47 protein-coding genes are annotated in these 42,166 nt (G+C 59.1%); 19 read left to right on the top strand and 28 right to left on the bottom strand.

All coding sequences use genetic code 11. The features are described from left to right. From AC1DH9_RS00005 to AC1DH9_RS00035, 7 genes are all read right to left on the bottom strand, one after another. Positions 1–622, bottom strand: a 622-nt coding sequence (locus tag AC1DH9_RS00005; RefSeq protein ID WP_477807626.1) for a CSS-motif domain-containing protein, incomplete at its 3' end; no start/stop codon positions are given. A 73-nt stretch (positions 623–695) separates the two neighbouring features. Then, entirely contained in the window at positions 696–1,475 is a 780-nt protein-coding gene (locus AC1DH9_RS00010) for an N-acetylmuramoyl-L-alanine amidase (protein ID WP_477807627.1), read from the bottom strand. A 99-nt stretch (positions 1,476–1,574) separates the two neighbouring features. After that, complete coding sequence (locus tag AC1DH9_RS00015; RefSeq protein ID WP_427542088.1) at positions 1,575–3,716, bottom strand: GGDEF domain-containing protein; 2,142 nt, start codon at positions 3,714–3,716, stop codon at positions 1,575–1,577. Beyond that, positions 3,713–4,591 (bottom strand): endonuclease/exonuclease/phosphatase family protein, encoded by an 879-nt coding sequence (locus AC1DH9_RS00020; RefSeq protein WP_427542091.1) that lies wholly within the window; start codon positions 4,589–4,591, stop codon positions 3,713–3,715. The genes AC1DH9_RS00015 and AC1DH9_RS00020 overlap by 4 nt, the downstream gene beginning before the upstream one ends. 12 nt (positions 4,592–4,603) lie before the next feature. Continuing rightward, on the bottom strand, positions 4,604–5,233 hold the full coding sequence (locus AC1DH9_RS00025; RefSeq protein WP_427531149.1) for a thiol:disulfide interchange protein DsbA/DsbL: 630 nt from the start codon (positions 5,231–5,233) through the stop codon (positions 4,604–4,606). 199 nt (positions 5,234–5,432) lie between these two features. After that, a complete protein-coding gene (locus AC1DH9_RS00030; protein WP_054594950.1) occupies positions 5,433–6,038 on the bottom strand; it encodes a c-type cytochrome in 606 nt (201 codons plus the stop codon). Between the two features lie 46 nt (positions 6,039–6,084). Further along, on the bottom strand, positions 6,085–6,375 hold the full coding sequence (locus AC1DH9_RS00035; protein WP_103314907.1) for a c-type cytochrome: 291 nt from the start codon (positions 6,373–6,375) through the stop codon (positions 6,085–6,087). Positions 6,376–6,566: 191 nt separating this feature from the next. On the opposite strand from AC1DH9_RS00035, the gene yihA reads away from it, so the two are divergent. Next, a complete protein-coding gene (gene yihA / locus AC1DH9_RS00040; RefSeq protein WP_054594948.1) occupies positions 6,567–7,211 on the top strand; it encodes a ribosome biogenesis GTP-binding protein YihA/YsxC in 645 nt (214 codons plus the stop codon). 451 nt (positions 7,212–7,662) lie between these two features. Here the strand turns inward: yihA and polA are convergent, their stop codons facing one another. Further along, positions 7,663–10,434: a DNA polymerase I gene (polA, locus tag AC1DH9_RS00045; RefSeq protein WP_427542095.1), complete on the bottom strand. Its 2,772-nt coding sequence runs from the start codon at positions 10,432–10,434 to the stop codon at positions 7,663–7,665. A 74-nt stretch (positions 10,435–10,508) separates the two neighbouring features. On the opposite strand from polA, the gene AC1DH9_RS00050 reads away from it, so the two are divergent. Both AC1DH9_RS00050 and AC1DH9_RS00055 read left to right on the top strand, forming a co-directional pair. After that, positions 10,509–10,799, top strand: a complete 291-nt coding sequence (locus AC1DH9_RS00050) for a DUF2782 domain-containing protein (RefSeq protein ID WP_427542098.1) — start codon at positions 10,509–10,511, stop codon at positions 10,797–10,799. A gap of 60 nt (positions 10,800–10,859) precedes the next feature. Beyond that, positions 10,860–11,810, top strand: coding sequence for a homoserine kinase (locus tag AC1DH9_RS00055; protein ID WP_427542101.1), 951 nt, complete (start codon positions 10,860–10,862; stop codon positions 11,808–11,810). A gap of 104 nt (positions 11,811–11,914) precedes the next feature. Here AC1DH9_RS00055 and AC1DH9_RS00060 read toward each other — a convergent pair whose 3' ends face one another. Then, positions 11,915–12,844 (bottom strand): zinc ABC transporter substrate-binding protein, encoded by a 930-nt coding sequence (locus tag AC1DH9_RS00060; RefSeq protein ID WP_427542104.1) that lies wholly within the window; start codon positions 12,842–12,844, stop codon positions 11,915–11,917. Positions 12,845–12,901: 57 nt separating this feature from the next. Here AC1DH9_RS00060 and AC1DH9_RS00065 point away from each other — a divergent pair, with 57 nt between their 5' ends. The 7 genes from AC1DH9_RS00065 to AC1DH9_RS00095 all read left to right on the top strand — a co-directional run bounded on the left by AC1DH9_RS00065 (position 12,902) and on the right by AC1DH9_RS00095 (position 18,427). Then, positions 12,902–13,384, top strand: coding sequence for a Fur family transcriptional regulator (locus tag AC1DH9_RS00065; protein ID WP_427531136.1), 483 nt, complete (start codon positions 12,902–12,904; stop codon positions 13,382–13,384). Continuing rightward, positions 13,384–14,169, top strand: coding sequence for a zinc ABC transporter ATP-binding protein ZnuC (gene znuC / locus AC1DH9_RS00070; protein WP_145017763.1), 786 nt, complete (start codon positions 13,384–13,386; stop codon positions 14,167–14,169). Before AC1DH9_RS00065 ends, znuC begins: the two co-directional genes overlap by 1 nt. Then, positions 14,162–14,950, top strand: coding sequence for a zinc ABC transporter permease subunit ZnuB (znuB, locus tag AC1DH9_RS00075; protein ID WP_054594941.1), 789 nt, complete (start codon positions 14,162–14,164; stop codon positions 14,948–14,950). The genes znuC and znuB overlap by 8 nt, the downstream gene beginning before the upstream one ends. Before the next feature lie 37 nt (positions 14,951–14,987). Continuing rightward, complete coding sequence (locus tag AC1DH9_RS00080) at positions 14,988–15,701, top strand: PA5502 family lipoprotein (protein ID WP_427542107.1); 714 nt, start codon at positions 14,988–14,990, stop codon at positions 15,699–15,701. 209 nt (positions 15,702–15,910) lie between these two features. Beyond that, positions 15,911–16,918, top strand: coding sequence for a methionine ABC transporter ATP-binding protein (locus AC1DH9_RS00085; protein WP_427542109.1), 1,008 nt, complete (start codon positions 15,911–15,913; stop codon positions 16,916–16,918). After that, on the top strand, positions 16,918–17,592 hold the full coding sequence (locus tag AC1DH9_RS00090) for a methionine ABC transporter permease (RefSeq protein ID WP_103314902.1): 675 nt from the start codon (positions 16,918–16,920) through the stop codon (positions 17,590–17,592). Before AC1DH9_RS00085 ends, AC1DH9_RS00090 begins: the two co-directional genes overlap by 1 nt. 61 nt (positions 17,593–17,653) lie before the next feature. After that, the gene (locus AC1DH9_RS00095; protein WP_427542114.1) at positions 17,654–18,427 is read left to right on the top strand and encodes a MetQ/NlpA family ABC transporter substrate-binding protein; all 774 of its coding nucleotides are present in this window, start codon (positions 17,654–17,656) and stop codon (positions 18,425–18,427) included. A 176-nt stretch (positions 18,428–18,603) separates the two neighbouring features. Here AC1DH9_RS00095 and AC1DH9_RS00100 read toward each other — a convergent pair whose 3' ends face one another. Genes AC1DH9_RS00100 through AC1DH9_RS00120 form a run of 5 tightly spaced genes read right to left on the bottom strand, consistent with a single transcriptional unit; the run spans position 18,604 to position 22,509 of the window. Beyond that, positions 18,604–19,239 (bottom strand): SCO family protein, encoded by a 636-nt coding sequence (locus AC1DH9_RS00100; RefSeq protein WP_123427008.1) that lies wholly within the window; start codon positions 19,237–19,239, stop codon positions 18,604–18,606. Further along, positions 19,236–20,135 (bottom strand): heme o synthase, encoded by a 900-nt coding sequence (gene cyoE / locus AC1DH9_RS00105; protein ID WP_477806111.1) that lies wholly within the window; start codon positions 20,133–20,135, stop codon positions 19,236–19,238. The genes AC1DH9_RS00100 and cyoE overlap by 4 nt, the downstream gene beginning before the upstream one ends. Continuing rightward, positions 20,123–21,202 (bottom strand): COX15/CtaA family protein, encoded by a 1,080-nt coding sequence (locus AC1DH9_RS00110; RefSeq protein WP_427542121.1) that lies wholly within the window; start codon positions 21,200–21,202, stop codon positions 20,123–20,125. The genes cyoE and AC1DH9_RS00110 overlap by 13 nt, the downstream gene beginning before the upstream one ends. 10 nt (positions 21,203–21,212) lie before the next feature. After that, positions 21,213–21,803 carry a hypothetical protein gene (locus AC1DH9_RS00115; protein ID WP_477807628.1) on the bottom strand — a complete coding sequence of 197 codons (591 nt, stop codon included), beginning with the start codon at positions 21,801–21,803 and terminating at the stop codon, positions 21,213–21,215. Continuing rightward, positions 21,769–22,509 carry an SURF1 family protein gene (locus AC1DH9_RS00120; protein ID WP_477807629.1) on the bottom strand — a complete coding sequence of 247 codons (741 nt, stop codon included), beginning with the start codon at positions 22,507–22,509 and terminating at the stop codon, positions 21,769–21,771. Before AC1DH9_RS00120 ends, AC1DH9_RS00115 begins: the two co-directional genes overlap by 35 nt. Positions 22,510–22,578: 69 nt before the next feature. Here AC1DH9_RS00120 and AC1DH9_RS00125 point away from each other — a divergent pair, with 69 nt between their 5' ends. Further along, positions 22,579–22,782: a twin transmembrane helix small protein gene (locus AC1DH9_RS00125; RefSeq protein ID WP_019694466.1), complete on the top strand. Its 204-nt coding sequence runs from the start codon at positions 22,579–22,581 to the stop codon at positions 22,780–22,782. An 8-nt stretch (positions 22,783–22,790) separates the two neighbouring features. On the opposite strand, the gene AC1DH9_RS00130 is transcribed toward AC1DH9_RS00125, so the two are convergent. From AC1DH9_RS00130 to coxB, 4 genes are all read right to left on the bottom strand, one after another. Beyond that, positions 22,791–23,678 carry a cytochrome c oxidase subunit 3 gene (locus AC1DH9_RS00130; protein ID WP_054594932.1) on the bottom strand — a complete coding sequence of 296 codons (888 nt, stop codon included), beginning with the start codon at positions 23,676–23,678 and terminating at the stop codon, positions 22,791–22,793. Positions 23,679–23,712: 34 nt separating this feature from the next. After that, positions 23,713–24,270, bottom strand: coding sequence for a cytochrome c oxidase assembly protein (locus tag AC1DH9_RS00135; RefSeq protein ID WP_427542130.1), 558 nt, complete (start codon positions 24,268–24,270; stop codon positions 23,713–23,715). A 109-nt stretch (positions 24,271–24,379) separates the two neighbouring features. Then, positions 24,380–25,975 carry a cytochrome c oxidase subunit I gene (ctaD, locus tag AC1DH9_RS00140; protein WP_477807630.1) on the bottom strand — a complete coding sequence of 532 codons (1,596 nt, stop codon included), beginning with the start codon at positions 25,973–25,975 and terminating at the stop codon, positions 24,380–24,382. Positions 25,976–26,057: 82 nt separating this feature from the next. Then, positions 26,058–27,185, bottom strand: a complete 1,128-nt coding sequence (gene coxB, locus AC1DH9_RS00145) for a cytochrome c oxidase subunit II (RefSeq protein WP_427531115.1) — start codon at positions 27,183–27,185, stop codon at positions 26,058–26,060. A gap of 373 nt (positions 27,186–27,558) precedes the next feature. On the opposite strand from coxB, the gene AC1DH9_RS00150 reads away from it, so the two are divergent. After that, a complete protein-coding gene (locus tag AC1DH9_RS00150; protein WP_477807631.1) occupies positions 27,559–28,209 on the top strand; it encodes a hypothetical protein in 651 nt (216 codons plus the stop codon). 58 nt (positions 28,210–28,267) lie between these two features. On the opposite strand, the gene AC1DH9_RS00155 is transcribed toward AC1DH9_RS00150, so the two are convergent. From AC1DH9_RS00155 to AC1DH9_RS00165, 3 genes are all read right to left on the bottom strand, one after another. After that, complete coding sequence (locus tag AC1DH9_RS00155) at positions 28,268–29,806, bottom strand: SulP family inorganic anion transporter (RefSeq protein ID WP_427542139.1); 1,539 nt, start codon at positions 29,804–29,806, stop codon at positions 28,268–28,270. 89 nt (positions 29,807–29,895) lie between these two features. Then, on the bottom strand, positions 29,896–30,627 hold the full coding sequence (locus AC1DH9_RS00160; RefSeq protein WP_427542142.1) for a carbonic anhydrase: 732 nt from the start codon (positions 30,625–30,627) through the stop codon (positions 29,896–29,898). A 244-nt stretch (positions 30,628–30,871) separates the two neighbouring features. Next, entirely contained in the window at positions 30,872–31,930 is a 1,059-nt protein-coding gene (locus AC1DH9_RS00165) for a PA0069 family radical SAM protein (RefSeq protein ID WP_427542145.1), read from the bottom strand. Positions 31,931–32,175: 245 nt separating this feature from the next. Between AC1DH9_RS00165 and AC1DH9_RS00170 the strand changes: the two genes are divergently transcribed. Both AC1DH9_RS00170 and AC1DH9_RS00175 read left to right on the top strand, forming a co-directional pair. Beyond that, a complete protein-coding gene (locus AC1DH9_RS00170) occupies positions 32,176–32,481 on the top strand; it encodes a hypothetical protein (protein WP_427542148.1) in 306 nt (101 codons plus the stop codon). A gap of 321 nt (positions 32,482–32,802) precedes the next feature. Next, a complete protein-coding gene (locus AC1DH9_RS00175; protein WP_427542151.1) occupies positions 32,803–33,459 on the top strand; it encodes a dual specificity protein phosphatase family protein in 657 nt (218 codons plus the stop codon). A 134-nt stretch (positions 33,460–33,593) separates the two neighbouring features. Here AC1DH9_RS00175 and AC1DH9_RS00180 read toward each other — a convergent pair whose 3' ends face one another. Then, the gene (locus tag AC1DH9_RS00180) at positions 33,594–33,884 is read right to left on the bottom strand and encodes a YheV family putative zinc ribbon protein (protein WP_019694456.1); all 291 of its coding nucleotides are present in this window, start codon (positions 33,882–33,884) and stop codon (positions 33,594–33,596) included. After that, positions 33,881–35,959, bottom strand: coding sequence for an oligopeptidase A (gene prlC / locus AC1DH9_RS00185; protein ID WP_442114752.1), 2,079 nt, complete (start codon positions 35,957–35,959; stop codon positions 33,881–33,883). Before prlC ends, AC1DH9_RS00180 begins: the two co-directional genes overlap by 4 nt. A gap of 62 nt (positions 35,960–36,021) precedes the next feature. On the opposite strand from prlC, the gene AC1DH9_RS00190 reads away from it, so the two are divergent. Beyond that, positions 36,022–36,567 (top strand): gamma carbonic anhydrase family protein, encoded by a 546-nt coding sequence (locus AC1DH9_RS00190; protein ID WP_427542157.1) that lies wholly within the window; start codon positions 36,022–36,024, stop codon positions 36,565–36,567. Positions 36,568–36,594: 27 nt separating this feature from the next. After that, complete coding sequence (locus AC1DH9_RS00195) at positions 36,595–37,245, top strand: HAD family hydrolase (RefSeq protein ID WP_477807632.1); 651 nt, start codon at positions 36,595–36,597, stop codon at positions 37,243–37,245. A 117-nt stretch (positions 37,246–37,362) separates the two neighbouring features. Here the strand turns inward: AC1DH9_RS00195 and AC1DH9_RS00200 are convergent, their stop codons facing one another. Further along, a complete protein-coding gene (locus tag AC1DH9_RS00200; RefSeq protein ID WP_427542163.1) occupies positions 37,363–38,439 on the bottom strand; it encodes an aminopeptidase in 1,077 nt (358 codons plus the stop codon). A 59-nt stretch (positions 38,440–38,498) separates the two neighbouring features. Here AC1DH9_RS00200 and AC1DH9_RS00205 point away from each other — a divergent pair, with 59 nt between their 5' ends. After that, entirely contained in the window at positions 38,499–38,915 is a 417-nt protein-coding gene (locus AC1DH9_RS00205) for a PA0061/PA0062 family lipoprotein (RefSeq protein ID WP_427542166.1), read from the top strand. Between the two features lie 40 nt (positions 38,916–38,955). Continuing rightward, positions 38,956–39,375: a PA0061/PA0062 family lipoprotein gene (locus AC1DH9_RS00210; RefSeq protein ID WP_427542169.1), complete on the top strand. Its 420-nt coding sequence runs from the start codon at positions 38,956–38,958 to the stop codon at positions 39,373–39,375. Positions 39,376–39,381: 6 nt separating this feature from the next. Here AC1DH9_RS00210 and AC1DH9_RS00215 read toward each other — a convergent pair whose 3' ends face one another. Together AC1DH9_RS00215 and AC1DH9_RS00220 are read right to left on the bottom strand one after the other, a co-directional pair. Further along, a complete protein-coding gene (locus AC1DH9_RS00215) occupies positions 39,382–39,615 on the bottom strand; it encodes a DUF1161 domain-containing protein (protein WP_054594914.1) in 234 nt (77 codons plus the stop codon). A gap of 127 nt (positions 39,616–39,742) precedes the next feature. Then, positions 39,743–40,174 carry an OsmC family protein gene (locus AC1DH9_RS00220; protein WP_427531193.1) on the bottom strand — a complete coding sequence of 144 codons (432 nt, stop codon included), beginning with the start codon at positions 40,172–40,174 and terminating at the stop codon, positions 39,743–39,745. A 240-nt stretch (positions 40,175–40,414) separates the two neighbouring features. Between AC1DH9_RS00220 and AC1DH9_RS00225 the strand changes: the two genes are divergently transcribed. Continuing rightward, complete coding sequence (locus AC1DH9_RS00225; RefSeq protein ID WP_427542172.1) at positions 40,415–41,416, top strand: LLM class flavin-dependent oxidoreductase; 1,002 nt, start codon at positions 40,415–40,417, stop codon at positions 41,414–41,416. A 67-nt stretch (positions 41,417–41,483) separates the two neighbouring features. On the opposite strand, the gene AC1DH9_RS00230 is transcribed toward AC1DH9_RS00225, so the two are convergent. After that, a complete protein-coding gene (locus AC1DH9_RS00230) occupies positions 41,484–41,705 on the bottom strand; it encodes a DUF1161 domain-containing protein (RefSeq protein ID WP_054594911.1) in 222 nt (73 codons plus the stop codon). A gap of 131 nt (positions 41,706–41,836) precedes the next feature. After that, positions 41,837–42,052: a dodecin gene (locus AC1DH9_RS00235; RefSeq protein WP_477807633.1), complete on the bottom strand. Its 216-nt coding sequence runs from the start codon at positions 42,050–42,052 to the stop codon at positions 41,837–41,839. Positions 42,053–42,166 lie beyond the last annotated feature (114 nt).

Genomic DNA, 42,166 nt, shown 5'->3' on the forward strand with positions numbered 1-42,166 from the left:
ACCAAGGGTCGCTGAGTGGCCAGGCTTGTGGCGTGCCGAGTACCGGGATCGCTCGAGCGCCATGATCGGCCACTACCAACAGGCTGCTGCCGGGCGTCAGATCAACCATGTCGGTCAAATGACCGCGTGAAGTCGCTACACGAAAGTTTCCGCGCCCCAACATCAGCGCTGCACGGTCTTCATCGGGCTCGGTCGAGGTGTTGAGCCAATAACTGTAGGTCGGTCCTTTGATGTCCGGTGGTCGGATTACCGAAAGCCCATCCTGCCGCGGTCGGCTCGAACAAAATTGCGTGCTATCGATATAGGCCGCTTCATATACGAAGCGGTAATTGAAACTGACCTGCTGCAAGGTCGCGATCATGTCCGTGTCGCAGCTACGCAACGACTGCGCTTCCAGGTCATCCAGGCCTTCGCGCAGTTGACCGAACAGTTGCTCCAGCCGCTCCAGAAATCGCTCGCCCTGAGCGTTCATCTGTTCGCTTTCACGTTGCTGGACCTGCCGCAGTGCCACGCCAAGGCTACCGGCCAAGAGCAAAGCCGCACTCAGCGCAGCCGCTAGCATCGCCAAAAACCAAGGGCGATAGAACCAGCTGCGCAGGGTCTCGCTAGCGGCTGCCATCATTGAATATCCGAAGGATTACCAATGAGTTATAGCTACTGATCAGAAAATAGCCCTGACCGTCGGGCGGGCGTCATTATTTTGTCTGGTTGAGCACTTGCAGGATCGCGGCGCTTTGCGCGTCTGGCGTACCGTCAAACCGTGAAGGTCGATAGTGCATCTGGAAAGCTGCCAGCACATGCCGGGTGGCCACATCCAGCTCACCAGTCTGCGGCGTTGTATAGCCCAGACGCGCGAGCTCTTCCTGAAACCAGGTGATGCTCGGCAGTTGTGCCTCGAATAACGCTTGCTGACGCGCTACAGCCTGGGCATCGGGCCAGACCACCAACCCTTCGTCGGCCAGACGCTTCCATGGGAACAACGGACCCGGATCCAGCTTGCGCAGCGGCGCGATATCGCTGTGGCCAATGATGTTTCGCGGGCTGATGTTGTTGCGCTTGCTGATGTCCCTGATCAGGAAGATCAAAGACTGAACCTGCGCCTCGCTGTAGGGATACCAGACGCGCCCGGTAGGCGTATCGCGAAACCCCGGATTGACGATTTCGATGCCGATCGAGCTTGAATTCAGCCAGGTCCGGCCCTGCCACTCGCTTTCCCCGGCATGCCAGGCCCGACGGCTTTCATCCACCAGTTTGAAAATAGTGGCGCTCTTGTCATCGCCCACCAGGTAATGGCTGCTGACCTCGCCATGGGTCAACAATGCCAACGAACGCTCCTGCGAGGCAGTGGTGTAATGCACCACGATAAACTGCACGCGATTGTCGAAATTCACCGAAGGATGGCGGGTGTCGATTCGAGGACCGCTGGCGCAACCCGCCAGGACCAGAAGTACCAAAAGCAGAGGAATCRATTTCATGATCTGGACAATACGCTGAGATAGTAATGCAACAGTGTAACGTACCGCCTTCTTCTGGACCGGCAAAGCCTGGCATTTAACCCGATGGATCACTTATCGTCAGCTTAGCTCCACTCGGTTTCGGCCAGCATTTTTTGCCCGGTAAAGCGCCTGATCGGCTCTTTTCAGCACAAGATCGCTGTGTTCTCCCGCTTTGAACGTCGTCATTCCCATGGAAACCGTGATCGTCACGCGCTCACCCTTGAAGTGAAACGGGCAGGCTTCGATGGCCGCGCGCAGGGTTTCTGCCAACTTGGCGCCGACTGCCAAAGAGGTGTTGGGCACCAACAAGACAAACTCCTCACCACCGAAACGGGCAATGAAGTCCGTACCGCGCAGGCGCTTGCGCAGCACGCTGGCAATGATCTTCAGCACTTTGTCGCCGGCCAGGTGACCGTAGTTATCGTTGATACGCTTGAAGTGGTCGAGATCGAGCATTGCCAGCAACAGCGAGTTGCCGTGTTGCTGCCACTGCGCAATCTCATGCTCCAGACGCTCGCTCCAGGCTGCCCGGTTCGGTAAACCGGTCAGCGGATCGACCAGGGCTTTCTGACGCTGCTCTTCAAGGTGCTCTCGGTAACCCTGAGCCTCCTGCTCCATGCTCGCGACTCGCTCGGCCAAACCTTGCAGGCGTGCCGCAACTTCCTGCTCACGCTCGTCGCGCTGTTTCTGGTGCTGATCCATGGTGCCGAGCAACCCTTCCAGATGGTTCTCCAGCACATGCTTGAGGCCCTCCAGATCCGCGGCGTCCTGCATGCTGCTCTGCAAGCCATCGACCTGCTCACGGATCTGCGTGTCCATCTCCCGCGCAGCGGAACGGTTGTCGGCATGACCCTCGCTGGCGGCTTGCAGGTTGCTTTGGAAGGACTCCAATCGCTCATTGAGTTGCTTGAGGTAAACCTCGAACTCATGCTGACCACTGTCGGTAATTGCCAGCATCAAAACTGCCAGATCATCGAGGATCGGCAGCAGTTCGTACCAATTCAAACCATTCTGCAGCCGGTCGCGCATCGCCTCGGCTTGCGGCCGGTGGCGCTCGGGCAGCGACAAATCGTCCAGCAGTCCCAGCAGCGTGCTCTCGATGTGTTTAGCCACCGAACTGTAAGACGGCTCCGGCGAGTCGGGCAGTGCGTAAAGAACATCCTGCTCAGGTTGCTCCGGGTCCGGAGCAGCCAAAACTTCTGCCATCGCGGGAGGAACGCCATCGATTAACGGCGAAGTGTCATTCCCCTCTCGAGGGACGTTGGACGTCAGCTCGTCAGGATTGATCGCCATTGAATCAGTAGCTGGCACCGGGTCGGGTGCCGGGAATATTTGCGGTGCTTCCGGCGTATCCACATCCGGTAGATCCTGTTCTGCTACCAGCGTTTTGGTACGCGTAGCTTCGATGGCCAGCACTGGGGGAACAAAAGCCACCACCTCAGGTGATGGCTTTGCTTCTTCCGGCGGTTGCGCTGCCACCGGCACCGAGTCTGCAATCACCGGGGGCGGCACTTGCACGGCGGGTGCCGGGACTTCCTGCACAGCGGGTGTATTAGCCCGGATCGGCAACGGTGCTGTAGATTCATGCACCCGCTCAGGCGTCGCCTCCGCGACAGGTGCCGACACTTGCTCAACAGGACTCGAAGCAGGCGCTTCGTGTTGCAGCACTCCGGCCTCTGAAGCCTGAGTATCCGAGTCTCTGCCACCAAACAAACGTTGCAGCAAACCCGGGCGGCTTGGCTCGGCAGGGTTGTCCAGCAGGCTCAGCGCCTGACCTTGCAGACCGCTGAGTTCTCCGAGCAGCAGGGGAATTTCACGTGCCTGGCCGACCCGTCCGTCGAGCTTCTTGGCAAATGTCTTGAGCGGACGACTGACCTCGCGCGGCAACGGCAAGGCCTGGAGCTGACTGACCAGGGCGGTCAACGCCGCGCTGACTTGATTGACCCGGGTCTCGCGCCGCTGCTCGGAGTCGAGCACCGCTTTTTCCAGGCGCGGCAGCAATGCCGCCAGCCCTGCATCCATATCGTTGGTGCGAATGACTTCGCGCATTTCCTTCATGCACTGGTCAACCGCACGGTCGGTGCCCTCGGCGGCCAGCGTACTGCGCACCAAACCGCGACGCAGCAAGTCGAGGCGGGCATCCCAGCGACGCTCGAGCTTTTCCTGCTGTTCGATACTTTTGAGGTATTTCTCTTTCCAGCGCTGTGCTTCGTCGCTCATTCAGGGGTTCCGCGAAGGGCAGGACTCAACGCGGGCAATGCATCGACCGTGAGCGAACTCGGCAGACGAATCTCTACCGCGACGGGCAGGTGATCGGAAATCGGTTGCGCCAGCACTTCGACCCGCTCGAGGGTCAGCGTAGGGCTGAGCAGAATATGGTCAAGACAGCGTTGCGGGCGCCAGCTGGGGAAAGTCGCTCCGACTTGCGGCGCGAGCAGACCCAGATCTCGCAGAGGAGAAGTTTGCAGCAGGTCACTGGCGTGGGTGTTCATGTCGCCCATCAGCACCTGATGCTTGTAGTCGCCGATCAATTCGCGAATGTAGGCCAACTGCATCGTTCGCACGCGCGCCCCCAGCGCGAGGTGCATCATCACGACCACCAGCGCATCCGGCCCTTCGCCAAACCGCACAAGAATCGCACCACGGCCCTTGGGCCCGGGCAGCGGATGATCTTCAATCGCCCATGGGCGCAATCGACTGAGCACGCCATTGCTGTGCTGGGCGAGGCGACCCAGGTTGCGATTGAGTTGTTGATACCAGTAGGGGAAGGCGCCGAGCTGGGCCAGGTGTTCGACTTGATTGACGTAGCCCGACCGCAGGCTGCCGCCATCGGCCTCCTGCAAAGCGACCAGATCGTAGTCGCCCAGCAGATTGCCGATTTTCTGCAGGTTATCCGCTCGCCCGGTGTGCGGTAGCAAATGCTGCCAGCTACGGGTCAGGTAATGCCGATAACGCTCGGTACTGATGCCGACCTGGATGTTGAAACTGAGCAAACGCAGACGGCTGTCTGCGGGCAAGCCCGAGGACTCCAGATGATGCTCGTTGACCTGCGGATCATGCAGACCAACGAGACGTTCAGTACCCCAGCGGCGCATGGTGGGCGCCGCTTACTTAGCGGCGCGCTCCTTGGCGATCAGCTGATCGGCTACGCTCAAGGTGCCTTCAGGACCGCCGGCAGTGCCCAGATCGAAGCGGTATTTTCCGTTCACGACCATGGTCGGTACGCCAGAGATCTGATAGGCCTGAGCCTTTTTCTTGGCTTCTTCAACTTTGCCTTTGACGGCAAACGAGTTGTAGGTGCTCAGGAACTTCTCCTTGTCGACGCCTTCGCCGGCCAGGAACTCAGCCATCTCTTCCGGGGTAGCGAGCTTCTTGCCACCGTGGATCGCTTCGAAGACAGCTTTGTGAACCTTGTGTTCCACACCCATCGCTTCCAGGGTGATGTACAGCTGACCGTGAACGTTCCAGATACCGCCGAACATGGCCGGAATACGCACGAAGTTCACGTCGGCAGGCAGTTTTTCAACCCAGGGATTGATGGTCGGCTCGAATGCATAGCAGTGCGGGCAGCCATACCAGAACAGTTCCACGACTTCGATCTTGCCAGGCACAGCCACCGGAACGGCGCTGCCCAATTCGACATATTGTTTACCGGCTTCAAGCGGTTCGGCAGCTTGGGCGGTCATACCAAACAGGCTGGCAGTGACGAGTGCGGCGCTGAGAATCAGATTACGCATGCTTTACTCCTGAACAAATTGGGTCGCCTCGCGCGACCTGTTTTCTGGCAGATCTTGGCGGGCATTAGTGCTCTAGTGTAACGGCAGCGGCCACAAAAAAGGGCGGCCAAAGCCACCCTTTTTATGTTTGCATCGAAGGATTAATCGAGCGTTAACATTGCGCGAGATCAGCACCCTGCGCAGCGCCCGCTCACAAGCCTTAGTGCAGGCCCTGAATGTAGCTGGACACCGCTTCGATGTCCTTGTTGCTCAATTTTGCAGCAATGCTCTGCATGATTTTCGTGTCGCCGTCGTTGGTACGGTTACCCTCACGGAAATCAGTCAACTGCTTGGCGATGTATTGAGCGTGCTGGCCGCCCAGATGCGGGAAGGCAGCAGCGGCGTTACCCGCACCATTAGGCGAGTGGCAACCGGTGCAAGATGGCATGCCCTGGTCCAGTTTGCCGCCACGGAACAACTCTTCACCGTGAGCCACGACTTTAGGATCTGCTGCGCCGACGCTGCCTTTCTGGCTGGAGAAGTAGGCAGCAAGGTCAGCCAGGTCCTGATCGCTCAGGTTGGTCAGCAGGCCGGTCATCTCCAGAACGGTGCGCTTGCCCGACTTGATGTCGTGCAGTTGCTTGTTCAGGTAACGCTCACCCTGACCCGCCAGTTTTGGAAAGTTTGGCGCCATGCTATTACCATCCGGGCCATGACAGGCGCCACATACTGCGGCTTTCGCCTGACCAGCAGTCGCATCGCCTGCAGCATGGGCTATGCCGGAGATCCCCAGGGTCAACAGCAGACTCACGATCAATTTGTTCATCAGCTAATCCAACTACGGCTAAGGGTTAAAGAGTTATGGACCGGGATCACTCGTTCATCCACTGGATGATTGCTCGGTAATCCTCGGCACTGCAGTCCATGCACAAACCACGCGGCGGCATCGCCTTGAAACCCTGGGTCACGTGTTGCACCAGCGTCTCCATACCTTGCGCCAGTCTTGGCGCCCAAGCTTCCTTATCGCCCTTTTGAGGCGCCGTTGGGAGTTGGCCGGAATGACAGGCTCCACAAACACGGTTGTACACAGCTTCCGGATCCTGTGTAGCCTGAGCGCTGTAAAGCGGCATCAAGACACCGGCAGCTAGCAGCCATTTCGTCATAAAACGACCTTTTCAGGGTTGAGAGCGTGCTGCGTTCTAATGCGCAATCAAGGTCAATCGCTCTCGTGAACCTCATCCTACGCTGGGACAAAGCGCACACAAAATCTGCGGCATTATATACTGGCGTCATTGAAACGGAAACGACGCTGCTCTTTGCGACCAATCTCGGCACCGCCCACATCGGAAATCCCATGCAACTCAAGAACCCCATCCTCGGTCTGTGCCAACAGTCCACCTTCATGCTCAGCGCCGCCAAAGTCGACCAATGTCCTGACGACGAAGGCTTTGAAGTGGCCTTCGCCGGGCGTTCCAACGCTGGCAAATCCAGCGCCCTGAACACGTTGACTCACGCCAGCCTGGCTCGCACCTCGAAAACGCCAGGTCGCACACAACTCTTGAACTTCTTCAAGCTAGACGATGAACGCCGTCTGGTCGACCTGCCGGGTTACGGTTACGCGAAAGTACCCATCCCTCTGAAGCAACACTGGCAGCGCCACCTGGAAGCCTATCTGGGCAGCCGCGAGAGTCTGAAGGGCTTGATTCTGATGATGGACATCCGTCATCCAATGACCGACTTCGACCTGCTGATGCTCGACTGGGCCGTGGCCAGCGGCATGCCGATGCACATTCTGCTGACCAAGGCCGACAAACTGACCTACGGCGCAGCGAAGAACACCTTGCTCAAAGTCCAGGCAGAAATCCGTAAAGGCTGGGGCGAAACCGTGACAATCCAGCTGTTCTCGGCACCAAAACGCCTGGGCCTCGAAGATGCCTACACGGTATTGGCGAACTGGATGGAACTGGCCGACAAGGGCACCGAGACAGAAGCTCAATAAGCTTTTGGGGATATCCGAGATACGGAAAACTGTCTGTGGGACGGTCAGGCAAGGCAAAAACACGGCTCGAAACGGCCGGGGTCGCGCTCGACTTTAGGGACCTAAATGAGCATTTCGAGCCGTGTTTTTAACGCAGCATGGCCGTTCCACAGCCAGTTTTTTGGCAAAAAAAACCCCGAATTACGTATGGGGAGAGAGTAATTCGGGGTCTAAGTTCCGGACCGCTAGGGCGGGGTCCAGATATCTGCCAACACTTAACACAACATAGGAGCATCGAAGGGCTTCACCACCCATTCAGTAACTCTGAGTGGCGGTTCACGGATTTAGTTCCGGTTAATTTCAAAACCTATTGGGAATAACCCACAGATTTTTTCGAACTAATAACCCTTAGCCAATGACTGCCGCGACACTACACCGCGGCGCCATCCCCGAAAAAGCGCCTCACACCGGCTTAGTGCGCTTCATCCCAGTTATTTCCAACGCCGACTTCCACCAAAAGCGGCACATCCAGGGTCGCTGCGCTGCTCATATGGACGCGAATTTCTTCGCGAACCTGGTCGACCAGGTCTTCGCGAACCTCAAGCACCAATTCATCGTGCACCTGCAGAATCACTTTGGCGTCCAGGCCTGAGGTCATCAGCCAGTTATCCACCGCCACCATGGCCTTCTTGATGATATCCGCCGCAGTGCCTTGCATCGGCGCGTTGATCGCCGTGCGCTCGGCGCCTTTGCGCAGGGCCGGATTTTTCGCGTTGATGTCCGGCAGGTACAAGCGACGACCGAATATGGTTTCGACAAAACCCTGCTCAGCCGCCTGAGCGCGGGTGCGCTCCATGTACTCGAGCACACCCGGATAGCGGGCAAAATAACGGTCTATATAAGCTTGGGACTGTTTACGGTCGACGCCAATCTGCTTGGCCAGGCCAAACGAGCTCATGCCATAGATCAGGCCGAAGTTGATCGCCTTGGCGCTGCGCCGCTGATCGGTGGTGACGTCCGCCAATTCAACCCCGAACACCTCCGCGGCGGTGGCTTTGTGCACGTCCAGATCATTGCGGAACGCGTGCAACAGCCCTTCGTCCTTGGCCAGGTGGGCCATGATCCGCAGTTCGATCTGCGAATAGTCCGCCGCCAACAGCTTGTAGCCTTTGGGGGCAATGAACGCCTGACGAATCCGTCGACCTTCGGCGGTACGAATCGGAATGTTCTGCAGGTTTGGATCACTGGAAGACAAGCGACCGGTCGCTGCCACCGCTTGATGGTAGGACGTATGAATACGTCCGGTGCGCGGGTTGATCTGCTCGGGCAGACGGTCGGTGTAGGTGCTTTTCAGCTTGCTCAAGGAACGGTACTGCATCAGCACCTTGGGCAACGGGTAGTCCTGCTCGGCCAGTTCCGCCAGCACCGCTTCGGCGGTCGAAGCCTGGCCCTTGGCAGTTTTGCTGAGAATCGGCAGCCCGAGTTTTTCGTAGAGGATCACGCCCAATTGCTTAGGCGAACCGAGGTTGAACTCCTCACCGGCAATGGCGAACGCCTCACGCTCCAGCGCGACCAGCTTGTCGCCCAGTTCAACGCTCTGGATGCCCAGCAGGTTGGCGTCGACCAACGCGCCCTGGCGCTCGATACGCGCCAACACTGGCACCAGCGGCATCTCGATTTCGCTGAGGACTTTGCTCAGGCTCGGAATGGCGTCGAGTTTTTCATGCAGGGTCTGATGCAGACGCAGCGTCACGTCGGCATCTTCGGCGGCGTATGGCCCGGCCAGCTCCAGCGAGATCTGGTCGAAGGTCAGTTGCTTGACACCCTTGCCCGCGATGTCCTGGAAGCTGGTAGTGGTGTAGCCCAAATATTTGAGCGCCAGGCTGTCCATGTCGTGACGGGTCGCGGTCGAATCCAGCACGTAGGACTCGAGCATGGTGTCGAAGGCGATGCCTTGCACCATGATGCCGCAGCTCTGATCACCACCGATGGCGCAGTTGGCCAGGATGTTCATGTCGAACTTGGCGTGCTGGCCGACTTTGAGTTTGCTCGGGTCTTCCAGAATCGGTTTCAGCGCGCGCAACACCGTGTCGCGATCCAGTTGATCCGGCACGCCCATGTAGGAATGGGTCAGTGGAATGTAGGCCGCTTCGTTGGCCTGCACAGCGAACGACAGCCCGACAAGTTGTGCTTGCTGCGCGTCGATGCCCGTGGTTTCGGTGTCGAAGGCGAACAGCTTGGCGTTTTGCAGCTTCTTYAGCCAGACATCGAAATCTGCCTGGGTGAGGACCGTGGTGTACTGGGGCCCATCGTCACCGGCCACGGCTTCTTCAACCGCCGCGACCACTTCCTGGCCCGCTCGCTTGGCATCACGCTGAACTTCCTCGAACCAGCTCTTGAACTCGAGCAGGGTATAGAGCTCGGCGAGCTTTTCACGGTCCGGCTCACGCAGGTGCAAGTCGTCCAGACCAATGTCCAGCGGCACGTCGACCTTGATGGTCGCCAGTTGATAGGAGAGGAACGCCATCTCCTTGTGCTCTTCAAGCTTGGCCGGCAGCGTTTTGGCACCACGAATCGGCAACGTCGGGACGATATCGAGGTGCGCATAGAGCTCGGTCAGGCCGCCGTTCACACCCACCAGCAGGCCGGACGCCGTCTTCGGGCCAATGCCCGGCACGCCTGGAATGTTGTCGGAGGAATCACCCATCAGCGCCAGGTAATCGATGATCTGCTCGGGAGCGACGCCGAATTTCTCCTTCACGCCAGCCACGTCCATCGCGCTACCGGTCATGGTATTGACCAAGGTAATGTGCCCATCGACCAACTGCGCCATGTCCTTGTCGCCAGTGGAGATCACCACCGGACGGTCAGCGGCTGCGCTGCTGCGGGCCAGCGTGCCAATCACGTCATCGGCCTCAACGCCGTCGACGCACAGCAACGGAAAGCCCAGGGCGATCACGCTCGCGTGCAATGGCTCGATCTGCACACGCATGTCGTCGGGCATGCTTGGGCGATTGGCTTTGTATTCGGCGTACAGGTCATCGCGAAATGTCCCACCCTTGGCATCGAATACGACGGCAAACGGACTGTTCGGGTACTGCTTGCGCAGACTCTTGAGCATGTTCAGCACGCCCTTGACCGCGCCGGTCGGCAGGCCTTTGGACGTGGTCAACGGCGGCAGCGCGTGAAAGGCGCGGTACAGGTAAGAAGAACCGTCCACCAGGACGAGGGGGGCTTGGCTCATGAGCAGGATCAACCTTTTCGGCGGGTCCGGCGCTAGAATAGCGGGACCGTTGACGACAAAGGGACAAGGTTATCATGCGCTCACTCAATCGCTTGTTACTGGCTGGCTTCTTTGCACTCACTCCCCTGGCCGTCATGGCAGCCGATGATGCACCGACGCCAGAACCGGAAGTCACCATCCACACAGAAGGCGACAAAGTCATTCAGGAGTACCGCCAGAACGGCTTCGTGTACGCGATCAAGGTCACACCGAAGGGCGGAAAACCGTACTTTCTGATACGTGCGGACGGAACGGAGGCAAACTATATCCGCTCGGATCAGCCGAATATGCTGATTCCGTCGTGGGAAATTTTTACCTGGAAGTAGTTTCTTAACTTTAATCGGCGCTGGCTCAACCGCGGCGCCCGAACTGAGCAGTTTTTAACCATGTCTGTGTTCACCCCCCTGGCTCGGCCCGAGCTGGAAACCTTTCTCGCCCCTTATGGGCTCGGCCGCCTGCTTGATTTCCAGGGGATTGCCGCGGGTAGCGAAAACACCAACTTCTTCATCAGCCTGGAGCAGGGGGAGTTTGTCCTGACCCTGGTTGAGCGCGGCCCCGTGCAGGAGATGCCATTCTTCATCGAACTGCTCGACGTGCTGCACGACGCCAACTTGCCGGTGCCCTATGCATTGCGTACCACCGACGGCATCGCCCTGCGCGAACTGGCCGGCAAGCCCGCACTGTTGCAGCCACGGCTGGCCGGCAAGCACATCAAGGAAGCCAACGCACAGCATTGCGCGCAAGTTGGCGAATTGCTGGGGCACCTGCACCTGGCCACCAAAGATCACATGATCAAGCGCAAGACCGATCGCGGCCTCGACTGGATGCTCGAAGAAGGCACGCAACTGCTGTCGCACCTGAATGCCGCGCAAAGCAATCTGCTGCAACGCGCCTTGAACGAAATCACTGAGCAGAAGATTAAAATCCTGGCGCTGCCTCGGGCCAACATCCACGCCGACCTGTTCCGCGACAACGCGATGTTCGAAGGCACGCACCTGACCGGGCTGATCGACTTCTACAACGCCTGCTCCGGCCCGATGCTCTACGACGTGGCGATTGCCCTGAATGACTGGTGCTCGGACGAAGACGGCTTGATTGACGGCCCGCGGGCGAGGGCATTGCTCGGGGCTTATGCCGCGTTGCGCCCATTTACCGCCGCCGAGGCGGAGCTGTGGCCGACCATGCTGCGGGTAGCCTGCGTGCGGTTCTGGCTGTCACGCTTGATCGCCGCCGAGTCCTTTGCCGGGCAGGACGTGCTGATTCACGATCCGATGGAGTTTCAGCAGCGCCTGGCCCAGCGTCAGCACGTCAGCACGCCGTTACCGTTCGCCCTTTAAAAGCATCGCGAGCAGGCTCACTCCCACATGGACAGCGAAAATCCTGTGGGAGCAGCCGGGCGGCGTTCCGTTTGCTCGCGATCGAGGCGCCGGATATCCCGGCGTTAAAGCGACTCCAGGCAACCCGCCAAATCATTCCCCAACTTCTCCAGCACCTGCTCATAGCCGCGAGCCGTTGCCGGCGTGTAACCGCCCAACGCATCCAGTTCCGCCAGTTTCACCGGCAAACCGGCCACCAGCGTTTCGGCCAGGCGTGGGCGCAACGGTGGTTCGCTGAACACGCAGGTCTTGCCGACTTCCTGCAAGCGCGAGCGCATCGCTGCAACGTGCTGGGCACCTGGCTGCACTTCAGCGGCCACGCTGAACACGCCGGTGTGCTTGAGGCCGTAGGCGTCTTCGAAATAATCGAACGCTTCATGGAACACGAAGTAGGGCTTGCCCGCGATACCGGCCAAGCGTGCTTTCAAACGCAGATCCAGCGCGTCCAGGCGCTCATCGAAGGCCTTGAGGTTGCTCTGATAGCGCGGCGCATTGGCAGGATCCGCAGCACTGAGGTCGGTGGCGATTTTTGCCGCGATCACTCGCGCATTGACCGGCGACAACCAGAGGTGAGCATCGAGACTACCAGGGCGGTGGTCGTGATCGTGCTCATCGGCGTCTTCCGCATGGGAGTGGCTGTCTTCGGCAAAACGCCGCAGTTTCAAACCCGGCAGCTCCTGCACGGCAACCGACGGCAGGCTACGGCCTTTGAGCACGCGCGGAAGGAAACCTTCCATGTCCGGGCCGATCCAGTAGAGCAAGTCCACCGACTGCACCTTCCGTACGTCGGATGGACGCAAGGCGTAGTTATGCGGCGATGCACCCGGCGGCAGCAAGACCTCGGGAACCCCGACGCCATCCTGCACCGCAGCAGCAATCAGCTGCAGCGGCTTGATGCTGGTCAGTACGCTCACTTCGGCATGAGCGGCGCTGATCGCAAAAAAACCGGCAGTAAATGTGACAAAAATGGCAAAAAGTCTGGGCACGATGACCACTCAAGTAGGCGAGAACGGGTAACATAATAACGTCTCTCACAAAACTCGTCGCCGCTCATGCCTAAAACACCGCTAGCCAGCCGTCCCCACGACCACTCTCACTGCGTGCACAGTGCATTGTCCGAGGCCGATGTCATTTGCGCACGCCAAGGCTTGCGTCTGACCGCGCTGCGTCGGCGGGTGCTGGAACTGGTCTGGCAAAGCCACAAGCCGCTGGGCGCCTACGACATTCTGGCGGTACTCAGCGAGCAGGATGGCCGCCGCGCCGCGCCGCCGACGGTGTATCGCGCGCTGGATTTCCTGCTGGATAACGGCCTGGTCCACCGCATTTCCTCGCTCAACGCCTTCGTTGGCTGCAATCATCCGGGGCACGCCCACCAGGGCCAGTTCCTGATTTGCCGCGAATGCCACGCGGCCATCGAACTCGAGCAAAAATCCATCAGCGACACCATCATCCACAGCGCCGGCGAAGTCGGGTTCGTGGTCGAAGGCCAGACTGTCGAAGTGATCGGTCTCTGCTCGGGTTGCCAGGGGGCTTGATGAGCACTGCGTTAATCCGCCTCAATCAGGTTGCGGTGACCTTCGCCGGGCAAAGCGTGCTGGACAACATCGAACTGAGCGTCGAGCCGAGGCAGATCGTCACCCTGATCGGCCCCAACGGCGCCGGCAAGACCACGCTGGTCCGCGCCGTACTTGGCCTGCTCAAGCCCGACAGCGGCAGCGTCTGGCGCAAGCCGAAACTGCGGGTCGGCTACATGCCGCAGAAACTGCACGTTGACCCGACCTTGCCGCTCTCGGTACTGCGCTTCTTGCGCCTGGTGCCGGGCGTGGATCGTGCGCGCGCCTTGGCAGCGCTCAAGGAAGTCGGTGCCGAACAGGTGATCGACAGCCCGGTGCAGAGCGTTTCCGGCGGTGAAATGCAGCGCGTATTACTGGCCCGCGCCCTGTTGCGCGAGCCCGAACTACTGGTACTCGACGAGCCGGTGCAAGGCGTCGATGTGGCCGGACAAGCCGAGCTCTATAGCCTGATCACCCGCCTGCGCGACCGCCACGGTTGCGGGGTGTTGATGGTTTCCCACGATCTGCACCTGGTGATGAGCACCACCGACCAGGTGGTCTGCCTCAATCGCCACGTCTGCTGCTCCGGGCATCCCGAGCAGGTCAGCGGCGACCCGGCGTTCGTCGAGCTGTTCGGCAAGAACGCGCAGAGCCTGGCGGTCTATCACCACCATCACGACCACGCCCACGACTTGCATGGCTCGGTCGTCAGCGCGGCACCGGCCGTTCACACCCACGTTCATGGAGATGGCTGCAAGCATGGCTGATTTTCTGTTGTACGCCCTGCTCGCAGGCCTGGCCCTGGCCGCCGTCGCAGGTCCGCTGGGATCGTTCGTGGTCTGGCGGCGCATGGCCTATTTCGGCGACACCCTGTCCCACGCAGCGTTACTCGGCGTGGCGTTGGGTTTTCTGCTGGATGTCAGTCCGACTATCGCAGTGACCGTCGGCTGCCTGTTACTGGCCGTGCTGCTGGTGACCTTGCAACAGCGCCAGCCGCTGGCCTCCGACACCTTGTTGGGGATTCTTGCGCCGAGCACGCTCTCTCTGGGCCTGGTGGTACTAAGCTTCATGCATGAAGTGCGGATCGACCTGATGGCCTATCTGTTCGGTGACTTGTTGGCGATCAGCCCGACCGATCTGGCGTGGATCCTCGGCGGCAGTGCGGCGGTGATGCTGCTGTTGGTGGCGCTATGGCGCCCCTTGCTGGCGATTACCGTGCACGAAGAATTGGCCACGGTTGAAGGCCTGCCGGTAGCAGCATTGCGCATGACCTTGATGCTGCTGATTGCGGTGGTGATCGCGGTGGCGATGAAAATCGTCGGTGTGCTGCTGATTACTTCCTTGCTGATCATCCCGGCGGCTGCGGCACAACGTCACGCACGCTCTCCCGAGCAGATGGCCTTGGGCGCGAGTTTGCTCGGTATACTCGCGGTCTGCGGTGGCCTGGCGCTGTCGTGGTTCAAGGACACGCCGGCTGGCCCATCGATTGTGGTGGCTGCCGCCGCGCTGTTTCTGCTGAGTTTTGTCCTGCCCCGTCGAGGGGTGTAGACTTGCTCGTTTTTTGCGCAATCAGAGAGTCGCAGGAATGAAGCCGTTCGCCTCCCGTTATCTGCTCCTTGTTGCATTTTCGCTGCTACTTGGCGCCTGCCAAAGCACGCCGCCGGCCCCCAAGGTCCCGGACGCACGGGCTACGGCGATCGCGCAGCTGGAGCAAAGCCTGGCCAGCAGTGAACTGGCCACCGCCGAGGATCAATTGGCCGCCTTGCAGGCCGAATCACCCAACGATCAGTCGCTGGAGCAATACCAACGGCAACTCGCCGAAGCCTACTTGCAACGCAGCCAGATCGTTTTGCAAAAAGGCGACGTGAATGCCGCCGCCACGGCCCTGAGCCGAGCCCGTGCGTTGATGCCCAAAGCTCCGGCGCTGACCGGTGGCGTCAACAACGCCATCAGCCACGCGCGCAAGGCCGAACTGGACCAGGCAGAGGCCGCCCTCAAGGCCGCCGAAGCCAAGCGTGTCGCCAAGGTCATCGACCCAACGGCCGAGAGCACCACCGTTGCGCTGAACATCGCCGATAACAAGCAATTGCGTCGGCAACTTGATGCGATTGCCAGCGATGTGGTGAGTTATGAGTGCGACGTCAGCATTCAGGCGCCGCGCACCGAAGATTACCCGTGGCTGGCCACGCTGCTGACCAAACGGGTGAAGAAGCTGGATGCCGACTTCGACCTGAAGATCGAGCGACAGATTCTGCGCAATGTCCCGGCACAGATGGTTCTGACGCCACGTAAACCTTAAAAGAGAAGATCGCCGCCTGCGACAGCTCCTACGGATCGGTGTAGGAGCTGCCGCAGGCGGCGATCTTTTGTTCTTCTTGGCTTATCGCGTTATTTCCAAATGACTGGATGAATGCGAAATAAATGCTAAGAACCTCTATACGGACACGCTAAAATGCCCGCCCGGCTAACCGCTGACCCTTTTCTAACGCGCCCCACAAGGTTCGCTACGTGATCGAGTTTCAAAACGTCCATAAAACTTACCGCGTCGCCGGTAAGGATATTCCTGCACTGCACCCCACCAATCTGTCGATTGAGAACGGTCAGGTGTTTGGCCTGATCGGTCACTCCGGCGCGGGAAAAAGTACCCTGTTGCGTCTGATCAACCGCCTGGAAAACTCCAGTGGCGGCAAGATCATCGTCGATGGCGAAGAAGTTACCGCGCTGGACGCCAATGCGCTGCGCCGCTTCCGTCAGCAAGTCGGGATGATCTTCCAGCACTTCAACCTGCTGGCCTCCAAGACGGTTGCCGACAACGTCGCGCTGCCGTTGACCCTGGCCGGTGAACTGTCGCGCAGCGAGATCGACCTGCGAGTGGCCGAGTTGCTGGCGCGTGTCGGCCTGGCCGACCACGCAAAGAAGTACCCGGCACAGCTGTCCGGTGGCCAGAAGCAGCGCGTCGGCATCGCCCGCGCCCTGGCGACCAAGCCAAAAATCCTGCTGTGTGACGAAGCTACCAGCGCCCTCGACCCGCAAACCACCGCGTCGGTCCTGCAACTGTTGGCCGAGATCAACCGCGAGCTGAACCTGACCATCGTGCTGATCACCCATGAAATGGACGTGATTCGTCGGGTCTGCGACCAGGTCGCCGTGATGGATGCCGGCGTGATCGTCGAGCAAGGTCCGGTGGCCGACGTGTTCTTGCACCCCAAGCACCCGACCACCAAGCGATTCGTGCAGGAAGACGAGCAGATCGACGAAAGCGAACAGCGCGACGACTTCGCTCACGTGCCGGGCCGTATCGTGCGCCTGACCTTCCAGGGCGATGCAACCTACGCGCCGTTGCTGGGCACCGTCGCCCGCGAAACAGGTGTGGACTACAGCATCCTCGCCGGTCGTATCGACCGCATCAAAGACGTCCCCTACGGGCAATTGACCCTGGCGGTCACCGGTGGCGACATGGAGGCGGCGTTTGCCCGCTTCACCGCAGCCGACGTCCACATGGAGGTGCTGCGTTAATGGAAGCCCTGATGAGTTTCTTCGCCAATATCGACTGGTTCGAAATCTGGCAGGCTACCGGCGACACCTTGCTGATGCTTGGCGGTTCGCTGTTGTTCACCGTACTGCTCGGCCTGCCGCTGGGTGTGTTGCTGTTCCTCTGCAGCCCGCGCCAGTTGCTCGAAGCCAAAGGCGTTTACGCGCTGCTGTCGCTGATCGTGAATATCCTGCGTTCGCTGCCGTTCATCATTCTGCTGATCGTGATGATCCCGTTCACCGTGTTGATCACCGGCACCTCGCTGGGCGTCGGCGGTGCGATCCCGCCGCTGGTGGTGGGCGCCACGCCGTTCTTCGCACGTCTGGTGGAAACCGCCCTGCGTGAAGTCGATCGCGGCATCATCGAAGCGACCCAGGCCATGGGCGCGACGACCCGTCAGATCATCGTCAACGCGCTGCTGCCGGAAGCCCGCCCGGGCATTTTCGCAGCGATCACGGTGACCGCGATTACACTGGTGTCCTACACGGCGATGGCCGGTGTGGTTGGCGCCGGTGGTTTGGGTGACCTGGCGATTCGCTTCGGTTACCAACGCTTCCAGACTGACGTGATGGTGGTGACGGTGGTGTTGCTGCTGGTGCTGGTCCAGGTTCTGCAAACCGTCGGCGATAAGCTGGTGGTGCACTTTTCCCGAAAATAAATGCAATCGCCAGCCACGGCTGGCAGGCGCTCGGAAGGGCGCCTCACAAGGAGTTTGCTGGATGAAAAAACTACTCGTCGCGTTCGCTGCCGTTGCAGCGTTCTCCGCTCAGGCCGCTGAAACCCTGACCGTCGCTGCTACTCCGGTTCCGCACGCGGAAATCCTCGAGTTCGTGAAGCCGGTACTGGCCAAAGAAGGCGTCGACCTCAAGGTCAAGGTGTTCACCGACTACGTACAGCCAAACGTACAGGTTGCCGAGAAACGCCTGGACGCCAACTTCTTCCAGCACCAGCCGTACCTCGATGAGTTCAACAAGGCCAAGGGCACAAACCTGGTGAGCGTTGCCGGTGTGCACCTGGAGCCGCTGGGCGCGTACTCCAACAAGTACAAGACCCTTGCCGAACTGCCAGGCGGCGCCAACGTGGTGATCCCGAACGACGCCACCAACGGCGGCCGTGCGCTGTTGCTGCTGGAGAAGGCCGGCCTGATCAAGTTGAAGGATTCGAAAAACATCCTGTCGACCGTCAAGGACATCACCGAGAACACCAAAGACCTGAAGTTCCGTGAACTGGAAGCCGCGACCATCCCACGCGTGCTGACCCAGGTCGACCTGGCGCTGATCAACACCAACTACGCGCTGGAAGCCAAGCTCGATCCGTCCAAGGACGCGCTGGTGATCGAAGGCAAGGACTCGCCTTACGTGAACATCCTTGTCGCCCGCGCGGACGACAAGGACAGCGACGCGATGAAGAAACTGGTTGCTGCGCTGCACAGCCCGGAAGTGAAGGCGTTCATTCTGGAGAAGTACAAAGGCGCGGTATTGCCGGCGTTCTGATCTGCTGATGTAAAACAAAACGGGGACACAATCACTGTGTCCCCGTTTTTTTATGCCTGAAACACTGACCTTGTGGGAGCGAGCCTGCTCGCGATGGGGCCATCACTGCCGACATCGATCTTGAATGTCAGTCCGCTATCGCGAGCAGGCTCGCTCCCACCTCAGGATTTGCAGTGTTATTGGCGCTTGAGCATCACCGGCAACTGGGCCACCAGTTTCGTGTTGTTCAACGGTGCACGAATGAACCCGCGCTGCGTACCGTCCGGCCCGATTACCGCCAAGTTGCCGCTGTGGTCGACGGTGTAGTTGGGTTTGCTGGTGTCCGCCGGAATGAACGGAATGCTCACCGCATTGGCGACTTTCTGCAGGTCTTCGACCGAAGCCGGCGTCAGGCCGACAAACTGCGGATCGAAGTAGCCCAGGTATTGCTTGAGCTGCTTGGGGGTGTCGCGGTTCGGGTCGACGCTGACCAGAATGATCTGCAACTTGTCGACCGCATCCGCTGGCAACTCGCTCTTGATCTGCCGCAGTTGCGCCAGCGTGGTCGGGCAGATGTCCGGGCAGAAGGTGTAACCAAAGAACAGCAGGCTCCACTTGCCTTTCAAGGCGTTGACCGTCACCGGTTGACCGTCCTGATTGGTCATCTGCACGTCCGGCAGGTTGCGGCTTTGCGGCAACAGGATGATCCCGGCGTCGATCAGCGCAGTCGGATCGCCCTGGCCTTTGCCAGACAGTACTTTGTTGACGGTAAGCCCCAGGACCAGCGCGATCAGGGCAACAAGAATGAAGACGGTTTTCTGGGTTCGGGTCATAGGTTCAACAATAAGTAGTGGTCTACGAGCAGGGCGATAAACAGCAGGAACAAGTAGTAAATAGAGTACTTGAAGGTACTGATCGCCGCATGCGGCTGAGTGCCACGGTACAGCACCACGGCCCATTGCAGAAACCTCGCGCCCAGTCCCAGGGCGCAAACCAGGTACAGCAAACCGCTCATGTGAATGACATAGGGCATCAAGCTCACGGCCAGCAGGGCAAAGGTGTAAAGCAGGATGTGGATCTTGGTGTAATGCTCGCCGTGGGTCACCGGCAGCATGGGAATATCGGCCTTGGCGTACTCCTCCTTGCGGTGAATCGCCAGCGCCCAGAAGTGTGGCGGGGTCCAGGCAAAGATAATCAGCACCAGCAGCAGCGGTTCRGCACTGACATGCCCGGTGGCAGCGACCCAGCCCAACAGTGGCGGCGCAGCACCGGCCAGTCCGCCGATAACAATGTTCTGCGGCGTCGCCCGCTTGAGAAAACCGGTGTAGACCACCGCATAGCCCAGCAGTGAGGCGAGGGTCAGCCACGCCGTCAACGGATTGGTAAAGGCCAGTAGCAAGGTTTGCCCGGCCACCGCCAGCAGCAGCGCGAAGGTCAGTGCGGCGGTCGGTGAAATCCGGCCTTCGGCCAGTGGTCGCTTGTGCGTGCGCGCCATTACCGCATCAATGCGCCGGTCCACGACATGGTTGACCGCCGCCGCGCCGCCCGCGCACAGGCCGATCCCCAGGTTGCCAAACACCAGCACCGTCCACGGCACCCCGGCACGCGTGGCGAGGAACATACCGACCAGCGAAGTGATCAGCATCAACACCACGACTTTCGGCTTGGTCAGCTCCAGATAGTCACGCCAGATCGCTTGGCGGTGACGTTCGCCGATCAGAGTCGCCATGGCATTTCTCCTTTTGTTGTTATCGGTCCGGCCGTGTGTTTACGCGGGCTGAAGCGCCAACGCCCGGGCGTCTGCTGCCTGACTCGAACCAGGCTCGTTCGTGCGTGATAGTTGACCAGCACCATCGTCAGCAACAGCGCCGCGCCGCCCGCGTTATGGGCAACGGCCACCGGCAACGGCAGGTGAAACAGCACATTGCTGATGCCCAGGGTGATCTGCACCGCCAACGCCCCCAGCACCAACCCGGCGAGTCGGGTCATGCCGACGACCTTGAGCTGCCAGGCCAGCCCCAGCAGCACTACTGTGACCAGCAAAGCGCCAATGCGGTGAGTCAGGTGAATCGCCGTGCGCGCATCGCTGTCGAGCTGCCCGCCGAGGTAATTGGGGCCGATGTGTTGGGTCAGGTGAAAGCCGTTGGCGAAATCAGCCGGTGGCAACCATTGGCCATGGCAGGTCGGGAAGTCGATACAGGCCACCGCCGCGTAGTTGGCACTGACCCAGCCGCCGAGGGCGATTTGCCCGATCACCAGCAACAACCCGGCCGTCGCCCAGTACTGCAGACGTCGCGGCACGATCAGCGCCGGCAACACGCCGGACAAGCGCAACGTCAGCAAAAACAACAGGCTCAAGGTCGCAAAGCCACCCAGCAAATGTCCCGTCACCACCTGCGGCCAGAGCTTGAGGGTGACCGTCCACATGCCAAACGCCGCTTGGGCAAACACCACCGCGAGCAAGAACAACGGCAACTTCAAGGGTTGGTCCAGATGATGACGATGGGTCCAGGCACGCGCCGCCAGCAACACAATCAACAAGCCAAGGGTGCCGGCGAAATAGCGGTGAATCATCTCGTTCCAGCCCTTGTGCGCAACCACCGGCGTGTCTGGAAAATGCAACTCGGCATGGGCCAGTTGGGCTTCGCTCTTCGGCACGCTGATAAACCCGTAGCAACCCGGCCAGTCCGGGCAACCAAGGCCGGCATGGGTCAGCCGGGTATAGGCGCCCAGCAAGACGACAATCAGTGCCAGCAAGGTGGCAAACAGCGCGAGGCGAAATCCAGGTTTGGCCATGACGATGCCCTTATCCGATGTTCGACAGTTTCAGCAGGTGGCGCAGGTCGTTGAGCAGGYCCTTGCCTTTGACGGTGGGGTCGAAGCGCAGCACCAGATTGCCGTGCGGGTCGATGATCCAGAGCTGCGCCGAGCCTTTGCCCTGAACATTTTTAGTGTAGGTCGAAAGGTCCAGTGGATAACGCTGCAACTGCGGGTATTCGCGCTTGAGCTTGGCCTCATAGTCCGCGCTCAAGGGTTGGGCGACGGCCAATGCGTGGCTGGCACGCGAGGCATCACGGCCCAGAGCGACCTGAATCTGCCGGGCCAGGTACACCAACTGCTGACAATCCACCGAGCAGTCCTGCGGTGTGGTCACCAGCATCTGCCAGCGGTCTTCGTCCGCCTGCACCCCCAGGTCGGCGCGGCTCTGACCGTTGCCGATCAGTTCACCGTGATAGCTGCGACCTTCCGGCACCCAGAACCGCAACTTGTACATGCCGGTGGCGAGGATCATCGGACCAATCACCATCAGCAGGATCAGCACCAGTTGCCAACGCCCACGACGACGTTGTGGTGCCTGCGCTTCAGACATGTTGGGTGGACTCATGGCCGCTCCCATGCTGTTTCTCCTTTGCGTTGTGCCATCCGAAGTAGAGATAAAGACCGAACAGCGCGAGCGCCATGGCGAACCACTGCACGGCATAACCGAGGTGTTTTTCCGGCCCCATGGCCACGACCGGCCAATCGGCCTCGTAGGACGCCGGCCCGGCTTCTTCACGTAATTCGTAAGCAAACCCGGTTCGGCCCAGCTCGCTCCAGAGCTTGGCCGGATCGATCGCCGTCACCAGCCGTGGCCAGTTGGCATTCGCCGGATCGGCGTGCAGTTGAAAGGTCGCACCGGGGGGGACATACACCCAGGCGTCGAGACTCAACGATTGCTCGGGGGTGGTGAACATGGGCGGTGTGCGCCGGTTCGGCCACGGCAGCCAGCCGCGATTGAGCAATAACCAGAGACCGCTCGCCTGGTCATGGAAGGGTYGCAGCAGCTCAACCCCTGGCCGGCCATTGCGGGTGCGGTTGTCCAGCAGGTAACTGTGGGCTGCATCGAACTGGCCATGCAGGCGAACGCGTCGAAATGCCGGGTCTTGAGTGTTCGACAGTAGTTCGCTGGCCATCGGTTCAGCCACACGGCGTTCGGCGTAGCTCGCCAGCAACACGCGTTTCTGCTCACCCCGGCTCAATTGCCAAAATCCCAGAAAGACCAGCAACGGCAGCAACACGAGGACCACCAGGGTCGGCGCGATGCCCGGCGCAAAGCGCTTCATGGCGCGGCCGAAAAGTAGATAAACAGGGTAGCTATACTCAAGTACATCGCATTCCCCCGGAGTCTCACCATGCTCAAAGCAGCCATCGTCCTGATGCTGATTGCCACGGTTGTCAGCCTGTTCAGCGGCCTGTTTTTTCTGGTCAAGGACGACAGCAGCTCAAAACGCCTAGTCACCGCCCTGAGTGTTCGTGTCGGCCTGGCTGCCATCACCGTCGGCTTGATTGCCTGGGGATTCTTCAGCGGCCAGCTGGTGTCCAGCGCCCCCTGGTAAGTGCCACCTCAAAGCACGTAAACGAAGACAAACAGGCCAATCCACACCACATCGACGAAGTGCCAATACCAACTGGCCGCCTCGAAGCCGAACTGGTGATCGCCATCGAAATGCCCACGCATGATCCGCATCAGCATCACGAACAGGATGATCGTGCCGATGGTCACGTGAGCGCCATGGAAACCGGTCAGCATGAAGAAAGTCGCGCCATACACCCCTGAACCCAGGGTCAACCCGAGTTCGTGATAGGCGTGGATGTATTCCTTGGCCTGGAAGCTGAGGAACGCACAGCCCAGCAGTACCGTCAGCGCCAGCCAGAGCTTCAGTGCGCCGCGATGGCCCTTTTTCAAGGCATGGTGGGCGATGGTCACCGTGACGCTGGAGCTCACCAGCAATACCGTGTTCAGCAGCGGCAAGCCCCAGGGACTGATGACTTCCTTGGGCGGCGGGAAGAGTGTCGGGTCAGGGGTGTGCAGCAGCGGCCAGGCGAACTGGAAGTTCGGCCAGAGCATGTGCGCGATACCCTTGCCGCCCTCACCACCGAGCCACGGCCCGGACAGGTTGCGCACGTAGAACAACGCACCGAAGAAGGCGATGAAGAACATCACTTCGGAGAAAATGAACCAGCTCATGCCCCAACGGAACGAGCGATCGAGCTGCGAGCTGTACAACCCTGCGCGGCTTTCCTTGATCACCGTGCCGAACCAGCCGAACAGCATGTAGGCCAGCAACAGACCACCCACGAAAAAGATCAGCGGGCCGTGGGATTCCGGGCGCGCGGCCTTGAGGTCGTTGAACCAGGTGGCCAGGCCAAACACCGTGACGAACATGCCGATCGTGGCAATGATCGGCCATTTGCTCTGGGCGGGAACGTAATAGTGTTCATGACTTGCCATTTATTGTTCTCCTTATCGGGCACGCTTGTACGTCTCAAGGACCGGCATTGGTGTTGGCCGCGACCGGTGGATGACGTGCGGTGATATCGAACAGCGTGTAAGCCAGTGTCAGGTGCTTCACATCCTTGGAAATCTCACGGTCAACGATGAAACGGACGGGCATTTCGATCCGTTCACCGGGTTGCAGCACCTGCTGGGTGAAGCAAAAGCACTCGGTCTTGTGGAAATACACCGCTGAGTCGCCCGGAGAAATACTCGGTATCGCCTGCGCGCTCATTGGGTGATCGGTCGGGTTGCGGGCGACGAAGATCATCTCGTTCACCGCCCCCGGATTGATCACCATGTCGTCGGCCTTGGGATAAAACTCCCAGACCATGTCCACGGCATTGGTCGACAGAAACTGCACGCGGATTTGCCGCGATTTATCGACCACTTGCTCACCTTCGTACTGCCCGGCGGTTTTTCCGTTGATGCCGAATGCCTTGCACATCACGTCATAGATCGGCACCAGGGCAAACCCGAAGATAAACATGCTGGCCACCACTAACAGCAGCCGGGTGACCAGTTTCTTCATGGAAATAGAGTCAGCCATGACAGCGAGCCCTCCACACAAAACCCTGTGGGAGCGAGCCTGCTCGCGAAGGCGTCGACGCGGTGTGTCTGATATACCGCCACCGTCGCGCCCACAAAGGTCATGGCGTTCATTTCACTTCCGGTGGCGTGACGAAGGTGTGATATGGCGCCGGCGACGGCACGCTCCACTCCAGGCCTTCTGCCCCTTCCCAGGGTTTCGCCGGGGCCGCCGGGCCGCCGCGGATGGTCTTGATCACGATGAACAGGAAAAAGAGCTGCGTTGCCCCGAAGGTGAATGCGCCAATCGACGACACCATGTTGAAGTCGGCGAATTGCAGGTTGTAGTCCGGAATCCGCCGCGGCATACCCGCCAGGCCCACAAAGTGCATCGGGAAGAAGGCCATGTTCATGCCGATGAACGACAGCCAGAAGTGCAGCTTGCCGAGGGTTTCGTCGTACATATGGCCGGTCCATTTCGGCATCMAGTAGTAGGCCGAAGCGAAGATCCCGAAGATCGCCCCCGGCACCAGCACGTAGTGGAAGTGCGCGACCACGAAGTAGGTGTCCTGGTACTGGAAGTCCGCCGGGGCGATGGCCAGCATCAACCCGGAGAACCCGCCAATGGAGAACAGGATCACGAATGCCACGGCAAACAGCATCGGTGTCTCGAAGGTCAGCGAGCCCTGCCACATGGTGCTGGCCCAGTTGAACACCTTGACCCCGGTGGGCACCGCGATCAGCAGCGTCGCGTACATGAAGAACAGCTCGCCCACCAGCGGGATGCCGACCACGAACATGTGGTGCGCCCAGACGATGAACGACAGGAAGGCAATACTCGCCGTGGCGTAGACCATCGAGGTGTAGCCAAACAGCGGCTTGCGGGCGAAAGTCGGAATGATCGAGCTGACGGCACCGAACGCCGGCAGGATCATGATGTACACCTCGGGGTGGCCAAAGAACCAGAACACGTGCTGGAACAGCACCGGATCACCGCCACCGGCAGCGCTGAAGAAGCTGGTGCCGAAGTGGATGTCCATCAGCATCATGGTCACGCAACCCGCCAGCACCGGCATCACCGCGATCAACAGGAACGCGGTGATCAGCCAGGTCCAGACGAACAGCGGCATTTTCATCAGGGTCATGCCCGGAGCACGCAGGTTGAGGATGGTGGCGATCACGTTGATCGCGCCCATGATCGAGCTGATACCCATCAGGTGGATGGCAAAGATGAAGAAGGTCACGCTTTCCGGAGCGTAGGTCGTCGATAGCGGGGCGTAGAAGGTCCAGCCGAAGTTCGGTCCGCCGCCCGGCATGAACAGCGTCGACACCAGCAGCAGGAACGCTGCCGGCAGCAGCCAGAAGCTGAAGTTGTTCATCCGCGGCAGGGCCATGTCCGGCGCGCCGATCATCAGCGGGATCATCCAGTTGGCGAGGCCGACAAACGCCGGCATCACTGCACCGAAGACCATCACCAGACCGTGCATGGTGGTCATCTGATTGAAGAACGCCGGTTCGACGATCTGCAGGCCGGGCTGGAACAACTCGGCGCGAATCACCATGGCGAACGAACCGCCGAGCAGGAACATCATGAAGCTGAACCACAGGTACAGCGTGCCGATGTCTTTATGGTTGGTGGTCAGCACCCAGCGCATCAGGCCCTTGGCCGGACCGTGGACGTGGTTGTCGACGATTGCATGACCGTGGTCATCGTTCACAGCATTCATGGCCTGTCTCCTGCAAACGGGTGGGCTGGGCGGCTCGGGGTGATTAGCCCCAAACGTTCAAGGGAACACGCAATAGACCGGGTCATTTGCTTGCCGCCTGTTTGAGGGCCAGTACGTCTTTAGGGGTGACCATGTCGCCTTTGTTGTTGCCCCAGGCATTTCGTTCGTAGGTCACGACGGCAGCGATATCGACTTCCGACAGCTGTTTGCCGAACGCCGCCATGGCAGTGCCGGGTTTGCCGAAGAACACACGGTGCAGGTGGTCCTCTATTGGACCGGTCGCGATGGGCGAACCTTTGAGTGCCGGGAACAGCGGTGGCATACCCTGGCCTTCAGGCTGGTGACAGGCAGCGCAGGTGGTGTGATAAATCTTGTCGCCGCGCTCCTTCAGCTCGTCGAGCGTCCACTCTTTGCTGGTCAGCTCCTTGAGCTTGGCGGCATCGGCTTTGCGCTCGGTCAGCCAGGTGTCGTAATCAGCCTTGGTCTTGACGTCGACCACTATCGGCATGAAGCCATGGTCCTTGCCGCACAGTTCGGCGCATTGGCCACGGTAGATGCCTGGCTTGTCGACGCGGGTCCAGGCTTCGTTGACGAATCCGGGAATCGCATCGCGCTTGACCGCGAACGCCGGCACCCACCACGAGTGGATGACGTCGGCAGAGGTCACCAGAAAGCGCACCTTGGCACCGATCGGCAGCACCAGCGGCTGATCGACTTCCAACAGGTAATTTTCGCCTTTGGCACTTTTGTTGTGGATTTGCTCTTGCGGTGTGGCCAGGTTGCTGAAGAACTCGACGTCCTGCCCCAGGTATTTGTAATGCCACTTCCACTGATAACCGGTGACCTGGATGTCGATATCCGGCTCACTGGTGTCGTACATCTTGATCATGGTTGCGGTCGCTGGAATCGCCATTGCCACCAGAATGATGAAAGGCACTATGGTCCAGAGAATCTCGACCGTCGTACTTTCATGGAATTTGGCGGCGACCTGCCCGGTGGAGCGTCGATGCAACATCATCGACCAGAACATGGCGCCGAAAACGATGATGCCGATCACCACACAAATCCAGAAGATGGTCATGTGCAGGTCGAATACTGCGTGACTGATCTCAGTCGCTCCAGGCGCCATATTCACAGTCCAGGCGGCTTGTGCCTGACTGAAAATCGACCACAACAGGAGGCCCATCCAGACATGTGGATGTCGCATCATTGCGGGTTCCCCTTATCGTTCTTGTTATCCCGCCGGCTAACACCGACGGCAAGGGAGCGGCTTTTTCAGACTACGAACTTGAATCGCCGAGCCTTGCTGCCTACGCAGTCGGGCGTCATCAGCTAACTCCATTCAGATCCGAGTATAGACAGCGAGTGCGACCTCGCAACGCGATGGCGTAAATGAGCTGAAACACCTGACACTTGCGCCACAGGCCACGGATGGAGAAGGATGTGGGATCGGTGATGGCAAATCGATATAACGCAGTGGCATCAAAGGTGAAATAATTATGACAAATACGTCTTAGCCACGTTTATAAGCAGGCTAACTTATGTCTTCCCCTATTTCCTTGCCTTCGTTTCCTGGAGTTTTCATGAACACCGCCGCATTGCGCGAGCAGATTCAACGTGCACAACAACATGAAGCCGAAACCGGTCAGCTGACCCGTCAGCTGGAAGTCCAATTGCCGCACCTGCATTCATCCATTCAATTGCCGGACATCGACGCCAAGGGCGTGATGACCCGTTTTGTCACCGCTTATATAGAACAAGTGCCGGACTTGCTCGATGCTGCCAACGACGTAGCGCGCGAAGCGGGTATCGAGTCGCAGATCAAACCGGTGCTGACAATCGCCGAGCAGTTCTTCCTCCAGCCACCGGCGATCATGGCCGGTCACGAAGGCCTGGATGKTCTGCTGGACGAGGCCTACCTGGCACATCGCCTGGTAGAAGAGGTTAATGACCTCTACATCAAACATTTCGGCCAGCCACTGATCCCATTGGACATGACTGTCGCCAACCTGATTGCCCACCAACTGATCGGCGAGGACTTCGCCAATCAACTGGATGAGGCTGTGCATCACGCCGTTGATGAGATGCTGAACGAAGCAAGCTTCGCGCTGGAGTCCGTCGAAGCCTACCGGGAAAAACTCAACAGTCCGGACACCGGCGCCGCCTGGAAGCGTTGGCCATGCCTGTCGCGCCAGCTGGGCGTAGGCCTGGAACTGGATCAGCCAGCGGCTTGATCCAACTGTAAAAACCGAACACCTGTGGGAGCGGGCTTGCCCGCTCCCACACTGTTATCTATCCGGCGGAACCCACTCCTACGGTCGTCCGCAATCGCCCCTCCAGCCGGCGCTTCAATCCGCGCGCCTCGATCAGCAGTTTCGAGCCTTTGCTGGCGTTGGCCCGCCCCCACTCCTCAAGCAACTCCAGGCATGAGTGGTCGATGTAACTCAGGTTATTGAGCGGCACATGCACCGTCGCGCCCGCCGGAATGGTCCCCAGCACCCGGGTCAACGCCGGCACCTTGAGGAAGGTCGCAGCCCCCATCAATCGCAACTCCATYTCGCCCTCTGCCGGAAGGTCGATCAGGCTGATTTTCAGTCGCGAAGCCTTCCAGGCCAGCTTCGCCAGGGTCAAGCCAAAACCGACCAGCACTCCGGTCAGCAAGTCGCTGAAGATAATCGCCAGCGCGGTCACCGCGTAGGTAATCATCGGCATCCGGCCATACCGTCCCAGTCCGCGAAACGCCTTCAAATCCACCAGCTTCACCCCGGTGTACACCAGCACACCAGCCAGACTGGCGACCGGGATGCTTTGCAGCACACTCGATAGCAGCAACACAAATGCCAGCAGCCAGACACCGTGAAAAATCGCCGACAACCGAGTTTTGGCGCCTGCCTGTACGTTGGCTGAACTGCGCACAATCACGCCCGTCATCGGCAGCGCGCCGACCAGGCCGCAAAGCATGTTGCCCACACCTTGAGCGGACAACTCGCGGTCAAAATCCGAACGCTGGCCGCTGTGCATGCGATCTACCGCAGCAGCCGAGAGCAGGGTTTCGGCGCTGGCGATGAAGGCCACGGCGAACGCGGCGATCAGCAGGTTGGGGTCGGCGAGATTCAACAGGTCGGCCGGCTTCAGCCAGTCAATTGCTTCGGCGAGATTAGCCGGGACTTCGACCCGTTTGACGTTCAATGCCAGCGCCAGACTGGCAAGGGTCGCCAAACCAACGCCGAGCAAGGCGCCAGGGATGAAACGCAGCGCTTGCGGGCGAAACTTCTCCCACAGGCCCATGACCAGAATCGTCGACAGCCCAAGCACACCGGCCTGCCAACCCAGACCGCCACCCAGCGTCGGCAAGGCTTGGGCAACGGCTGCCGGAAACCCGCTGAGGTTGTCCAGGCCTGAGGGTTTAGGGACTCCGTCGAGCATCACATGCATCTGCGATAGCACGATCAGCACCCCGATGCCCGCCAGCATGCCGTAAACCACCGCTGGCGCCGTGACGCGGAACCAGCAGCCCAGGCGTAAACGCCCGGCCACCAGTTGCAGAAACCCGGCCAGTAGCAGAATTGGCCCAAGCATCGCCACACCATGCTGGCGCACCAGTTCAAAGACCAATACCGCCAGGCCCGCAGCCGGACCGCTGACTTGCAGCGGCGAACCCGCCAGCCAGCCGACCACCAGGCCACCGATAATCCCGGTGATCAGGCCCTTGGCCGGCGGCATGCCGGAAGCGATTGCAATGCCCATGCACAAGGGTAGGGCGACCAGAAACACCACCACCGAAGCCAGCAGCTCCCGTGGCAAAACAGCTTTCAATTGCGCAGCACGCATGAGCGTTCTCCTGAGATTCTTCAGGCGTGGCGAAGCCGGACCGCTTTTTCAGCAGCCTTGGCCAGACCAGACAAGGTGTTTAGGAGGATTTAGAAGCGCGCTTTGGGCGTCGCCATGGGAATCGGATGACTGCCATCCAGAGGCAGGAAGCAGCCCCTATCCGCATCGTAGGCTTTGATTTCGCTGGTTTCGATGCTGTAGACCCAGCCATGGATAAACAGCTGACCGTTGGCCATGCGCGAAGCCACTGAAGGGTGAGTGCGCAAATGCTGCAACTGGGCGATGACGTTTTCTTCGGTAAGCACCTGCATGCTTTCGTTTTCGTCAGCGCAATGGCAGTTTTCCTGGACCATGGTTTTTGCCACTTCGGCGTGACGCAGCCAGGCTTTGACCGTGGGCATTTTTTCCAGGCTTTGCGGATTGAGTACAGCCCGCATGGCGCCGCAATCGGAGTGTCCGCAAATGATGATGTGCTGCACGCCAAGGGCCAGCACCGCATATTCGATGGCCGTGGATACCCCGCCGTTCATCTGGCCATAGGGTGGCACTACGTTGCCAACGTTGCGGGTGACAAACAGATCGCCAGGAGCACTTTGGGTAATCAATTCGGGAACGATGCGAGAATCCGCACACGCAATGAACATCGCTCTGGGCCGCTGAGCCGTGGCGAGTTTCTTGAAGAGTGCTTCCTGTTGCGGGAAGACCTCGTGGTGGAAGTGTAAAAAGCCGTCAACGATGTGCTGCAGCGCTGCATCGGCGCTTTCGGCCTCGGGCAGGGCGGAAGCCGACGCAGCCAAAGGCTGTTTATCCTTGTCACTCATGATTCATCCTCTTTAACGGAGTAGGGAAATTTTCCCGATTTACCTGGGATAAAGCCAGCGACTGGTTAGAAAACATCCAGATCACCGGTCAGTGACCATCCAGTCACTCGATGAACAAGGTAACCACCGAAACTTAACTCAAACTGAATAAACCGCTCTAGAACCTGTGTTGCAGGTCACAAAAAACGTGACCAGCGTACCAACACCCAGCGTTTTCCACTACTCAACCATAGGCCAATTGTTGCTAAAGCAACGACATTTGAGCACCGGGCGGACAAAAGGCTGTGCAGTCCAGGTTGAAGCCTTCACGTTGATTGAGCCCAAGACGTTTTATTGTTTTGGCGAAGCGTTGCGCCAAGAGATCGGCGAACGGTCCTTCACCACGCATGCGAGCGCCAAAACGACTGTCATACAGTTCACCGCCGCGGCTTTGACGGATCAAGCTCAATACATGGGCTGCACGCTGAGGATAGTGGGCCGCCAGCCATTCCTCGAACAACGGTGCCACTTCCAGCGGCAGGCGCAGCATCATGTAAGCCGCACTCTGCGCGCCAGCCGCATGGGCTTCGGTCAGCAGGCTTTCCAGTTCACTGTCGTTGATCATCGGGATCATCGGCGAACACAAAACGCCCACCGGAATCCCGACCTCGCGCATGACCCGAATGGCCCGTAACCGCGCCTTCGGGGCGGCCGTTCGCGGCTCAAGGATGCGCTTGAGCTCGTCATCGAGGCTGGTCAGGCTGATCATCACCGCCACCAGCCGCTGTTCGGCGAGTTCACTGAGCAGATCCAGATCGCGAAGAATCAATGAGCCCTTGGTGATAATCGTCACCGGATGCCGGTAACGCAGCAGCACCTGGAGAATCCGCCGGGTGATTTTGTGTTCGCGCTCGATCGGCTGATAGGGATCGGTATTGGAGCCCAGGTTGATCGGCGCACACTGATAACCCCGCTTGGAAAGCTGCTGTTCCAACACGTCGGCAGCGTTGCTTTTGGCAATCAGCTTCGTTTCGAAATCCAGCCCGGGTGACAGGTCCCAATAGGCATGACTGGGTCGCGCATAGCAGTAGATGCAGCCATGCTCGCACCCCCGATAGGGATTGATCGAGCGATCGAAGGGCAGGTCGGGCGAGTTGTTGCGGGTGATGATGGTTTTCGCCGTCTCGATACGCACCTCGGTGCCCTGGGTCAGCGGTGCTTCCTGGTACCAGCCATCGTCTTCAGCCACCGAGCGGTTCGGTGCAAAGCGATTGTGCGGGTTGCTGGCGGTCCCGCGTCCGCGAGGCGGCAAGGGCGTGAACATTGGGAAAACCCCTCATTGCTGTATATTTATACAGTATAGGAAGATCCAATGCCAGGCCAGTGCCGTTCGGCAGCTTTAGCGAAAGCTGCCAAGTTAAACCCTATCTGTTTTATATAACTACTTGTCAAGCAATCCATATGCGTAAGAACGAGAAACATATAACCATTGGTCATCCGATAAAAGTTGCCCCTATTATTCCTGGCACACGCAACACCCTACTGGATAACCCTTAAAAGGATTTAGCAATGTCGTTCTTTAATCAACGCGGTGTCTTTCTACAATTGCTGGCACCGACCATCGTCAGTCCACGGGAAGCACAAGTATCGATGCAACTTGCACGAAAAGAACTGGGTTGGGATGCGGAAAACGCAATGCAGACCGAAACACTGGTGGATTCGATTTTCATCACCGCAGTCTCCAGTGATGGTGGTCAATCCTTCAATATCAGAACTGTTAGCAAGGATGTGGATGGTGATGGCGACATTGACGCCGATGACAAAGCCAAATTGCTGGCGCTGGCCAAAGCCTATGCCAATATTGTAAATCCCTGACGGGACTTGGTTCGGTATTTGGTAATACGGGCTAAAACTCAGAAACTAGCGCCCGCGAAAACAGTTTCACAGGCGTTAGTTATTGCAATATAAAAAACCTTCATGCCATCTTATTAATCACTCAACATCATTTCATCCTTTTTGCACCGCTACCCCCATCACCACTGCTGATCGACCAACACCCGGCAAATGCCGTCCTCGTAAAGTCGAAGGCGCCGTCTGGCTTAACAATTCTTTGACAAGCCCCTCACAGAGCTTTGACTGCTCAGGGTTCAGGCTGGGCTCCAGTCGCCCATTCCTTCATCCACGGCCCCCTGACTCATGTCGAAAAACCACCTCTTGCTCGCTCTGTGCCTGTCGTTCATGGCGATCTTTGCGTTCGATCAGGTTCAGGCCGAGCAAACCCAATCCATCCGTCCCGCAGAATGGGCCCAGCCCGTCGAAGCGCAGTACGGCCTTTACCAGATGTCACCGACCCTCTACCGCAGCACACTTCCCGATCACGGAGCACTGCCACTGCTGGAAAAACTCCAGATCACAACGGTGATCAACTTTCTGCCCGAGTCCGACGCAAGCTGGCTATCGACACCCGGCATCAACCTGGTGCAATTGCCGTACAAGACCAGCCATGTCGATGACAGCGAGGTGCTGAGTGCGTTACGGGCCATTCAAATCGGTCAAAGCAAAGGCCCGGTGTTGATCCATTGCAAACACGGATCGGATCGCACCGGCCTGATGGCTGCGATGTACCGCGTGGTGGTGCAAGGCTGGAGCAAGGAAGACGCCCTGAACGAAATGACCCAGGGCGGTTTCGACGACAATACCCACTTCAAGAACGGCATTCGTTACATGATGAAGGCCGATATCGACAAACTGCGTACCGCGCTGGCCAATGGCGATTGCAGTACCAGTGTATTTGCGACCTGCTCGATGAAAAGCTGGTTAAAAACGGTCAATACCGAAAAACCGAAGATCTGAGGGGCGCTCCACAACAAGCCCTGACCCAAACAGGCAAGGCGGGTCGTGAACCTGCAATCGAGGAGTGTGGCTTCAGTCGGCAATACCGCCCTTGAGCGCTCAGGCTCAAAAGCGGATTACAAAACGCCGGGAGATCAGGAGTGATCGTCGGGCTTTTTCTTCAGCTTCGGATTCGGAAAGAACTGCACCGCCTGGACCTTGGCATCCGGGACTTTCAACGCCGTGGTATTGACCCGCGTACCCAATTCCTTGGGCACTGACAGACCTTGCTCGTTCAGCGTGTCGGAATAACCGCAGGCCACACATTCGCGGTGCGGCACCTCGTCTTCGCTCCACATCATCAACTTGTCGGGCTCGCTGCACGCCGGGCAGACTGCCCCGGCGATGAAGCGTTTCTTGGTTTTGCTCACTGGCGCGTCACTCATGCTGCCGCGTCCTCGTCGAGGCCGCTATGGCGCAAGAGTGCGTCAATCGACGGCGCACGTCCGCGGAAATCGACGAACAGCACCATCGGCTCCTGAGAGCCGCCGCGGGCCAGGATCGCCTCGCGGAACGCACGGCCGGTGGCGGCATTGAGCACGCCGTCTTCCTCGAATTTCGAGAAGGCATCGGCCGACAGCACTTCAGCCCATTTGTAGCTGTAGTAACCCGCCGCGTAACCGCCAGCGAAGATGTGCGCGAAGCTGTTAGGGAAACGGTTGTAAGCCGGTGGACGCATCACCGAAACCTCGTCACGCACGCCTTCGAGCACTTGCAGCACGCTACGGCCGTCACCATGGGTGGCATGCAGTTCGAAGTCGAACAGCGAGAACTCCAGCTGGCGAACCATCATCAGCCCGGACTGGAAGTTCTTCGCGGCGAGCATTTTTTGCAGCAGGTCCTGCGGCAGCGGCTCGCCGGTTTCGTAGTGACCGGAGATCAACGCCAGGCCTTCCGGCTCCCAGCACCAGTTTTCCATGAACTGACTTGGCAACTCGACCGCGTCCCACGCCACGCCGTTGATACCGGACACGCCGGAATATTCAACGCGGGTCAGCAGGTGATGCAGGCCGTGACCGAATTCGTGGAACAGCGTGGTGACTTCATCGTGGGTCAGCAGGGCAGGCTTGCCACTGTCGGCCGGGGTGAAGTTGCACACCAGATTAGCCACCGGGCTTTGCAGTACACCTTCAGCGGTGCGACGACGGTCGCGGGCGCCGTCCATCCAGGCACCACCGCGCTTGTTGGCGCGGGCATACAGGTCGAAGAAGAAGCGCCCGACATGCTCGCCGTTCTCCTTGATTTCGAACAGGCGAACGTCCGGGTGCCAGGCGTCGAAACCTTTCAGCTCGGCGATTTCGATGCCATACAGACGCTGGACGATGGCGAACAGACCGCTCAGGACTTTATCGATCGGGAAGTACGCACGCAGCGCCTCCTGGGCAACGCTGTAACGCTGTTCACGGAGTTTTTCGCCGTAGAAACCGCTGTCCCAGCTTTGCAGATCAGGGCAACCCTGTTCGGCAGCATAGGCTTTGAGTTGTTCCAGATCCTGCGCAGCGAACGGTTTGCTGCGCTTGGCCAGGTCGCGCAGGAAGCTCAGCACCTGATCGCTGGACTCGGCCATCTTGGTCGCCAGGCTCAGCTCCGAGAAACTGGCGAAACCCAGCAGCTTGGCCAGTTCCTGACGCAGGTCGAGGATTTCTTCCATCACCGGGCCGTTATCGTTCTGACCGGCGTTCGGGCCTTGGTCCGACGCACGGGTGCAGTAAGCGGCGTAGACTTCTTCGCGTAGCGCGCGGTCATGGGCGTAGGTCATCACCGCGTAGTAGCTCGGGAACTCCAGGTTGATCAGCCAGCCTTGCAGATCTTTGGCTTGGGCCGCAGCAGCCATTTGCGCCTTGGCCGAATCGGTCAGGCCGGCGAGGGCAGCCTCATCGGTGATGTGTTTGGTCCAGGCCTGGGTGGCATCGAGCAATTGGTTGGAGAAATGGCTGCCCAGCTCCGACAGCTTGCTCTGCACCTCGGCGTAACGCTTTTGCTCAGCCGCCGGCAAATCGATACCCGACAGACGGAAATCACGCAGCGCGTGTTCCAGAATGGTTTTTTGCGCGACATCGAAACCGGCCGCTTCCGGGCTATTGGCCAGCGCTTCATAGGCCTGGAACAGTTCGCGGTTCTGGCCCATTTCAGTGGCGTAGGCACTCAGCGCCGGCAGGCAGGACTCGTAAGCCTCACGCAGTTCGGCACTGTTGCACACCGCATTCAGATGACTGACCGGGCTCCAGGCTGCGCCCAGGCGATCGTTCAGTTCGTCCATCGCCAGCACCAGACCCGCCCAGGTAGGCTGTTTGCCCTGGCTTTTGAGAATATCGGCGATGGCGGCGCGGTTGTCCGCGAGGATCTGTTCGATGGCCGGTTGTACGTGCTCGGCGCGGATCGCCGAGAACGGCGGCAGGTCGTAGGGCTGCAAAAGAGGATTGTTCACGCTCACGGTTGGCACCTTGGCTGGAAGAAACATGCGGCCATCTTAATTACAATCGACGCCAACCGCAGCTATCAACAACAGAGAGAGAGCCTATCGTGTCCCTTCGCAAGTACCAGAACCACACCCCCATGCTCGGTAAAGGCGCCTTTGTCGACAGCTCGGCGGTGGTGATCGGCGACGTCGAAATAGGCGAAGACAGCTCGATCTGGCCGCTGACCGTGATCCGCGGCGACATGCACCGCATCCGCATTGGTCAGCGCACCAGCGTGCAGGATGGCTGCGTGCTGCACATCACCCACGCCGGGCCCTTCAACCCTGACGGCTTCCCGCTGTTGATCGGCGACGACGTGACCATCGCCCACAAAGTCATGCTGCACGGCTGCTCCGTCGGCAACCGGATCCTGATCGGCATGGGCAGCATCGTCATGGATGGCGCAGTAGTCGAAGACGAGGTGATCATCGGCGCTGGCAGCCTGGTGCCGCCGGGCAAACGCCTGGAAAGCGGTTTCCTCTATGTCGGCAGCCCGGTAAAACAGGTCCGTCCACTGACTGACAAGGAACGGGCGTTTTTCACCTACAGCGCGGCGAATTACGTGAAGCTCAAAAACCTGCATCTGGCCGAAGGCTACGACCAGCTCTGATCCCGGCCTACTTATTCAGGAATGTTCATGCATTACCAAACCGTTTTGTTCGACCTCGATGGCACCCTGACCGACCCGCGTGAGGGTATCACTCGCTCGATCCAGTTCGCCTTGAGCAAACTGGGGATCGACGAGCCTGACCTGACCAAGCTCGAACACTTTATCGGCCCGCCATTGCTGCAAGCCTTCATGCAGTTCTACGACTTCGACGAACCCAAGGCCTGGGAGGCGGTGAACTTCTATCGCGAGCGCTTCAAGGTTACCGGCCTGTACGAAAACCGCGTGTTCGACGGTGTCATGCCATTGCTGGAAACCCTCGAGGGGCAAGGGCGGCAGCTGTATATCGCAACATCGAAGCCGTGGATTTTTGCCCGGGAAATCGCCCGGCACTTCGGTTTCGATCGGCACTTCAAAGTGATTTACGGCAGCGAACTGGACGGCACCCGCACCGATAAGGTCGAGCTGATTGCCCATTTGATGGCCGAAGAACGCCTGGACCCGGCCAGCACACTGATGATCGGCGACCGCAAACACGACCTGATCGGCKCCAGGCGCAACGGTCTGGACGCAGCAGCGGTGGGTTATGGCTTCGGCAGCCACGAAGAATTGAGCGCCGAACAGCCGGCGTATCACTTCGAGACACTGGCCGGGTTGCATCAGGCGTTTTTGCAGCGTTAGTGGAATCGCCATCGCGAGCAGGCTCGCTCCCACAGGGGATCGCGTACCTGCCCAACGCCTCGGTCTAATGTGGGAGCTAGCTTGCTCGCGATGGCGTCAGTTCATCCAGCGCAAATCTCAAAGGGCTGCCAACGCTTTCAATGCAGCCTTGCGCTCTCCAACCGGCAACCTGCCGAGTTTTTCCACGGCGGCGTAGAAAGCCACCCAATTACCATCGACCTGTCTAAACAAAGCGGAAAACGCCGGCACCCATTGGTCATAGAGCCCGAATGGCAGCAGTCGTGCATTGTTCATCGGGGCATTGATCCAGGCATCAAAGCGCTTGTCGCCGGCCCATTGACTGTCGCGCAGGGTTCGATAATCGCTGCGCAAACGGTCGAACTCGGCGGCTTTACGCTGGCGCATCTGTTCGGGCGCCAGGGGCAATGCATAGAGTTTTTCGAGTCGCGTACGGGTGTCCAGAATCAGCCGGGTAAGTTGATCACGTTGCTGCTCTTGAGCCTTGCCGGCCGGCGGTAAGCCGCGCTCCGCGCGCCATTGGCGGGTGCCTTCCTGTTCGACGAAGGTGGCGAAAGATTCGTTGAACTCAGTGTCGTCCTTCACATAAAACCGCTGATGCGCCAATTCGTGAAAAATCAGCGTCGCCAGGCGCTCGTCACCCCAGTTCATCATTGAACTGATGATCGGGTCGTTGAACCAGCCCAGGGTCGAATAGGCTTCAACACCACTGATCGACACGTCCATGCCCTGCAGACGCAGCAGCGCAGCATTGCCTCGCGCGGCGCTCTGGCTGTAGTACCCGCGATAGGCCACGCACCCGGCAATCGGAAAGCAATGATTCTGCGGCTTGAGAGAAAATTCCGGCGTGGCGAACACATTCCACACCACATACGGTCGGCCGATGTCGGCGTAGAGGCGATAACTTTCGTTGTCTGGCAAGTGCAACCGCTGGCTGGCGAACTCGCGGGCCTTTTGTGACTGAGCCAGGCGCGCACGCAGTTTCGCATCACGTGCAGGGTTGGCAATCACCTCGCTCACCGGTTCACGCGCGTGCAGCAATTGCCACTGACCGCTGGCCAACTGGCCGTAGTAACTGACGCTCGAGCAACCGTTCAGCAACAAAAGCAACGCGGCCGGAAACAAAACGCGCAAAACGCGATCAAGTAACCGATGGCTTGAAAGCAGCCTGATCACATCAAATCATCCTTGGGGAGTCTGCCCGCAAGACTATCTCGCCTGACTGGAGCTTCGCTATGCGCGCGTTACTGCTGACTGCAAACCTGCTGATGCTGGCTGGCTGTGTTGGACTGCCTCAACCCGACCCGACACAAGCCTGGATCGACCTCGGCCCCCATCAACATGACACCGTGCTGCAAGCGCAGGAAGTGGACGCCAAGGCCACCGCCGATAAGCGCTACTTCCAGGTTCCACCGGGCAGCCATGAGTTGAAGGTGCGTTATCAGTTCGCGGTAGCACCAACGAATATCGGCCCCGACGCCAAACCGCTGTGGCGCGATTGCCGGTTAAGTGTGAAGTTCAACGACTTTAACGCCGGCCAGCGATATCAACTGCAAGCGGGGAATATCGGCTTCCGGCCGTGGGCCAAGCTCTACGATCAGCAACGCAAAGTCGTTGGCCAAGCGCATCTGGCAGGCTGCCAACGCACCTGATCAGCGCTATGCTTAATGCCTGACCGCTCGGAAATTCATCATGCGCAGGTATTTGCTGTTTTTCGCTATCAGCTCTCTTACTGCCTGTGTGAGCCCGCTGCCCACCGCAAACCCGAACATGGCCTGGGTCGACTTCGCCATGCCGACGCCCGGGGGCAAGGTCCTCATGGCCGAGAGCCTGGACAATAAGCGCCTGAAAGACGGGCGATTCTTCCAGGTCACACCCGGCAGCCATGAACTGAAGGTTCGCTTCGACTTCGAGCTGTTTTACGGAGGTTTTGGCATGCAATTCGACTCGCCAAATCGACTGTGCTATTTGACCGTGCGCTACGATCATTTCGAAGCCGGACAACGTTACCTGCTCGAAGCTCGCTCGCTGACCACCACGCCCAGCGCCCGGCTGTATAACGCCAAGCGCGAGCTCGTCGCCGAAGAGAGTCAGACTTTTTGCATCCCGTAAGACGGATTATCTGTCGTTCTTCTGATAGATGATTTTCTTCGTTCCGCCTTCACACGTGCCGACCACCATGTTCTGGTCGTGCACTTCGTCATTGGTGACGATCTCCAGGGTGTAGGACGATACGTTATTGGCCTGGATCTTGGATTCGATCTCGGCCTTGAGTTCTTCGCAGGATTTGGTTGCCGCCAGGGCCGATGTGGCCAGCACACTGCAGATAACCGCCAAGGCAAAACGTTTCATGGTTGAAGCTCCCTTGAGGCAGCGCGCACAGTCATGCGCTGAAGCTGCTGTCACTTATTCGACCACAGTTTCAGTTCACGAGTTCTGATTTGTAGCAGCTGGCGTGCCAGCTGCTACCAGGGAGCGATCAGCCCACGAGTGTCGCATCAAGCGTGATTTTAGCGTTCAACACCTTGGAAACCGGGCAGCCTACTTTAGCCTTTTTGCTCAACTCCTCGAATTGCTGCTGGCTCGCGCCAGGGATTTTCGCTTTGAGCGTCAGGTGCACGGCGGTGATCGCAAAACCACCGTCGACCTGATCCAGCGTCACCTCGGCCTGGGTGTCGATCGCGTCAGCCTTGAGGCCAGCTTCGCCGAGAATCATCGAAAATGCCATGGAGAAACACCCCGCATGAGCGGCGCCGATCAGCTCTTCCGGGTTGGTACCCGGGCCGCCTTCGAAACGCGCCTTGAAGCCATAAGGTGCATCTTTCAGGACCCCTGTTTCGGTCGAGATAGAACCGAGACCGGTTTTCAGATCACCTACCCAATGTGCCGATGCTTTCTTTTTGATACTCATCTGTGCCTCCTCAAAATCCGGCGCGAGGGTCGCGCCTTCATGGTTTTCGGTTGCCTGGGTTCTGAGGATAGAAGGCTGGGCAAAGTTCATCGTGTCGGATCAAACCGCTTATCTGGTAGGTAAATTCATGTCTGCTATTGAAACTCGGGTATATGCCCACATTGCATAGATCACGCTCATGCATTCGGCAGGTTTTCGTTGGTGAGAAAAGCCTGCGTCCCCCATTGGAGAAGCCGGCTTATGAAACAACTGTCCGATATCAAGTTCTCGACGCTGGACCTGGTGCCCGTTCGCGAGGACGGCAGCCCCGCGCAATCGCTGCGCAATTCGCTGGACCTGGCGCAACACGTGGAGAAGTGGGGCTATAACCGCTTCTGGGTCGCCGAACACCACAACATGGATGGCATCGCCAGCTCCGCGACTTCCGTACTGCTTGGCTATCTGGCCGGCGGGACGTCGAGCATTCGTGTCGGCTCCGGTGGCGTGATGCTGCCCAACCATGCGCCGCTGGTGATTGCCGAACAATTCGGCACCCTTGAAAGCCTCTATCCGGGGCGAATCGACCTCGGTCTGGGTCGCGCACCGGGCTCCGATCAGATGACTGCCCGCGCCTTGCGCCGTGAACGCTCCGGCAGCGCCGACGATTTCCCCGAAGACGTAGCCGAACTGATGCGTTACCTGGGTCCACGTACGCCGGACCAGCGCATTATCGCGATGCCCGGCACCGGCACCCATGTGCCGGTCTGGCTGCTGGGCTCCAGCCTGTTCAGCGCGCAACTGGCCGGCGAGCGCGGTTTGCCTTACGCCTTCGCCTCGCATTTCGCACCGCGTTATATGCATGAAGCGATTCGGGTTTACCGCAATCACTTCAAGCCTTCAGCCGTACTGGATAAACCCTACGTGATGCTGGGCGTGCCGCTGGTAGCCGCCGACACCGACGAACACGCCGATTACCTGGCAACCTCGGTCTACCAACGGATTCTGGCGCTGATGCGCGGCCAAAGCCTGGTTCAGCGGCCACCGGTGAAAACCATGGACGGACTGTGGTTGCCCCACGAGAGAGAGGCTGTCGGTGATTTCCTGGGCCTGGCCATGGTCGGCAGCCCGGCGAAAATTCGCGGCAAACTTGAAGTGCTGATCGAGCAGACCCAAGCCGACGAGTTGATTTTCACCTGTGACCTGTACGAACACGCTGATCGCCTGCATTCCTATGAACTGCTGGCGCAAGTGATGAAGGGCTAAGGCTCGGAAAGCGCCTGCAAAAAAGCCGACGCCATGGCGTCGGCTTTACCTAAACAGCTGACTCAACCTACTTCTTGTAGACGATGACCTTCTTGCCTGCCTCGCATTTTCCGACCACCTTGCCACCCGCGGCCGCGCCTTTATCGACGATTTCCAGCGAATAGTTTTTGGAGCCCTTGGCATCGATTTTTGCCGCAATTTCGCTTTTCAACTCTTCGCACGGCTTGCCCGCCGCAAAGGTTGTTCCCGCAATGCTCAACAAACCCACCGCCAATATAAATTTCTTCATCGGTCACATTCCCTGGTCGGATCAAAAGGGGTAAGCGTTAACACTCGGGCGCCTGACGCCCAAGACGAAGTAGCGCTTCGCCATTCCTATGGCAATCGGCCAGCGCACAAGTTCAGAAGCCTAGCTCAACCTCAGCTATTGGCAATCCGGAACCMGACTTTGAGCGTGACCTGAAAGTGCGCCGCCTTGCCGTCCTTGATGTGCCCGCGGGTTTCGGTAACCTCGAACCATTCCATGAGCTTGATGCTTTTGCTGGCCTCGGCCAATGCGTTGTTGATGGCGTCTTCAATGCTGGTAGGGGACGAGCCAACCAGTTCGACTTTCTTGTAAGTGTGATGGTCAGTCATGGTGTTCTCCTGGAATTGTGATTAGAGCCTAGCAGCGATTGTCGGTATTTCTTCTATCGTTGAAGGTTCAAAATGACTGCACTTTCCCGAACCGCTGGAGTCCCAACCAACACA

Source organism: Pseudomonas sp. 05T35 (assembly GCF_056396605.1).

Coding starts and splice junctions, on each gene's coding strand:
- AC1DH9_RS00015 (WP_427542088.1), bottom strand. CDS start 3,716: ATGAGCGACGAAGCACAGCGCTGGAAAGAGAAATACCTCAAAAGTATC.
- AC1DH9_RS00020 (WP_427542091.1), bottom strand. CDS start 4,591: ATGCGCCGCTGGGGTACTGAACGTCTCGTTGGTCTGCATGATCCGCAG.
- AC1DH9_RS00025 (WP_427531149.1), bottom strand. CDS start 5,233: ATGCGTAATCTGATTCTCAGCGCCGCACTCGTCACTGCCAGCCTGTTT.
- AC1DH9_RS00030 (WP_054594950.1), bottom strand. CDS start 6,038: ATGAACAAATTGATCGTGAGTCTGCTGTTGACCCTGGGGATCTCCGGC.
- AC1DH9_RS00035 (WP_103314907.1), bottom strand. CDS start 6,375: ATGACGAAATGGCTGCTAGCTGCCGGTGTCTTGATGCCGCTTTACAGC.
- yihA (WP_054594948.1), top strand. CDS start 6,567: ATGCAACTCAAGAACCCCATCCTCGGTCTGTGCCAACAGTCCACCTTC.
- AC1DH9_RS00050 (WP_427542098.1), top strand. CDS start 10,509: ATGCGCTCACTCAATCGCTTGTTACTGGCTGGCTTCTTTGCACTCACT.
- AC1DH9_RS00055 (WP_427542101.1), top strand. CDS start 10,860: ATGTCTGTGTTCACCCCCCTGGCTCGGCCCGAGCTGGAAACCTTTCTC.
- AC1DH9_RS00065 (WP_427531136.1), top strand. CDS start 12,902: ATGCCTAAAACACCGCTAGCCAGCCGTCCCCACGACCACTCTCACTGC.
- znuC (WP_145017763.1), top strand. CDS start 13,384: ATGAGCACTGCGTTAATCCGCCTCAATCAGGTTGCGGTGACCTTCGCC.
- znuB (WP_054594941.1), top strand. CDS start 14,162: ATGGCTGATTTTCTGTTGTACGCCCTGCTCGCAGGCCTGGCCCTGGCC.
- AC1DH9_RS00080 (WP_427542107.1), top strand. CDS start 14,988: ATGAAGCCGTTCGCCTCCCGTTATCTGCTCCTTGTTGCATTTTCGCTG.
- AC1DH9_RS00090 (WP_103314902.1), top strand. CDS start 16,918: ATGGAAGCCCTGATGAGTTTCTTCGCCAATATCGACTGGTTCGAAATC.
- AC1DH9_RS00095 (WP_427542114.1), top strand. CDS start 17,654: ATGAAAAAACTACTCGTCGCGTTCGCTGCCGTTGCAGCGTTCTCCGCT.
- AC1DH9_RS00100 (WP_123427008.1), bottom strand. CDS start 19,239: ATGACCCGAACCCAGAAAACCGTCTTCATTCTTGTTGCCCTGATCGCG.
- AC1DH9_RS00110 (WP_427542121.1), bottom strand. CDS start 21,202: ATGGCCAAACCTGGATTTCGCCTCGCGCTGTTTGCCACCTTGCTGGCA.
- AC1DH9_RS00125 (WP_019694466.1), top strand. CDS start 22,579: ATGCTCAAAGCAGCCATCGTCCTGATGCTGATTGCCACGGTTGTCAGC.
- AC1DH9_RS00130 (WP_054594932.1), bottom strand. CDS start 23,678: ATGGCAAGTCATGAACACTATTACGTTCCCGCCCAGAGCAAATGGCCG.
- AC1DH9_RS00135 (WP_427542130.1), bottom strand. CDS start 24,270: ATGGCTGACTCTATTTCCATGAAGAAACTGGTCACCCGGCTGCTGTTA.
- coxB (WP_427531115.1), bottom strand. CDS start 27,185: ATGATGCGACATCCACATGTCTGGATGGGCCTCCTGTTGTGGTCGATT.
- AC1DH9_RS00160 (WP_427542142.1), bottom strand. CDS start 30,627: ATGAGTGACAAGGATAAACAGCCTTTGGCTGCGTCGGCTTCCGCCCTG.
- AC1DH9_RS00165 (WP_427542145.1), bottom strand. CDS start 31,930: ATGTTCACGCCCTTGCCGCCTCGCGGACGCGGGACCGCCAGCAACCCG.
- AC1DH9_RS00170 (WP_427542148.1), top strand. CDS start 32,176: ATGTCGTTCTTTAATCAACGCGGTGTCTTTCTACAATTGCTGGCACCG.
- AC1DH9_RS00175 (WP_427542151.1), top strand. CDS start 32,803: ATGTCGAAAAACCACCTCTTGCTCGCTCTGTGCCTGTCGTTCATGGCG.
- AC1DH9_RS00180 (WP_019694456.1), bottom strand. CDS start 33,884: ATGAGTGACGCGCCAGTGAGCAAAACCAAGAAACGCTTCATCGCCGGG.
- prlC (WP_442114752.1), bottom strand. CDS start 35,959: ATGTTTCTTCCAGCCAAGGTGCCAACCGTGAGCGTGAACAATCCTCTT.
- AC1DH9_RS00205 (WP_427542166.1), top strand. CDS start 38,499: ATGCGCGCGTTACTGCTGACTGCAAACCTGCTGATGCTGGCTGGCTGT.
- AC1DH9_RS00210 (WP_427542169.1), top strand. CDS start 38,956: ATGCGCAGGTATTTGCTGTTTTTCGCTATCAGCTCTCTTACTGCCTGT.
- AC1DH9_RS00215 (WP_054594914.1), bottom strand. CDS start 39,615: ATGAAACGTTTTGCCTTGGCGGTTATCTGCAGTGTGCTGGCCACATCG.
- AC1DH9_RS00220 (WP_427531193.1), bottom strand. CDS start 40,174: ATGAGTATCAAAAAGAAAGCATCGGCACATTGGGTAGGTGATCTGAAA.
- AC1DH9_RS00225 (WP_427542172.1), top strand. CDS start 40,415: ATGAAACAACTGTCCGATATCAAGTTCTCGACGCTGGACCTGGTGCCC.
- AC1DH9_RS00230 (WP_054594911.1), bottom strand. CDS start 41,705: ATGAAGAAATTTATATTGGCGGTGGGTTTGTTGAGCATTGCGGGAACA.